The following is a 55,259-nucleotide window of genomic DNA, read 5'->3' as shown; positions in this document are numbered from 1 at the left end:
ACATTGCTGGAGGACGTGTTGCCCGAGTTGGGCATCACAGTGACCGAACTGGCGCGCCACCTCGGCTTCACTCGACCACACCTTTCCCGGGTATTGCACGGCCATGCACCGGTCAGTCCAGACCTTGCCGTGCGCCTGGAACGCGCGGGTATCGGCAAGGCAAGAGTCTGGCTAGGCGTCCAGAGCGACTATGACTTATGGCAAGCCGAGCAGCGCGAGCAACCCCTGATCGAACCCCTTGCCCATCACGCTTGATGCTGTCAGGCCAGCAATTCCGCCGCCACCACGCTTTTCACGCCTTTGCCGGCAAGTTGCTCCACCAGCATCAAGGCGAACATGAGGGCGGCGGCCGAGCCCTGGGCGGTAATGCAATTGCCGTCCACCACCACCGGTTGGTCGACAAAGCTGCACCCGGACAGTTGCTGGCTGACGGCGGGCAGGCAGGTCATGCGACGCTGGCGCAGCACGCCGAACGCCTGGAGCACCAACGCCGGGGCTTCGGCAATGGCGGCGAAGAAGCGCCCGGCCGCCGCTTGGTCCTTGACCAGTTGCTGCAACGGTTGGTGGGCCGCCAAGTGTTGCGCGCCGATGATGCCGCCCGGCAAGACAATCAAGTCGAAATCCTGCACCAGCACGTCCACCAGCATGCCATCGGCGGTCAGGCGCGTGCCGCGTGCACAGGTGAGCATGCGACGGCCCTCGATACTCGCCACGACGACTTCAAGCTGCGCCCGGCGCAACACGTCGATCAGAGTCACGGTCTGCAGATCGTCAACGCCTTCCGCCACGGCAATCAGGATTCGGGGGATCTTGGTTCCAGGAATCATGGGCACTCTCCGCTGGGTGATCTTTCAAGACTAGTCAGCTTTGCCGGGCCCTGTCAGCTGAAGCTCGCCCAGCCATGTCATTTGATGTACAGCTGGGTCGACATCCGGTTGCCCGGCGCGTTGATCGACACGTTGCTGAAGCTGAACGTGCCTTCCTGCTTGCCTTTGAGATCGAAGATGTACAAATAGCCGACCGTTCGCCGGGCTCCGCTCGAGCAGTCATTGAGGTTCCCATTATCAAATGCACACACAGGTGAACGGGTGCCGTCGACCTCAAAGCCGTCCAGCGTGACATTCGGCTGGTGGCCTATGCCGACTTCCAGCACGTAGACCTTGATATGCGGGCCACTATGGTCGCAACGGGTTTGCGCCTGTTGCGCAGAGACGTCCTCGAAACCACAGGCCGGCGACTCGACCTTGAGCACCTTGACCTCGCTCAGCGGTGGCGCCGACGCGGCGTGCGCGCTCGGCACGGACAGCCCCAGGCCGAACGCGCAGGCCAATGCAATGTTCTTCATGCAATTCATACTGACCTCCCGGAATCGCGCGCAGTATGGCCCAACTTTTGCGTCTGCACACTTTTGCGACGCACACCGAGGATCGCAGCCAGTTCGCCGCGCTGCTATGATGCGCGGCTTTTTCCGACCCACATAAAAACCCGGGCGCCGTCGGCGCCCTGTGCTTTGCTGTTGAGGTCGATACATTCACGGCGCCGAGCGCGCCACGGGGAGCAGACATGCTGGAAAGGCTGTTTCAACTCAAGGCACACAACACCAACGTGCGGACCGAGATCCTGGCGGGCGTCACGACGTTCCTGGCCATGGCCTACATTCTGTTCGTCAACCCGAGCATCCTCGGCGAAACCGGCATGGACAAGGGCGCGGTGTTTGTCGCCACCTGCCTGGCGGCGGCCATTGGCTCCACGGTCATGGGCCTGATCGCCAACTACCCGATCGCCCTCGCGCCGGGCATGGGCCTGAACGCCTTCTTCACCTACACCGTGGTCCTGCACATGGGCCATACCTGGCAAGTGGCGCTGGGCGCGGTGTTCGTCTCCGCCGTGCTGTTCTTCCTGTTGTCGATCTTCCGCATCCGCGAATGGATCATCAACAGCATCCCGCTGCCGCTGCGCTCGGCCATCGCTGCCGGTATCGGCCTGTTCCTGGCGCTGATTGCCCTGAACAATGCCGGCATCGTGGTGAAAAACCCGGCGACCATGGTCGGCCTTGGCGATTTGAAGCAACCGGCGCCGATCCTGGCAACCCTCGGTTTCGTCCTGATCGTCGCCCTCGAAGCCTTGAAAGTGCGCGGCGCGGTGCTGATCGGCATCCTCGCGGTCACCGTCGTCTCGATCCTGATGGGCTTCACGCCATTCGGCGGGATCATTTCCGCACCGCCATCCCTGGCCCCGACGTTCCTGCAACTGGACATCAAGGGCGCCCTGGACATTGGCCTGGTGAGCGTGATCTTCGCCTTCCTGTTCGTCGACCTGTTCGACAACTCCGGCACCCTGATCGGCGTCGCCAAGCGCGCCGGGCTGATGGGCAAGGACGGCCACATGCCGAAGATGGGTCGTGCGCTGATCGCCGACAGCACCGCCGCCATGGCCGGTTCGCTGCTGGGCACCTCCACCACCACCAGCTACATCGAATCGGCGGCGGGCGTCAGCGCCGGCGGCCGCACCGGCCTGACCGCCATCGTGGTGGCGATCCTGTTTCTGCTTGCGCTGTTCTTCTCGCCACTGGCCGCCAGCGTCCCGGCCTTTGCCACCGCTCCGGCCCTGTTGTTCGTCGCTGTGCTGATGACCTCGGGCCTGGCGGAAATCGACTGGGACGACATCACCGTGGCCGCTCCGGTGGTGATCACTGCCTTAGCGATGCCCTTCACCTATTCCATCGCCAACGGCATCGCCTTCGGCTTCATCGCCTGGACAGCCATTAAACTGGTGTCCGGCCGTGGCCGTGAGCTGAACCCGGCGCTGGTCATCCTGTCGATCCTGTTCGTTATCAAGTTGGGTTGGTTCAACGCATGACTTTTGATTCCCAGGCCTATGCCGCCCAGTTGCAGGGCAAAGTCGCCCGTCTGCGCGACTTGTTGGCCCCGTTCGATGCTCCCGAGCCGCAGGTGTTTGACTCACCGCTGGAGAACTTCCGCCTGCGGGCCGAGTTCCGTCTGTGGCGCGAGGCCGGCGAACGCCATTACGCGATGTTTTCCCAGGACGACAAGCGCACGCCGATCCTCATCGAGCAATTCCCCATTGCCAGCCTGCGCATCAACCAGTTGATGCCGCAACTCAAGGCCGCCTGGCAGGCCAGCGCCCCCCTGAGCCATAAGCTGTTCCAGGTGGAGTTCCTGACCACCCTGGCCGGCGACGCGATGATCACCCTGTGTTACCACCGTCCGCTGGACGAGCACTGGCACGCTGCCGCGTCGAAACTGGCGGCCGACCTGGGGGTCAGCATCATTGGCCGCTCCAAGGGCAAGCGCGAAGTCATCGGCCATGACTATGTGGTGGAGAAATTTGAGGTAGGGGGTCGTACGTTCAGCTATCGCCAACCTGAAGGCGCCTTCACCCAGCCCAACGGCACGGTGAACCAGAAGATGCTCAACTGGGCTTACGAAGCGCTGGGCGATCGCAGCGACGATCTGCTGGAGTTGTACTGCGGCAACGGCAACTTCACCCTGCCGCTGGCCACCCGCGTGCGAAAAGTCCTCGCCACCGAAATCAGCAAGACCTCGGTCAACGCCGCGCTGAGCAACCTCAGCGAAAACGCGGTGGATAACGTCACGCTGGTGCGCCTATCGGCCGAAGAGCTGACCGAAGCCTTGAATGAAGTCCGGCCGTTCCGTCGTTTGCAGGGCATCGACCTCAAAAGCTATGAATTCGGCAGCGTCTTCGTCGACCCGCCTCGCGCCGGCATGGACCCGGACACCTGCGAACTGACCCGGCGCTTCGACAACATCCTGTACATCTCCTGCAACCCGGAAACCCTCGCCGCGAACATCGCGCAGCTGAACGACACCCACCGCATCACGCGCTGCGCGTTGTTCGATCAATTCCCTTGGACCCATCACATGGAGTCCGGCGTGTTGTTGACCCGGCGCTGACTTTCGTGGCGAGGGAGCAAGCTTCCTCGCCACCATTGTCTCTCCCTCACCTCCCACAGTGGTCATGTTCGATCATCGAACACTTATTGCCCGGTGTCGGCTGCTTTATTTGACCAAATTAACCATCTAGTACAATTTATCTCCACCGGCTGAAACCCCGCCGACACCAACAATAAAAATTGTGGAGAAATTGCGATGCCTCCGATCGTTCTGGTGCTCAACGGCCCGAACCTGAACCTGCTCGGCACCCGCGAGCCGGCAACCTACGGCTACGAAACCCTGGCTGATATTTCCTCGCTCTGTGGCCGCGCCGCCGAAGAGTTCGGCCTGGCCGTGGAGTTTCGCCAGACCAATCAGGAAGGCGAACTGCTCGACTGGATTCACGGCGCCCGAGGCCGGTGCGCCGGTATCGTCATCAACCCGGCGGCCTGGACCCACACCTCGGTGGCGATCCGCGACGCCCTGGTGGCGAGTGAAGTACCGGTCATCGAAGTCCACCTGTCCAACGTCCACGCCCGGGAAACCTTTCGTCACCACTCCTTTGTCTCATCCGTCGCCATTGGCGTGATGTGCGGGTTTGGCAGCCATGGTTATCGCCTGGCCCTTGAACATTTCAGTCAGCGGTTGAAGGGTTGATGCGCATGTCGAACGTCACTGTACTGGCCGGCCTGATCGGGGCGGGTATCCAGGCGTCCCGCACGCCGGCGCTGCATGAGCGCGAAGGCGATGCCCAAGGCATGCGTTACCTTTATCGACTGATCGATCTGGATGCGCTGAAGCTCGACAGCAGCGCCCTGCCCGACTTGCTGATGGCCGCCGAACGCATGGACTTCACCGGCCTGAACATCACCTTCCCGTGCAAGCAGGTGATCATCCCGCTGCTGGACGAGTTGTCTCCCGAGGCCCGCGGGATCGGTGCGGTGAATACCGTGGTGCTCAAGGATGGCAAGCGCATCGGCCACAACACCGATTGCCTGGGGTTCGCCGAAGGTTTTCGTCGTGGCCTGGGCGATGTCGCGCGCAAGCGGGTGGTCCAGATGGGCGCAGGAGGCGCCGGCGCGGCGGTGGCCCATGCGTTGCTTCTGGAGGGCGTAGAGACATTGAGCATTTTCGACGTCGAGATCAGCCGTGCCGAGGCATTGGCAAACAACTTGAATCAACACTTCGGCACAGGCCGTGCTCGTGCCGGGCATGACCTACCCACCGCCATGGCCGAAGCCGACGGCTTGGTGAACACCACGCCCATGGGCATGGCGAAACTGCCGGGCACACCGGTGCCGGCCGAGTTGTTGCGGGGTGATCTGTGGGTGGCGGAAATCGTTTACTTCCCGCTGGAAACCGAACTGCTGCGCAACGCCCGCGCCCTCGGCTGCCGCACGCTGGACGGCGGCAACATGGCGGTATTCCAGGCGGTGAAGGCGTTCGAGCTGTTCAGCGGCGTGGCGCCGGATGCGCAGCGGATGCTGGCGCATTTCCAGGGCATGAATCACTAAAGCCTGGCCAGAATTCCTTGTGGGAGCGACCAAGCTCCCCACACAGTCTGCATCAGCTCACGATCACGCCTGCAAATATCTCAGCACCGATTCACACACCATCTGCCGATGCCGCTGCTTGACCGCTTCGTCCGACAGGTCGATCTGGAAGATCTCGCCAAACGTCTGGCGGTTGGACACCCGGTAGAAGCAGAACGAACTGATCAGCAGATGCACATCCAGTGGTTCGAGGCCGGCACGGAACACGCCCTCTTCGGCGCCGCGACGCAGGATCACGCCCAGTGAATCGAGGATGGTATTGGTCATCGCCTTGATCGCACCGGACTGTTTCACGTATTCGGCGTTGTGGATGTTCTCGATGCAGACGATGCGCACGAAATCCACATTGCGGTCGTGGTGGTCGAAGGTGAATTCCACCAGGCGCCGGATCGCATCCACCGGGGCCAGTTCCGCCAGGTGCAGGCGGCTCTCGGTGGTACGGATATCGCCGTAGAGTTTTTCCAGCACCTCGACGTACAGCTGCTCCTTGCTGCCGAAATAGTAGTAGATCATGCGCTTGGAGGTGTGGATGCGCTCGGCGATGGCGTCGACCCGGGCGCCGGCCAGGCCTTGCTGGACGAACTCGACGATGGCTTCCTGAAGAATGTTCTCCCGGGTCTTTTCCGGGTTGTTCTTGCGACTCTTGCGCGGCGTGGCGACAGGTTCGTCGAGCGCTGCGGAAAGCTCTGGATTCATAGTCATTGCGGGGCTCACGGCCATCACTGCACAGGCTGGCGATTATGGGCCGCACCGTGCACTGAAGGAAGCCACGACACAGCCCATTACCGCAGCGTTTACGATTTCCCTACAACTTGGCATGCCGCAAGCCACCGCTACGGGACTTGGCCATCGCCGCCAGCCGCACCGCGACGTTGGCGGCGCCATAACCGACGTAACCGTTCTTGCGTTGGATGATCTCAAAGAAAAACCGCCCTTCGAACGGCTCGGTATAGACATGAAACAGCTCGCCACCCTGGGCGTCACGGTCATATAGCACGTTGAAATACGCCAGTTCGCTAAGGAACTCATCGTCGAAATCGAAACGCGCCGCCAGGTCGTCGTAATAGTTGAGCGGGATGTCGAGCAAAGGCACCCCGGCCTCCTTGGCCCGACTGACCTGGGCAAAGATGTCATCACAATCGAAGGCGATGTGATGCACGCCGGAGCCGCGATAACTCGACAGCGCATGTGAGATCGCGGTGTTGCGATTCTCGGAAATATTCAGCGGCAGGCGAATCGAACTGCAACGGCTACGCAGGGCACGGCTTTTTACCAGGCCATAAGGGTCGGGCAACACCACTTCGTCGTCAGCCTCGAAATCCAGCAGGCTCTTGTAGAACAGCACCCAACTGTCGAGGCTGTCGGCCGGCAGCGCCATCGCCATGTGGTCGATGCGCTTGAGCCCGGCGCCGATGGCCGCAGCGGGTTGCAGGTTGAAATCGGTGCCGTAGACGTCGGCGTCCTGGTCCACCAGGTAGATCAGGCTGCTGTCCGGGGCGCGCACCGCCGCCAGCTCCAGCTCATTGGGCCCGACGAGCCCGCGATACGGCTGGCCTTTGTAGGCCACGGCCCGTTTCAAGGCACTGGCGCTGTCCTTGACCCGCACCGCCATGGCGCACAACGACGGGCCATGGGCTTCGAAAAAGCTGTGGGCGAAGGAGTACGGCTCGCAATTGAGGATCAGGTTGATATCGCCCTGGCGCAACAGGCTGACGTTCTTGGAACGATGCTGGCCGGCCTTGACGAAACCCAGGCGCTCCAGCCAATGGGCGAGCTTGGCGCCCAGGTTATCGTCCACGGCGAATTCGAGGAACTCGATGCCGTCGTATTCGCTGGCCGGCGCTGTTTCAAAAAGAATGTCAGGCTTTTGCGCCGGCGCTTGCTCGGCCAGGCGCTGGCGGGTCTTTTCTTCCAGGTACAGCAACGAACGCAAACCGTCGGCCGCATTCGCCCTGGGCGGCGCGGCGCGGAAACCGTCGTTGAAGATTTCCAGCGACAGCGGCCCGCAGTAGCCACTCTGGATGATCGGCGCGAGGAAACCCGGCAAATCGAATTCTCCCTGGCCCGGAAAGCAGCGGAAATGCCGGCTCCATTCCAACACGTCCATCGCCAGGATCGGCGCATCGGCCATCTGCACAAAGAAGATTTTGTCGCCGGGAATCTCGGCGATGGCCCTCGGATCGCCCTTGAGGGACAACGTGTGAAAGCTGTCGAGCAGCACGCCGAGGCTGGGATGATCGGCCTGGCGCACGATGTTCCAGACCTGTTGATACGTATTGACGTGCCGGCCCCAGGCCAACGCCTCGTAACCAATGCGCAAGCCGCGCGCGCCGGCCCGCTCCGCCAGCAGGCGCAGATCGTCGATCAGGATCTGCTCATCGCCAACGCTGTCAGCCGATGCATTGCTGCACACCAGCACCAGGTCGGTGCCCAGCTCCTGCATCAAATCGAATTTGCGCTCGGCCCGTTCCAGGTTGCGCGCCAGGCGGTCGCGACGGCAGCCTTCAAAATCGCGAAAAGGTTGGAACAGCGTGATGGCGATACCTAGGTCGGCGCACATCTGCCTTATTTCCCGAGGGCTGCCATCGTAGTAGAGCAGGTCATTCTCGAAAATTTCCACGCCGTCGAAACCGGCGGCGGCAATGGCTTCGAGTTTTTCCGGCAGGGTACCGCTCAACGAAACGGTGGCAATGGAACGCTGCATGACTTCGGCTCCCGGGACAGGCGTCGGCTACAAAAAAATGCGCCGCTTTTTGAAAGAGTCAGGCGATTATTGGGCTGCCGGTTCCTTTGGGCAATTTAATATGTACCATCCGGTTAGTTTTTTGGGCGATTATCGAACACTATGGCCGATCAGCGAATTGACGATTTTTTGTCCACTGCCCACCATCGACCCCCGCATTGATAGCCAACGCGTCAATGCAGACCCAGACCACACCATAAGAATTTAAAGAACGGGTGACCTTATGATTCCTTCCCAAAGTTCTCGCCTGGCCCACGGCCCGGTTGCCGCCAGCGGTAGCATCGGCGACAAGATCCGTGGCGCGATGGGCGTGGGCAAGACCCGTTGGGGCATGCTCGCCCTGGTGTTTTTCGCCACCACCCTGAACTACATCGACCGCGCCGCCCTTGGCGTCATGCAACCGATCCTGGCCAAGGAAATGAGCTGGACGGCGATGGACTACGCCAATATCAACTTCTGGTTCCAGGTCGGTTATGCGGTCGGCTTCGTGCTGCAAGGCCGGTTGATCGACCGGATCGGCGTCAAGCGGGTGTTCTTCTGCGCCGTGCTGCTCTGGAGCCTGGCGACCGGCGCCCACGGCCTCGCGACCTCGGCGGTGGGCTTCATGGTTTGCCGCTTCATCCTCGGCCTGACCGAAGCCGCCAACTACCCCGCCTGTGTGAAAACCACGCGGCTGTGGTTTCCGGCTGGCGAACGGGCCGTGGCCACCGGCATCTTCAATGCCGGGACCAACGTCGGCGCGATGTTCACCCCCATGCTCTTGCCGCTGGTCCTGCACGTCTGGGGCTGGCAGGCCGCGTTCCTGTGCATGGCCGCCCTCGGCGGGATCTGGCTGGTGTTCTGGGGCCTGAAGTACTTCAACCCGGAAGACCACCCGAGCGTGAAACAGTCGGAACTGGACTACATCCAGGCCCAGGACGAACCGGATCAGGCCCGCGTGCCCTTCTCTCGAATCCTGCGCATGCGCGGCACCTGGGCGTTCGCCCTGGCCTACTCGATCACTGCGCCGGTGTTCTGGTTCTACCTCTACTGGCTGCCGCCGTTCCTGAACCAGCAATACAACCTGGGCATCAACGTGACCCAGATGGGCATCCCACTGATCATCATCTACCTGACCGCGGATTTCGGCAGCGTCGGCGGCGGGATCCTTTCGTCATTCCTGATTGGCCGCGGGGTCAATCCGATCAAGGCGCGACTGATGTCCATGCTGCTGTTCGCCTGCTGCATCGTTGGCGTGATCATGGCCGCCGGCTCCAGCAGCCTGTGGGTGGCGGTGTTTGCGATTTCCTTGGCCATTGGCGCGCACCAGGCCTGGACCGCGAACATCTGGAGCCTGGTGATGGACTACACGCCCAAGCACATGATGAGCACAGTGTTTGGCTTCGGCGGCATGTGCGCGGCCATCGGCGGGATGTTCATGACTCAGTTGGTGGGGCACATCCTCACGATCACCAACAACAATTACACCGTGCTGTTCACCCTGATCCCGGCGATGTACTTCATCGCGCTGGCCTGGATGTACTTCATGGCGCCGCGCAAGGTGCCGACGCTGGAAAACTGATACCGGGCGTCGGGCAATCAGGCCGTGTATAGCCGGTGATTATGCCCGCCGCTGTTGCCACGCCGCCGCCAACCCACTCAAGCAGATCAAGGCGATGCCCACCACGGTGGTCAACGTCGGCGTATGGCTGAACAACAACCAGCCCAGCAACCCGGCGAAGACAATCTGGCAATACCCGAACGGCGCCAGCAGCGCCGGGGCGGCGAAACGGAAGGCCTGGGTCAGCATCAAGTGCGCCGTCATGCCGCAAGCGCCCAGCGCGAGCATCATCAACCCGTGGGTCGCGCTCGGCACCTGCCAGAAGAACGGCACCAACGCGCTCATGACCAGCGTATTGCACAGCCCGGCGAAAAAGTTGCTGGTCGTGGGGCTGTCGATCTCGGCGAGCTTGCGGGTGAGCAGCTGGTAGAAACAGAAAAACAGCGCCGAACAAAACGGCAACAGCACCGCCGGCGTGAACAGATCGCCACCAGGATGAACGATGATCAATACCCCGATAAAACCGAAGATCACCGCAATCCACTGACCGCGCGTCACGTGCTCGCCCAGCAGCGGTACCGACAAGGCAGTGACCAGCACGGGCGCAAGGAAGTTGACCGCGGTCGCCTCCGCCAAGGGGATGTACATCAGCGCCGTGGTGAAGAACAGACTGGTGCCCAACAGGCACAACGCCCGGGCAACTTGCCACAACGGCCGCTTGGTGCGCAGCACCCGTAGCCCCGAGCGCGGCAGGAAAATCCCCGCCATCAACAAGGTGTGCACCACATAACGGGCCCAGACCACCATGACGATCGGATAAAAACCCGAGAGATATTTGGACAACGCGTCGTGACTGGAGAACAAAAACGTTGCGACCAGAATAAGCACGATGCCCTTGAAAGCCTGATTGACGCCGGAGAGCGGAGTGCTGAGGGTCATGAAGGAAACCTGCGTTGCTTGATGTCGAGGCCGTGATGCACAGTGCAGTTATTGGGCCAGCGAGGGTTCCGATAAGTTCTGGATCCCAAGTGTAATGAAAATTGCGCGGCCAGACAGGATTGGCTCGCCGATGAACCAAAATCCCTCGCAGTTGCCTGACTGCTCAAGCGCGGCGCGCACCTTGGGCGTCAGAAAGCTAGACTCATCGCCACGGCAGTCATCTCTTCGCAGGGCCATTCAGAGGATTTCCCACATGTTATGGAAAAAAGGTCGCCGCAGTGACAACGTGGTGGACGCCCGTGGTGACGGTGGGGGCGGTGGCGGGATGCGGTTCGGCGGCGGCAAGGGCTTGAGCCTGACCGCCATCCTGCTGATCGTCGGCATTGGCTGGATCACCGGCCAGGACCCCATGCAGATCCTGGGACAACTCGCCGGGCAAATGGACCAGGGTTCCGCTCCCACCTCTTCGCAAACCCGCCAGGCGCCACCGGCCAACGATGAGCAGGCGGAATTCGTACGCTCGATCCTCGGCGACACCGAGGATACCTGGGGCCAAGTCTTCCAGCAGGCCGGACGCCAATACCAACAACCCAAACTGGTGCTGTTCAGCGGTCGGGTCAACTCGGCGTGCGGCCTGGCGTCCTCGGCGACCGGCCCGTTCTACTGCCCGGCGGACCGGCAGGTCTACCTGGATATGAGTTTCTTCCAGGAAATGTCCCAGCGCTTCTCCGCCGCCGGGGACTTCGCCCAAGCCTACGTCATCGCCCACGAGATCGGCCACCACGTGCAGACGCTGCTCGGCGTCTCGGCAAAAATCCAGGAGGCGCGCCAGCAAGGCCGGCAGATGGAAGGCGACGGCGGTCTGCTGGTGCGCCAGGAATTGCAGGCCGATTGCCTGGCCGGTGTCTGGGCCAACCATGCGCAAAAACGCCTGAACTGGCTGGAGCCGGGGGATATCGAGGAAGCCTTGACCGCCGCCAATGCCATCGGCGATGACCGCCTGCAGCAGCAAGGCCAGGGCCGCGTGGTGCCGGATTCCTTCACCCATGGCACGTCGGCGCAACGGGTGCGCTGGTTCAAGACCGGTTTCGCCCAGGGCCAGGTCAGCCAGTGCGACACCTTTGCGGCGAAAAACCTGTAGATGAAGTGGGTGGCGCTGATCTGGCTGGTGCTCTGCAGCGCCGTTGTCCAGGCCGAAGAACACGCCGTCAAGACGGTCGCCCAGGGTCGCCTGCTGTTCAAGGGCGGGATCATGGCCGTTGCCGTGAGCCCCCCGCCGGCTTCGATCCAGCGGGTGTTGATCATCATCCACGGCAGGCTGCGCAATGCCGACACGTATCTTCGCAGCGGCGAAAGGGCCGCCGCGCAGGCCGGTCAAACCGCAACGACATTGGTCATCGCCCCGCAGTTTCTCAACGAACAGGACGTGGCGCGCCATCAACTGCCCGCCGATCTCCTGCGCTGGCAAGGCAACGATTGGATGGCGGGCGGCCTGTCCACAGGGCCGAATCCGGTCAGTTCATTCCAAGTGCTGGACGACATCGTGGCGCGGGTCAGCGACCGGCAGCAATTTCCGGAAGTGAAGGAGATCGTGATTGCCGGTCATTCCGGTGGCGCCCAAGTCGTACAGCGCTATGCCCTGCTCGCCCGTGGCACGTATCGCATCGCACCACGGTTCGTCATAGCCAATCCATCATCGTATGCCTACCTGGACGCCCAACGGCCCATGGCATTCGCACCCGCCAGCTGCCCCTCCTTCAACCGTTGGAAATACGGCCTGGAGCAGCTGCCCGCCTACGCTGCCGGGCAAACAGCCGCGCAACTCGAAGATCACTACATCAAGCGCGACATCACTTATTTGCTGGGACAACAGGACATCGACCCGGAACACCCAGCGCTGGATAAAAGCTGTGAAGCACAGACCCAGGGCGCGTATCGACTGCTGCGCGGGCATTTCTTTTTCGATTACCTGACACGCCGCCATCCGCAGGGGCTGAACCAGCGGCTGATCGAAGTGCCCGGGGTCGGGCATGATGGGGATGGGATGTTCAATTCGCCGGAAGGGTTGAGGGTGTTGTTCGGGCAGTGAGTTTTATGGTGACCAACAGGGCTTCATCCGCCTCTCAAGCCAAAAGCATCCGCCGCAGCTCCCCACAATCGCGCGCATGCCAATCTGTCAGCTCCGGCCAGGGATTGTCCGGCAGGTTCACCAACACCGTCCGCGCCCCCGCCGCACGACCGCAGTCCAGGTCAAAGCGGTAATCCCCCACCATCACCATCGAGCCGGGCGCCACATCCCATGCCTCGGCCAACTTCAACAGGCCGCCGGGATGCGGCTTGGGCGGTGCCTCGTCGCGGCCGAGCACGTCCTCCACCGCGAAACAATCCGCCAACCCGATGGCTTCGAGGGTGATGTGGGCCAGCTCGCGGGCGTTGCGGGTCAGGATGCCCAGGCGGTAACCACGCCCGGCCAGCTCACGCACCAACTCGACCGCCCCCGGCGCGGGCTTGGAGCCCAGCGCCAGGTCCCGTTCGTGCTCCAGCAGCCAGGCGTGCTTGGCGGCTGCTTCTGCCGAGGGCAACGCCGCCAGGTGCGTAAGGATGTCGTCCTCGGCCGGAATTGCCAGGGCCACGCGGATCGCAGCGAAGTCATGCACAGCGACGGTCAGCGTGCCGTCCATGTCAAATACCCAATGCCGTACATCGACCAGGCTCATGCCCAGTCCTTGCGATGGCGGATCAGGCCTTCCTGGGTCACCGAGGCCACCAGTTGCCCGGCGCGATTGAACACGCTGCCCCGGGAAAACCCACGGGAGTTACCGGCCCACGGACTGTCCATGGCATAGAGCAACCAGTCATCGGCGCGCAGGTCGGCGTGAAACCACAACGCATGGTCAAGGCTGGCGACCTGCATATCCTTCTGCCATACCGATTTGCCGTGGGGCAACATCGAGGTGGTCAGCAGTCCGAAATCCGATGCGTAGGCCAGCAGGTATTTGTGCAGGGCCGGGATGTCCGCCAAGGCACCATCGGCACGGAACCAGACGTATTTGACCGGATCGGCCGGTTGCGGATTGTAAGGGTCTTTTTCAGTGACCGGGCGCACCTCGATCGGCTTGGGGCACAGCAGTTTTTCGCGCATGTGCTCGGGCAACAGATGCGCGCGCTGCTGGGTCAGTTCCAGCTCGGACGGCAGGTTTTCCGGCCCGACAACCTGGGGCATGGTGCTCTGGTGCTCGAAACCCTGCTCGTCATACTGGAACGAGGCGCTGCAGGTGAAGATCGGGTTGCCCTTCTGGATCGCCGTGACCCGACGGGTGCTGAAGCTGCCGCCGTCCCGTACGCGATCGACCTGGTAGACCACCGGCAATGCCGCATCGCCCGGACGCAGGAAATAACCGTGCATCGAATGCACATGGCGCGCCTCTTCCACGGTCTGGCTGGCCGCCGACAATGACTGGCCCAACACCTGGCCGCCGAACAACTGGCGAAACCCGAGGTCCTGGCTGCGTCCGCGAAACAGGTTCTCTTCGATCGGTTCCAGGGTCAGCAGGTCGACCAGATCTTCCAACACGTGGCTCATTCAGACTTTCCTCACACAGCGCAAAAACCGCGCAATCCAGGTTGCGGCGGCGGATCGATAGTGGCCCGGGCCATTTTGGCGGGCATTGTAACGTCCGTGTCGGCTAACCGTGCAGAGTCTGCAACCACTGCTCACGATTGATGCGATAGAGCACATGGTGACGCAATGGATGACCGACCGCGAGCTTTGGATGCTCGAAGTCATCCGCCGGATCATGCTGCATGCCGATGGCCTGCATGACCTTCTGTGACGGCAGGTTATCCACAGCGGTAAACGCCACGACTTCGTCGAGCCCCAGGCGGTCGAAGGCACAGCGCAACGCCGTCCAAGCCGCTTCGCTGGCATAACCGAGCCCCCAATGTTCGCGAGCCAGGCGCCAGCCGATCTCCACCGCCGGGGTGAAATGCGCATCAAAACCGACCACGCCCAGCCCGGTAAAGCCGATGAACGCTCCAGTGTCCTTGCGCTCCAATGCCCACAAGCCAAAACCGTGCTCGGCAAAATGCCCACGCACGCGGCCGATCAACGCAGCGCTTTCGAGGCGACTCAAGGGTGCCGGAAAATAACGCATCACTTGCGGATCGGCAGACATGGCCGCAAATGCCGGCAAATCATCGTCGCGCCACTGCCGCAGAATCAGCCGCGCGCTTTCCAGTTCCAGTATCGGCTCCATCTTCACTCCCTTTCCATGCCCAGAGTCTACATCGCTGGTAGGATCCTTCACTCATTCGCAGCTGAAAACACCATGCCCCTGCCGCTTATCTATCACGAAGACTACAGCCCCGAGTTCCCAGCGGAACACCGCTTCCCCATGGACAAGTTCCGCCTGCTGCGCGATCACCTGGTGGAGACCGGCCTGACTACGGATGCGGATCTGCTGCGTCCCGCCCTGTGCCCGCCGGGGATTCTCGCCCTGGCCCATGACCGCGCTTATATCGAACGCTACATGGGTGGCGAGTTGTCTCGCGAAGACCAACGGCGACTCGGCCTGCCCTGGAGCGAAGCCTTGGCGCGGCGAACGGTACGCGCCGTGGGCGGTTCACTCCTTGCCGCTGAACAAGCCCTTGAACACGGACTGGCCTGCCACCTGGCCGGCGGCACCCATCATGCCCACTACGACCACCCGGCCGGGTTCTGCATCTTCAATGACCTGGCGGTGATCAGCCGTTACTTCCTGGCCAGCGGCCGGGTCTCGCGGGTGCTGATTTTCGACTGTGACGTGCATCAGGGCGACGGTACGGCTCGAATACTCCATGACACCCCGGATGCGGTGACAGTTTCCCTGCACTGCGAAAAGAATTTTCCTGCACGCAAGGCGCAAAGCGATTGGGACATTGCGCTGCCGATGGGCATGGACGATGCCGCTTACCTAGCAGTCGTCGAGGATGCGCTCAATTACCTGCTGCCGCTCTATCAGCCGGACCTGGTGCTGTATGACGCCGGCGTCGATGTCCACAAGGATGACGCCCTCGGCTACCTGAAACTGACCGACGAGGGCCTCGCCGCCCGGGACGAGAGCGTCATGCGCCATTGCCTTGGACGGGACATTCCGGTGGTCGGTGTCATCGGCGGCGGCTATAGCAAGGATCGCAAGGCCCTGGCCCGGCGCCACGGGATCCTGCATCACAGCGCACAAAAGGTCTGGACGTCATCAGGCTGTCATTGAAATCTGGGCGCGTTACCCACAATGCCTGTGGAGCGGCCTGTGGATAACCTGAGCGAAACGGCTCGCAGCCGCTGCTGACTATGGCTTGCAGAGACTTGGTTGTTTTTTGACCAGCTCATTCAAGAACACCACCTGCCTTGGAATTTGTGCTGATAGAATGCCGCGCCATTCCTAGTTTCCGCAGTTCATACCATGACCTCGACCATCTCATCTTGCCCCCCAAGCATCGCCATCATCGGCGGCGGACCAGCCGGCTTGATGGCGGCCGAGGTGTTGAGCCAGGCCGGTGTCCAGGTCGACCTGTACGACGGCATGCCCTCGGTGGGCAGGAAGTTTCTCCTGGCGGGTGTCGGCGGCATGAACATCACCCACTCGGAAGCCTTCCCAGCCTTCCTGTCCCGCTACGGGGAGCGCGCGCCGCATATCGCCCCGCTGCTGCGAGCATTCGGCGCGGATGAGTTGTGCCAATGGATTCACGGCCTGGGCATCGATACCTTCGTCGGCAGCTCCGGGCGCGTGTTCCCGACTGACATGAAAGCCGCCCCGCTGCTGCGCGCCTGGCTCAAGCGCCTGCGGGACGCCGGCGTGGTGATCCACACGCGCCACCGCTGGCTGGGTTGGAATCCCGACGGCAGCCTGCGCATCGCCAGCCCGGACGGCGAAAAGACGTTGCTCCCCAACGCGACGTTATTGGCCCTGGGTGGCGGCAGTTGGTCGCGCCTGGGTTCCGACGGTGCATGGATGCTGGCGCTGGAACAGCGCGGCGTGACCCTGGCGCCCTTACAGCCGAGCAATTGCGGGTTCGACGTCGAGGCCTGGAGCGATCTGATGATCGGCAAGTTCGCCGGCGCCCCGCTGAAGAACATCGCCATGGGCCTGAACGACGATGTGCCACGTCTCGGCGAATGCGTCATCACCGCCACCGGCATCGAAGGCAGCCTGGTCTACGCCCTGTCGGCAGCGATTCGCGAAGCCATCAACCAGCACGGCAGCGCGACCGTCCATCTGGACCTGCTGCCGGGCCGGCCTGTGGACAAGCTCGTCCAGGCCTTGAACAAACCACGCGGATCACGCTCGATGGCCAAGCACCTGCACAGCCAACTTGGGCTCGATGGGGTCAAGGCGGCGCTGTTGCGCGAGCTGACGTCGGCCGATTGCTTCGCCGACATGGCGCGGCTGGCGCAGGCGATCAAGGCGTTGCCGGTCACGCTGGTGAAAACCCGTCCACTGGACGAAGCCATCAGCAGCGCCGGCGGCGTGACGTTCGAAGCCTTGGACGAACGGCTGATGCTCAAGCAGCTCCCCGGGGTTTTCTGCGCCGGGGAGATGCTCGACTGGGAAGCGCCGACTGGCGGCTATCTGCTCACGGCATGCTTTGCCAGTGGCCGGGCAGCGGGGTTGGGGATGTTGGAGTGGTTACAGCGCCCGGATTGAAACCGGGGCGCAGCAGACCATCAAGGCTTGCGCTTACGCGGCCCGGTATTGAACACCGGCACTTTTCGCACAGGCTTGACCGATGGTTCCACCGGCGCCGAGTCACCACTGTCCACCCACTTGCCCAGGTTGCGCTTGCCGCCGCTGCCCTGGGTTTTCGGTTTCTTCGGCTTTTTCGGCTTCTTGACGACCTGACCGCTGGCATCGGTCTCCGGTACGCGGTGTTCCGGTTCGAAATCCTGTTCCATCTGCCGGGGCAATGTCTGACGGGTCAAGGTCTCGATGGCCGACAGCAGGTTCACTTCATCGGCGCAGACCAGGGAAATCGCCTGCCCGGTAGCGCCCGCCCGACCGGTCCGGCCGATGCGGTGGATGTAGTCCTCGGCGACGATCGGCAGGTCGAAGTTCACCACCAACGGCAAATCTTCGATATCCAGGCCACGGGCGGCCACGTCGGTGGCTACCAGGATTTGCACTTCGCTGGCCTTGAAACGATCCAGCGCACGCTGGCGGGTCGCCTGGGGCTTGTCGCCGTGGATGCCATCGGCATTCACACCCAGGCCCTGAAGTTTTTCCACCAGTGCATCGACGCCGTTACGGGTCTTGGCGAATACCAGCACTTGCTTCCACTTGTGCTTGCGCATCAGGTGAACGAACAGCTCCGGCTTGCGCTTCTTGTCCACCGTCACCACCCATTGCTTGACGGTGTTGGCGGCAACGTTGCGCGGGCTCACTTCGATGCTCAGCGGGTCGTTGAGCATCTGCCCGGCCAACAAGCGGATGGCATCGGAGAAGGTCGCCGAGAACAGCAGCGTCTGGCGCTTCTTCGGCAGGGCCTTGTAGATATTCGCCAGCTCTTCGGAGAAACCCAGGTCGAGCATGCGGTCGGCTTCGTCCAGCACCAGGGTCTGCAACTGATTGAACTTCAGCGCGTTCTGGCGGAACAAGTCGAGCAATCGACCCGGCGTGGCAACCAGCAGGTCGACACCTTTGCGCAACTTCATCATCTGCGGGTTGATGCTGACGCCGCCGTACACCGCGTAGGTGCTCAATGGCAGGTTCTGCGCGTACTGGCGCACGCTTTCATGGACCTGCTCAGCCAGCTCGCGGGTCGGCACCAGGATCAGCGCCCGCACCGAGTTGGCCGCGACCTTCGGCCCTTCGGTGGTCAGCAACTGCAACAGCGGCACGGCGAAACCGGCGGTCTTGCCGGTGCCGGTCTGGGCCGCGGCCATCAGGTCGCGCCCGGCGAGCACGGCAGGCATGGCTTGGGCCTGAACCGGGGTCGGAGTCTGGTAGCCGAGCGTCTCGAGGGCGCGCAACAGGGGTTCGATCAGGCCAAGGGTGGCGAAAGTCATGGAGGTACCGTAGGAAAAATCAGCGCAGGGTGTGCAATGCGCGGCAGTTTACCCTAAATCAGGATTCGGCCGGTGCAGGCTTGGGCTTGCGCCACTGCGGCAACCCGATCAACACCACGGCGCTGATGATCACCAGCATCGCCACGGCTTCTTCGATGCCGATGGTCTCCCCAGCGAAGACGATCCCAAGCAACACCGCCACCGCCGGGTTGACGTAGGCATAGCTGGTGGCCGCCGCCGGACGCACATGCTTGAGCAGGTACATGTAGGCATTGAAGGCGATGATCGAACCGAAACCGATCAGGTAGACCAGCGCAAACCAGCCTTCCAGCGGCGGCATGCTTTCAAGGCGCTCGCCACAGGCGAAGCTGCCGATCAACAGCACCACGCCAGCCACCAGCATCTCCACCGCGCTGGCCATCGCCCCCGCCGGCAACGACACATGCTTGCTCAACACCGAGCCGAAGGCCCAGGAAGCCGCCGCAAACACGAGCAAGGCCGCCCCCAGCGGGCTCGATTGCAAGTTGGAACCGAGGTTGAGCATGGCGATGCCGATCAGCCCCAATACAATCCCGGCCCACTCCAGGCGGGTATTACGCGCGCCCCAGAAATAACCGCAGAGCAGGGTAAACAAAGGCACGGTCGCCACGGCCAGCGCCGCGACGCCGGACGCCACCCCCGTGTGCTCGGCCACACTCACCGCGCCATTGCCAAACGTGAGCAGCAACACACCAATGAGTGCTCCGGCCTTCCACTGCGCCCAGGTCGGTGCCGGCGCCCCACGCCAGCGCAGGAAGCCGTACATCAGCGAACCGGCAATCACGAAACGAATCCCCGCCAGCAACAACGGCGGCCAATACTCCACACCAATGCGAATCACCAGGTAGGTCGAACCCCAGATGACGTACAAGGCGAAGAAGGCAGCGATCAACGGCAAGGGAAAACGGCGTGTGCCAGGCATGTTCAACTCGAAGTCAGGACGATGAAACCCGTCATTCTAAAAAGGCGCTCGACAGAAATTAAGTTACAAAACCTGTTTATCCGAGCCATACACTTTTAATGTTGAGTGCTTAGAACCCGCGATGCCGCTTGAGATGCTCATTGATTTTCGCCGCCGGCACTTTCTGCAAACTGCACAGCAAATCATGGGACAGCTCCCGCAGCCCATGCTTTTGCCGCAATTCCGAGGCCAGGTGCGCGGTGAGGTTGGCGGCCATTTCGGCGTCGGCCATGGCCCGGTGGGCCTGGCCGGTGTGGGGCAAGCCGGCGAACACGTTGAGGGTGCCGAGCTTGTGGTTCGGCGCCGCCGGCATCAAACGCCGGGCCAGCAACAGTGAACAGGCAAAATTCTGCAAGCGGGTGCGCTTGATGCGTCCCAGCTCGAAGTCCCAGAACTTCTGGTCGAACGCGGCGTTGTGGGCCAGCAGCGGCGTGATGCCGACGAATTCGTTGACCTCGTTCATCACCTTTTCCGCCGGGGGTGCGCTGCGCAGCATGGCGTTGCTGATGCCGGTGAGCTGTTCGATGAAGGCCGGTACGCGGACGCCGGCATTCATCAGGCTCTGGTAGCGGTCGACGATCCGGCCTTGTTCGAGCATCACCACCGCGATTTCCGTGGCCCGGCACCCGCTGCTCGGGGTAATGCCGGTGGTTTCAAAGTCGATGACTGCGATGCGTTCCAAACCCGTGGGGCTCCTTGAAGTTCAATTCTTGAGCAGCAGCGCGCCCTCAATGGGCACGTAGCGGCTGGCGGCGCGGATCAGTGAATTGGCGGTCAGCCCCGGTACACCGTAGGCCACCGCTTGCACGCCGTGCTTGCTGATGATGCGTTCTAGCAACATGTCGAAATCGCCATCGCCGGAGGCCAGCACCACCTCATCGACGTGATCGGCGGCGTCCATGATGTCGAGCGTAATGCCCACGTCCCAGTCGCCCTTGGCCGAGCCGTCGCTGCGCTGGATGTAAGGCTTGAGCTTCACGGTGAAACCCAGGTTGCGCAGGATCTGCTGGAATTGCTGCTGCTTGCTGTCACCGCGATCGATCGCATAGGCGTAGGCCTCGACGATCTGCCCCTGCTTGCTCACATCAGCCCACAGCGCGGCGTAGTTGAAATGGCAACCATAGGCTTGGCGTACGGTGTAGTAGAGGTTCTGGACATCGGCGAACACTGCAATTTTTTTCACCGCGTTTCCTCGTTGATACGCACGCGCGTAGGCCACCCGGCCCGAAAAGTCGCCCAGTATGCCAGCCTCGAGGAATGTTCTGCGAGTAATCGCCTCGAGGCGCCAGGGCGCCCCGGACGAATGGCGGGTCAGACGAAGGAGTCGTCGTCGCCGAAGAAAGACGAATCGTCGCTGTAGTCCGCGTCGCTAAAACCGCCCTGGTCATTGCCATAGGTGTCGCTGTCAGCCACGCGCGGCTCATCGCCCCAGCCATTGTCGCCACTGTTGGCAGTGTCGTTGACGGGCTGGGCCGGTTCTTCCTTGAGAACCTCGACGATTTCCTGGGGTTGATTGCTGTGGAAGAGGCTGCTGATGCCTTGGGCCAACATCACGCCACCGGCCACGCCTGCGGCGGTCTTCAGCGCTCCGCCGAGGAAGCTGCCCGCCGCCGGGGCTTGCTGTTGCGGCGCACCATAGTTGCCCGGCGCGGCACCGAAGCCTTGCTGTGTCGGCGCATTGAACGATGGGCGTGCCGGTTCGCGCCAGCCGCCACCGCTGGGGGCCGGCGCGCTCGCGGGCCGGGAATCGCGGTTGCTGCCGCCGAAGATGCTTGAGAGGAAACCACCGCCACCGCTTGGCGCGGATGCCTGGCTGCGGGACTGCTGCAACTGCGCTTGCAGTTGTTCGATCTGCTGGGAGAGTTGGGTGTTCTGCTCGTCCAGGCGCTTGATCGCCGCCTCTTGCACCAGGATCGCCTGGGCCATGAAATAGCCCGCCGCAGGTTGCCTGGCCAAATGCTCCTTGATCCGCGCCTCGGCCTGGGCGTCGCGTGGCGCTGAATCCTTTTCGGCCTGCTGCAACCGTGAAAACAGTCCATCGATCAGGGTTTGTTCTTCGCTGTTCATGGCGACCTCATCAGATTGCCGGATAAAAAACCAAGCCGGTCCGCACAAGACCGGTGCCCGTCAGTAATGGGGTCCGCCAAGACGCTTTCAACGGTCTTTACCTGATGTTTACGTTTGTTTATGCGGGCAGCTGATGGGTAAAGTGTCGGACCGCTTTTCTGAACTGCGATACCGACCCATGAATCCGTTAGAAGTACTGCGTGACTCCTTGTATTTTTTCAAGCGCCATCTGGGCCGCATCGCCCAGTTGTGCCTGCCGCTGGTGATACTCGAAGCGGTGCTGCAGCAAGGGGTGGACAGCGCCGTCGGGGCCGACGGTTTTTCCGGCTACAGCGTGATCGTCGGGTTATTGGTGTACCCGCTGTACACGGCGGCGTTGATTCTGTTTCTTGACGCCCGCAGTCGTGGCGAAGCCCCTCGCCCCCGCGACCTGCTCGCCGCCTCGCTCCTGCAATGGCCACGCTTCGCCTTGCTGACCGCCCTCAATACGCTGCTGATCCTGATTGGCATCTCGTTGTATTTCCTGCCGGGGCTATGGTTGATGGTCGTCCTGGCCTTCGGTGAATATCTGTTGGTGCTCAAAGGCATGACTCCACTGGCAGCGATGAAGGAAAGCCTGCGCATGAGTCGCGGTCATTTCTGGCGAATCCTGCTGTGCATCCTGGCCGTGATGATCCCGCTGTGGCTGCTCAAGGGCGCCAGCGTCTCGGTGTATCCGCCGCCGCAGAACCCCTTGGTCAGTTTGCTGGTCGACAGCATCCACAGCTTCCTGCAACTGTTTACCACGGTGGTACTGTTCCGCATGTTCATGTTGATTGCTGAAAAACCTCAGTCATGACCCGTCTGCTGCGATACGCCCTGCTGGGCCTGTTGTTGATTATCGGCATCGGAGCCTTTTCGGTTTATGGCCTGACGTGGCGTCCCCAGGCCCGGGAAACGCTGCCCGTCAGCTGCGCCGCGAACGCCGCACCGTTGATGCCCGGCCAAGCCTTGAAGGTCATGACCTGGAACGTGCAATTCCTGGCCGGCAAGCGCTACGTGTTCTGGCACGACCTTGCCCAAGGCAACGATGAAAGCCCGACCCCGGAAGACATGGCCTTCAGCCTGGACGAAGTGGCCCGGGTCATTCGCGACGAGCAACCGGATGTGGTGTTGCTCCAGGAACTCGACAACGGCGCCAAGGCCAGCGACTACCAGGACCAGCTCAAGCTGTTGCAGGAGCGCCTGGCCGACCTCTACCCGTGCGGCACCAGCGCGTTCGATTGGAAAGCCGACTTCATCCCTAACCCGCGGATCTTCGGCAGCGTCGGCCGGCAGTTGGCGACGCTGAGCCGCTACCGCATCGACCACGCCGAGCGAGTGCAATTGCCGGTGGCTGATGGGAATTTCATCAGCCGCCAGTTCCAGCCGAAAAACGCCCTGCTCGTGAGTTACCTGGCCCTGGACGGCGGGGGGCAGCTGGCGGTGCTCAATACGCACCTGGAGCGGGCCACGCAACCGGACGACACCGCGCAGAAACAGATCGGTGCCGTTTCCAAGTCCCTCGACAAGCTTGAATCCGCCGGCACGCCCTGGCTGATCGGCGGCGATTTCAACCTGTTGCCCCTGGGCCAATACCGGCGTTTGCCAACCGAACAGCGCTCGCCCTACTCCGCCGACAGCGAGCTGCACCTGTTGTGGGACAAATACCCGATGATCCCCACCAACAACGAGGCCAGTGGCATCGACCGCGCACACTGGCTGACCCACTACCCCAACGACCCCGGCCTCAACGGCCCCGACCGCACCGTCGACTACCTGTTCTACAGCCCGCGCCTCAAGCGGGTCCAGGCCCAGGTGCGGCAGGATGACACGTTGCGCATCTCCGATCATTTGCCGGTGATTGCGCGGTTTCTGTTGCCGGCGATGCCGTGACAGCTTTTAGAAACTGTGGGATAGCCTGCTCGCTCCCAAGGGGGCTGTGTTTCAGATTACAGACCTTGGGCCCTTTCACTTGCGCGGCTTGGCCCGCGCCGTCGCTTCCGCCACCAGCGGGTCGTCCGGCCAGTAGTGCTTGGGATATCGTCCCTTGAGGTCTTTCTTCACCTCGGCGTAGGTGTTGCGCCAGAAGCTCGCCAAGTCCTGGGTCACCTGCACCGGTCGACGTGCTGGCGATAGCAGGTGCAGCTTGACCACCTGCCGTCCGCCGGCGATGCGCGGGGTGTCGGACAGGCCGAAGAGTTCCTGCAAGCGCACCGCCAGGATCGGCGGGTGTTCGCTGTAATCCAGGCGAATCGACGACCCGGAAGGCACGCTCAAATGGTGCGGCGCCTGTTCGTCCAAGCGTTGCGGCAATGGCCAGGGCAGCAGGTTGTGGACGATGCTCGACAGGTCCAGGTTGGCGAAATGACTGAGTCGCGACACACGCCCCAGGTAAGGCATCAACCAGTGTTCGAGGCTTTCCAGCAACGCCGCATCGCTGACGTCCGGCCATTCGCTCTCGCCCTTGCTCTCCCTATCGAGCCGACGCAACAGCGCCACCCGCGCCTGCCATTGCCGCAACTCCGGCGTCCACGGCAGCAGTTCGAGGCCTTTGCGCCGGACCAGATTGACCAGTGCCTGGCTGCGGGCCGCCTCATCCAGGCCGGTCAACGGCTCGCGGCTGAGCACCAGTTCGCCGACCTTGCGCTGACGCTCGGCCCGCAGCACGCCTTCGCGCTCGTCCCAGTCCAGTTGATCGACCGTCTGCACCTGTTCGGCCAGCACTGAATCGAACAGGGCCGGGTCGAAATCCGTCGCCAGGTAGATCCGCTCTTCCCGCTGGCCCTGGCGACTGCCCAAATCGGCAATGACCAGCCAGGGTTGTTTCATCAGGCTGTCGGCCTCGGCGAACAGCGCCGCACGACCGTTGGCCAGGCGATATTCCGCACCGCCGGGGCGCCGTTGCTGGGCGACACGATCCGGATAGGCCAACGCCAACAATGCACCGAGCCAGCGTGGATGATCGGGATCGGCGACGGCCTCCTCGGCCTTGCCCCGTAAATAGCCGCGATATTGCCGGGCCAATTGCCGCGCCCGCTGCACGCCACCCTGGGCGCCGCGTGCTGCTCGCTCCTCACCGGACAACAAGACCAGACGGCTGTGCAGATCCGCCCCGGCGCCGCGCAGGATGTCGCGCTCGCCCAGCAGCGCGGCGACGTTGCAGGCCATGTCCGCCAGCCCCAGCGCCTGGCCGCGCAACAGCAGATGGGCAATGCGCGGATGGGCCGGCAGTTCGGCCATGGTCTGGCCGTGGCGGGTCAGTTGGCCGCCGTCGAGTGCGCCGAGACGTTGCAGCAGGTCCTGGGCCTGGGCATAAGCAGCGGCAGGCGGGACGTCGAGCCAGACCAGTTGCTGCGGTGTCACGCCCCAGCGTCCCAATTGCAGGGCCAACCCGGCCAGGTCCGCTGAGAGAATCTCGGCGCTGCCGTAGGCGGCCAATTGTTCGTGCTGGTCTTCGGACCACAGCCGATAGCACACCCCCGGTTCCAGGCGCCCGGCGCGACCGGCCCGCTGGGTCGCGCTGGCCCGGGAAATACGTTGGGTGTCGAGCCGGGTCATGCCACTGCCCGGATCGAAACGCGGCACCCGGGCCAGTCCGGCGTCGATCACCACTCTCACGCCATCGATGGTCAGGCTGGTTTCGGCAATGTTGGTGGCCAGCACGACTTTGCGCAGGCCGGGCGGCGCCGGATCGATGGCAGCGCGCTGGGCCGCCAGGTCCAGCTCACCGTGCAGCGGGCACAGCAACACGTTGCCACCGTCGCCGAGGGCATCGGCCAACTGTTGGTGAACGCGACGGATTTCCGCTTGCCCAGGCAAGAACACCAGCACGCTGCCGGTTTCATCGTGCAGAGCTTCGAGCACGGTCTGCACCAGCCGTGGCTCGATGAACTCGCCGGGCTGGAACGGCCGCCCCCAACGCACCGTCACCGGGAACATGCGTCCTTCGCTGCGCAGGATCGGCGCGTCGTCCAACAGACCGGCCAGGCGCTCGCCTTCCAGGGTCGCGGACATCAGCAGGATTTTCAGCGGTTGGTCTTCGCGAAACAGCTCGCGGCCATTGAGGCTCAAGGCCAGGGCGAGGTCGGCGTCGAGGCTGCGCTCGTGGAACTCATCGAAGATCAGCAGCCCCACGCCTTCCAGCGCCGGATCATCTTGCAGGCGGCGAGTGAGGATGCCTTCGGTGACCACTTCGATGCGGGTATCGGGGCCGACCTTGCTGTCGAGGCGAATCCGGTAGCCGACGGTTTCTCCGACTTTTTCCCCCAGCTCGCTGGCCAGCCGCTCGGCCGCCGCCCGTGCCGCCAGGCGCCGGGGTTCGAGCATGAGGATGGTCTGCCCGGCCAGCCAGGGCTCGTTCAGCAGGGCCAACGGAACACGGGTGGTTTTACCGGCGCCGGGGGGCGCTTCGAGCACCGCTTCGTGGCGCGAGGCCAGGGCTTGGCGCAGGGTGGGTAAAACTTCATCAATCGGCAAAGAAATCATGCTGGCTCCAAAACAGAGGGCCGAGTATAACGGCGAACTGTTTAGCGTGGTCTGGACTCCAACCAGCAACGCCCATACCTGCTCAGGAGATTGCTATGCGTATTCCCTTTCGCGTGATCGGCGGCGTCCTGGTCGCCACCCTGCTGACCCAGATCAGCGCGTGTGGCTCGATCTTCTACCCGGACCGTCGCGGCCAGATCGAAGGCAAGATCGACCCGGCCATCGCCGCCCTCGATGCCGTCGGCCTGCTGTTCTATATCATCCCCGGCCTGATCGCCTTCGCCGTCGACTTCGCCACCGGCGCGATCTATTTCGAACCGGGCCGCAGCGTCCAGATCGAGCCAGAGAAACTCAAGCCGGCCATCAACCCCGACGGCACGGTCAATAACCAAAAGCTGCAAGCGATCCTGGAAAGCGAGTTGGGCCGCAGCTTCCCGCTGGACGATCCTCGCCTTATCCAGCACAAGGGCAACGTCCAGCAATTGGCCGCGTTCGGTCTCATACCCGCCGCATAACGGGCGTAACCCAAGGAAGACCGCGCCATGACCACCAGCACCGAACACGCTCGCCTGTTGCGCCTGGCCACCCGGGCGTCGGTGGCCGTGGCACTTGTCTTGATCCTCGCCAAGGCGTTGGCCTGGTGGCTCAGCGGCTCGGTAAGCATGCTCGCCGGCCTGACCGACTCGGCGCTGGACGGCGTCACCTCGCTGCTCAATCTGCTGGCGGTGCACTACGCGCTGCGCCCTGCCGATGACGATCATCGCTACGGCCATGGCAAGGCCGAATCCCTGGCCGGCATGGCCCAGGCACTGTTTATCGGTGGCAGTGCGGTACTGATCGGGTTGCAGGCCTTCGAGCGCTTGAAGAACCCACTCCCCGTGGACGCGCCCTGGCTGAGCGTCGGCGTGATCGTGTTTTCCCTGGTCCTGACGCTGGCCCTGTTGGCGCTGCAGCATCGGGTCATCCGCGCCACCGGCTCCAACGCCGTGCGCGCCGATTCGCTGCATTACCGCTCGGATTTGTTGCTCAACGGCAGCATCCTGGTGGCGCTGGTCCTGGCTGGACTCGGCTGGTATCAATTCGACGCTTGGTTCGGCCTCGGCATCGCGGCGTATATCCTGTGGAGCGCCATCCAGATTGCCCGGGAAAGCTTCGCCGTGCTGATGGATGAAGAGCTGCCGCCCGACGTCAGCCGGCACATGCTGGAGCTGGCCTGTGCGGTGCCCGGCGTGCTCGGCGCCCATGACCTGCGCACGCGGATCTCCGGCAACCATTGGTTTGTGCAGTTGCACCTGGAATTACCCGGGGAGTTGACCCTGTCGGTAGCCCACGGCATCAGCGACCAGGCCGCCGATGCGATTCATCGCGCTTACCCGAAGACCGAGGTGCTGGTGCATGCCGATCCGTCGGAAGTGGTGAAGCGCGCCAGCGCTTGATGCCGACCACAGAACCCGCCACAGGGAACCGTTTTTTCCATTTCGAGTGATCAGTACGTCACCTGATACCCACGGCTACTCAAGCAATTGCCCTGCGCCTGGCGGTAGGTCTGTACCACTTCCGGCGCCGGCGGGTAGGTGTAGTTGCGCGGGTCGAACCCACTCTGCTGCACCGCCCAGCGATAGCAATCGTAGCCGTCCTGGTTGACCTGCTCCCGGGACTGGCCGTTCGCCGGATAAGCCACCACATCAAAACTGTTGCCCTGCGGTTGCGGCTGCGGGTTGGCGATCGGCGCATCGACCACAACGTAATCCCGGGTATTGGCTTCGTAGATGTAATAAGCGCCGGCGGCAAGGAAGAACAGGGAGCTGCCGATCCAGACCTCACGGGCGTAGTCGGGCAGGTAGCGGGTACGAATGCCCCGTGGCGGCTGGACCACGACATAACGTGGCCCTTGGGGGCGATACCAGTAGCCACCGGAGTAGAAATAATCGTGGCCGCGATAGGGCACGCGATAATTGCGGTCAGGGAAACGGTCGATCACATACCCCGGGCGATATTGCGGTCCCGGCCCCCAGCCGTTGCCATGGCCGTCGGGCCGGCCAGGCCAATGCTGGTCGGGACGCCCCTCGTGGCCGGGACGTGGGCCTGCATTCGGGTAACCATCGTTGCGACGCGGGATGTCGCGATAGTAGCCCGGTTGTGGTTCACGGGTCTGGGTCACGCTGTCGGGCCGGCCCTGGATCGGCAGGTTATTGCCGGGTTGTTGTTGCGGCGGGCGATCGTAAGCATTGGGATCTTGTGGTGGGCGATCATACTGCTGCCCACCCGGATTTTGCGGCCTGACCTCGAACTGTCGGCTGTTGTCGCCCCGGATGATCTCGTTGCTTGGCTGCCGGGGCTGGCCTGGATACCCCTGGCCATTGCCACCCCGTCCGTTCTGCCCTGGGCCGCCTTCGGGGCCGCCACGGTTTTGCTGATCGTCGGCCATTCCCTGCGCACTGACACTTGCCCACAACAGACCAACACCTGCCAAACGCCAGATGCGCGACTTCATGAAATTCCTCACAACGGTTCGGGGCCTGAAAGTAAGACTGGGGAAAGCCCAGGCCGGTTCTGCGATAGGTTATCAGCCGTGGGCTTTATTTCGCAGGCATAAAAAAGGGAGGCCCGTCGGCCTCCCCTTGAGAACTTCGTCCGTGCGCGACGCTTTTGACGTCGGCTCACCTCACGCCGTCTTCTGGACAGTGTGCAGCTCGGGGGTCTGCCAGTACCGGTGGGTACTGCGACCGCAGCCGGCCGGATTGGGCGGGCTGCACTGGACTGTTTGTCCGAGCAGTGATCTTGGTGGTAAGCATAGGCCCGAGGCGTCGGCAGCCGATTGCGAATATTGCTGGATTAAACTCCACTTGCGCAATTTTTAGCCTTGGATGGATAATCTCACGCAATTAACCAGATAAAGGCCCGCTCGATGAGCAAACTCGACCGTTACGACCTGAGTATTCTGGCGGAATTGCAGCGCGACGCGCGTATCTCCAACCAGGAACTGGCCGAACGCATCGGCCTGTCGCCCTCGCCGTGCTCGCGGCGGGTCAAGCAGTTGGAAGACGACGGCTATATCACCCGTCAGGTTGCCCTGCTCGACCGCAAGATGCTCGGCCTGAGCCTGACGGCCTACGTGCTGATCGGCATGGACCGCCACACCCCCGATCGCTTCGAGACCTTCGAAGCCGCGATCCGCAACCTGCCGCAAGTGCAAGAGTGCAGCCTGGTCACCGGCATCGACGCGGACTACCAGCTCAAAGTGGTGGTGCCGGACATGGACCATTACCAGAAGCTGCTGTTGGGGCACCTGACGCGGATCGAAGGGGTCACCAGCGTGCGATCGAGTTTTGTGCTGAACCAGGTGCTCAACAGCACTGAATTACCGTTGACGCATCTGCGTAGCTGACCGCTTTTGTGGCGAGGGAGCTTGCTCCCGCTCGACTGCGCAGCAGTCGCAAACCGCTCCACTGGCAATCAGGAACCGGTCAGATTTTTTTGGGGTCGCTGTGCAACCCGGCGGGAGCAAGCGCCCTCGCCACAAGATCTCCAGCCCGCGATGAACAGCTGCGACACACCGCCGCAGCCCAATCCTGCACCCGGCCACCATGCCGTATACTCGCCCCGCCTTTTTACAACCGCGTCCACGCCGGAGTGCCCCGATGGATCCTGCTGTTTTCGAAGAGTGGATGATGACCGGCCTGGTCAGCATCCTGATCATTTTCATGGGCTTTATCGTCTGGGACCTGGCGAAGAAGTCCAAGGCCGGACGCTTTGGTTCGTTCATCCTGTTTTTCGTGCTGGGCCTGGGCGTGGCGGCGTTCATCATCAAGAGCGTGGTGATCGGCCTGATCGAGTCCGGCACGTTATAGACGCGCTGGCACTTCCTTCCACTGGCCTTGGTCGAGGCCTTCGATTGTCCAGTCGCCAATCCTGACCCGCACCAGGCGCAAGGTCGGCAACCCCACGGCAGCAGTCATGCGTCGCACCTGGCGGTTGCGCCCTTCGCGAATGACCAATTCCAGCCAAGACGTCGGTACGCTTTTACGAAAGCGCACCGGTGGATTGCGCGGCCACAATTGCGGTTCGTCCAATTGGCGGGCCTCGGCCGGCAGCGTCATGCCATCGTTCAATTCCACACCGGCACGCAGGCGCTGCAACTGTTCGTCGCTCGGCTCCCCCTCGACTTGGACCCAGTACGTCTTGGCCAGTTTGTGCTTGGGGTCGGCGATGCGCGCCTGCAACTGTCCATCGTTGGTGAGCAACAACAGCCCTTCGCTGTCACGGTCCAGGCGACCGGCCGGGTAGATGCCGGGCACGTCGATAAAATCCTTGAGCGTGGCGCGCCCTTCACCGTCGCTGAATTGCGTCAGCACATCGAAGGGTTTGTTGAACAGGATCAGCTTCGGCTCGGCCGGAGGCGCCTTGGCCACGCGGCGCGGGGCGGAGGCTGGAGGCTTCGCGCCAGGGCGGCGGGAAACGGGACGGGGCGGACGGGGCATGGCAGCGACAACATCTAACGGTCTGGGCCGACCATGCTAGTGGCCCGACCGTTAAATGACCACTACCCGATCAGCGGAACGGCGGCTCGTCGAAGCTGCGCAGTTTGCGCGAATGCAACGAGTTGAGTTCGTTGCGCAACAGATCCAGCGCGGCGATCCCGATCTTCAGGTGCTGGTTGACCGCCCGCTCGTAGAACGCGTTGGCCGAGCCCGGCAGCTTGATCTCGCTGTGCAGTGGCTTGTCCGAAACGCAAAGCAACGTGCCGTAAGGCACCCGCAGGCGATACCCCTGGGCGGCGATGGTGCCGCTTTCCATATCCACCGCAACAGCGCGGGAGAGGTTGATCAATGGCCGTTCCTGGGCCCAGCGCAATTCCCAGTTGCGATCGTCATAGGTCAGCACGGTGCCGGTGCGCAGGCGTTTTTTCAGCTCATCGCCTTTTTCGCCGGTGATGTTCGCCGCCGCCTGCTGGAGTGCCATTTGCACTTCGGCCAAGGCCGGGATCGGGATGTTCGGCGGCACCACCCGATCGAGAATGCCATCGCGGCGCATGTAGGCATGGGCCAGCACATAGTCGCCAATGGTCTGGGACTGCCGCAGCCCGCCACAGTGACCGATCATCAGCCAGCAATGCGGACGGAGCACGGCCAGGTGGTCGGTAATGTTCTTGGCGTTGGACGGGCCGACGCCGATGTTCACCAGGGTCACGCCATGGCCATCGCTGGCCTGCAAGTGATAGGCCGGCATCTGATAGCGATGCCAGACCACGCCCGCGGCGATGGCAGAGGCTTCGCCGTGATCCATGTTCTTGTCGATGATCACGTTACCCGGCAACACCATCCGCACGAAGCGCGGGTCACTGCGCAATTGCTCAAGGCCGTGGACAATGAACTGGTCGACATAACGGTGGTAGTTGGTGAGCAGGATCCACGGCTGCACATGGCGCCAGTCGCTGCCGGTGTAGTGCACCAGGCGACGCAGCGAGAAATCCACCCGTGCGGCGTCGAACAGCGCCAGGGGCAGCGGATCGGTGTTTTCCCAATCGTAGAGACCGTCGGCGATGCCATCAGTGGCAGCTGACAAATCGGTGCTAGGGAAGACTCGCGCCAGCACGGCGGCAGTCACACCGGAGCCGGCGAGTTCGTCGCCCTGCTCCACCACATACGGGTACGGAATGTTCTGCTCGCTGACACCCACCTCGACGGTGACGGTGAAGTCGTGCATCAACGGCACGAGCTGCTCCAGCAGGTATTTGCGAAACGCGGCCGGGTGGGTAACGGTGACGCTGTAAGTGCCGGGCAGCTGGACCTTGGCGTAGGCGCGAGTGGTTTGCGGGACTTCGCCGTGACAATGATAGGTCAAGCGCAGGGCCGGGTAGCGAAACAAGGCCCGTTGCTCGGCATCCGGCTCGACGCGGTCCTTGAGATAACGCTTGAGCGCCTGGTTCAGCGCAGTGGTCGCACGCTCGTGCAGGGCCGCCAGCCGATCCACGGCTTGTTCGGCGGTTTGAACGACAATAAACGCTTCGGTCACGATCAGCTTCCTGTGTTCTGACTTGCAGGCCTTCATCTTGCCTGCATCGCCGCCGGACGGGAACAGTGGCGTATTGGACTCGATCGCTTCCACAATAGGTAGGGTTGTTTCAGAACCCCTGCGGGGTCGAGCGGGCGACGATCGCCTCGACATTCAAGCCCCGAGGCAGGGCGCCGTATACCCGACCAGTCGAGCCCAGGCGACTGGCGATAAAGGCATCGCTGACCTCGCCGTTCCCCGCCTCGAGCAACAGCTTGGCTTGCAGGCCCACGGCGATATCTTCGGTCAATTGCCGGGCGCGGTACTGGATGTCGCCGGTGTCCTTGAAGGCTGCGTGCAATTGGTGGATGTGCCCGGCCAGGCGCTTGTCGCCGTGGCCGTCGCCCAACTCGCTGAACAAGACCTCCAGCACACCGGGCTCCTTGGACAAGGCGCGCAACACATCAAGGCATTGCACGTTGCCAGACCCTTCCCAAGTCGAGTTGACCGGCGCTTCACGGTACAGGCGCGGCAGGATGTTGTCTTCGACGTAGCCGGCCCCGCCCATGCATTCCGCCGCTTCGTTGATCATCGCGGGGGCGCGCTTGCAGATCCAGTACTTGCCCACCGCCGTCACCAGCCGAGCGAACTTGGCTTCGTGTGCGTCGTCGAGATGATCCAGCGCCCGCCCCATGCGCAGGCTCAGGGCCAGCGCGGCTTCGCTTTCCAGAGCCAGGTCGGCGAGCACGTTTTGCATCAGCGGCTGTTCACTCAAAACCCTGCCGCCAACCAGGCGGTGCGCGCAGTGGTGGCTGGCCTGGGTCAAGGCCTGGCGCATCAGGGCGCTGGAGCCAACCATGCAATCGAAACGGGTCATGGCGACCATCTCGATGATCGTCGGCACGCCTCGGCCCTCTTCACCGACCATCCAGGCCAGTGCGCCACGGAACTCGACTTCGCTGGACGCGTTGGAGCAGTTGCCCAGCTTATTTTTCAGCCGTTGGATATAAAACTGATTGCGTGTGTCATCCGGGCGATGACGCGGCAGCAGGAAACAGGTCAGGCCCTTGTCGGTCTGGGCCAGGGTGAGGAAGGCGTCACACATCGGTGCCGAGCAGAACCATTTATGCCCCACCAGTTCATAGGCCTGGCCCGGTCCGCTGGCGCCCACCGGATAGGCCTTGGTGGTGTTGGCGCGCACATCGGTGCCACCTTGTTTTTCAGTCATCGCCATGCCCAGGGTCACCCCGGCCTTGTGGGCGATGCCGACGTTGCGCGGGTCGTATTCGGTGGCGAGCACTTTCGGCACCCAATGCTCGGCCAGATCGGGTTGCAGGCGCAGCGCCGGCACGCTCGCGAAAGTCATGGTCAACGGGCAACCGGTTCCGGCTTCGGCCTGGCTGTGCAGGTAAGTCATCGACGCGCGGGCGACATGGGCGCCGGGTTGCGGATGGGCCCACGGCAGGCTGGGCAAGCCGTGCTCGACGGCGGTACGCATCAGTTGGTGATACGCAGGATGAAACTCCACCAGGTCGATACGGTGGCCGTAGCGATCGTGACTGGAAAATACCGGCTTGTTCTGGTTGGCCAGGAATCCCGCTTCCATCAACGGCCCGCCGGCCAGCGCACCGTAGGCATCGATCCGCGCCTGCGCCCAATCAGCACCGAAGCGTCGAGACCACTGTTGCAACGGCAGATCGATGCGGTACAGGTTGGCGCCGTCCAGGGACGGCGGCTGATTCGTGACGTCGTGGGTTTCGGCGAACTGATGCAGGTTCATGGCGGGGCTCCTCGGTCGGCCAGCAGGGATTCAGTTAAGCACCGCCCCCAGGCCGATCAAAGTGGCATATCCGCCTAAATATCGGCGCTTTCACCCTGTTTTGGACAAAGCACGCGTCGCTGCAGAATCGCCTGGAGCACTTCGAATTTCACCGGTTTGCTCAAATAATCGACCAAGGCCCCGGAGGGGCAACGCTCCTGCTCGATGTTCGGGCTGACCACCAGCAGGGGCAAATCCTCGCAACCGGACAGCGCGCGGATCTGGCAGCAGAGTGAAACCCCGTCCGGCGGCGCCGACTGGCAATCGAGGAGCACCGCGTCAAAACTGTCGCCCTGTAGCAGGTCCAGGGCCGCTCGACTGTTGTCGGCGGTGCGCACCCGATAGCCCAGTTTCAGCAGCATGCCGCGCATGACCAACTGATCGACGGTGTTGTCGTCCGCCAGCAGCACCGTGCAATCCTGGGGCTGGCGCGGATCCCGGCGTCCGCTGAAGGAAAATGGCGTCGAGATGGCCATTGGCAACGCGATGTCGAATTCCACGTCGAGCTGGAAACGGCTGCCGCGCCTCGGCTCGGAAATATGGGTCAGGCGCCCGCCGAGCAGTTCGACCAACTGGCGACAGATCGCCAAGCCCACGCCAAGGCCGCCGTATTCGCGCGTCATCGAGCCATCGAGCTGGAAGAAGCGCTGGTACAACGTCGCCTCGCCCAGATCGGTGAAACCGATGCCGGTATCGATCACGGCGAATGACAGCACCAGACGATCCAGCTCCGACGGCCGCCCGCTGACCCGCAGCGCAACGCCACCCGAGCGGGTGAACTTGATGGCGTTGTCCAATAGGCATTCCAGGCACTGGGCCAGTTTACCGCTATCACCGACCAATCGATCCGCCAGGCCGGGGCCAATGTCGACCTTGAAATCCAGGCCCTTGGCAACCGCGTTGGCACCGAACTGCACCTGCAAGGCGTCAATCACACCGCGCAGGCTGAACGGCGCCGGGTAGACCTTGAGCTTGCCGGCCTGCAACTCGGTGAGCGTGAGCATACCGTTGACCATGCGCATCATGTCCCGCGCCGAACCGGCCGCCGTCTGTTGATACTGGGTGAGTTCCGCGTCCATCTCGACGGTTTCCATCAACTCCAGAGAGCCAATCACACCGTTCATTGGCGTGCGCAACTCGTGGGTCAGGGTGGCGAGGAATTCATCCTTGAGTTTGTTGCCCTGGGCCAATTGCTGGTTGAGCACTTCGAGTTTCTGGCCGGCGTCGAACAGCGTCTGGGCTTGCTGCTCGCGCATCGCGTTGATGCGATCCGCCAGGGCGAGGGACAACAGCGCCACTTCGATGGCTGAGCCGATCTGGCTGGCGTACATGGTCAGGAAAATGTTCGGCAGGTAACCCAACACCATCATCGTGTTGACGATGCCTCCCAGCAGGAACGCCGACCAGGCAATGATGAAATAACGCGCGACCCGCAGGCCACGCCACCAGGCGAACAGCCCGGCGCCAAAGATCACCACGGTAAACACCAGGGCCAACGCTGTCGCCAGGCGTAGCGCCAGGGCATAGCTGGTCATCAGCGACAGCCCCACCACCACGGCGCTGTAGGCAATCAGCACAAGCAATACTCGATCGACCCAACGACTGTATTGCGCGGTTTGCAGGAAGCTGCGGGCGAACTGGCTGCCGAACAGCCCCGCGCAGCCGATGAAGAATGGCGTCGCAGCGTTGGCCCACCACGGATTGTCCGGCCAGAAATACTCCACCGCGGCGCCGTTGACCGACAACTGATACAGGCCGAACGAGGCGATATAGAAGATGTAATACAGGTAGCTGGTGTCGCGCACGCTCAAGTAAATGAACAGGTTATAGACCAGCATCCCCAGCAACACGCCATAAATGGTTCCCAACACATACAGGCGCACCGGCTGCTGCTCCAAGTACGCGGTGCTCGACCACAGCGTCAACGGCGCCTGGATCGAGCCCTGGCTCTGCAGCCGCAGATACACGACCTGGCGTTGTCCCGGTTGGAAATCCAGGCTGAACAGGTAATTGTTCTGGCGAACCTCGCGGCTGGCAAACGGCAGTGCATCGCCCGTCTGGCGAACCAGGCGATACGCCCCGCTGCCGTCGGCCAAGTACAAGTCCAAGTGATCCAGCGGCGGATACGCCAGTTCCAGCAACCAGGTTCGCTGGGCGTCGGGATTGGCCGGACGATAATGCAGATCCACTTTCAACCAGAATGCCGACCGTGAGTAACCGGCATTGAGCGTGGCTTTGTCATGGGGTTTGAAACGACCGGCCGCGGCCTGGGCCAGGACTTCATCGATGGAGGCCGTGCCGCTGGCATCCTCAAAGACCTGCAATGCATGGCCCAAAGGCAGGTTTTGGGTAGAGTCATCAAATTCGAGCGCACTTGCCAAGGGGGACAAGCACAGCAGCAACATCAGCAAATAGCGCATTTAAGCCCCAGCGTGGCCTGTCCGGTTGAGTCAGGAAGCCCCCCATTCCCTGAGTAGACGTAAAACCGGCATTACCTGTTATTGGTTGGATCCATCCGTAGCATAGCCGTTGATGGCCAATTTGCACCACGGAAATTTTTCCGACAAAAGGCTCTAGGACGGGCGTCTCAGCGCCAAGCATTGAGATAGAGCTGTTGCTTTGGTCAAGTTGCCAACCGGCGGACCACAAAAATAATCGCCAGCAAATCCCTCTGCGCCCGATCACCGATAAAAGAGGTTTGGTGATAAGCTCGCGCACCATGAATATCTACAGCTCTCGCCCCGTTGTCCTCTGTCTCTCCGGCCACGACCCAAGTGGTGGCGCCGGCTTGCAGGCAGATATCGAAGCCCTGCTCGCCCAGGGATGTCACGCCGCCCCGGCCGTTACCGCGCTAACCGTGCAAGACACGGTCAACGTCAGCGATTTCCGCGTGCTCGATCGCGAGTGGGTGCTGGCGCAAGCCAATGCCGTGCTCAACGATTCGCCCGTCGCGGCGGTGAAGCTGGGGATGCTCGGCTCATTGGAAATGGTCGACACGGTGGTCGAGTTGCTCCAGGCACACCCACAGCTGCCGATGGTCTGCGACCCAGTGTTGCGTGCCGGCGGCGGCGGACGGCTGGGCAAGGATGAAGTTGGCTACGCCATGCGCGAACGCCTGCTGCCCTTGGCTATCATCGCCACGCCTAACCTGCCCGAAGCGCGCATCCTCGCCGAGTTGCCCGAAGGCAGCGCCGATGAATGCGCAGAAAAATTGCTGCCCTTCGTCAAGCACCTGCTGATCACCGGCGGCCACGGCGACGAGCATGAAGTCCATAATCGCCTGTACAGCCGCGACGGACACCGCGAGACGTTCACCTGCCAGCGCTTACCCGGCAGCTATCACGGCTCCGGCTGCACCCTCGCCAGCGCCATCGCCGGCCGGCTGGCCCAGGGCGAACAGCTCGCCAGCGCGGTCAAGACAGCGCTGGACTATACCTGGCGTACCCTGCGCGATGCCGAACAACTGGGCAAAGGCCAGTTCGTACCGCGTCGCCTGCCGCTGGATTTCTGCTCGTAGCACAGGAGCTGTGGAATGAAATTACGTGGCCTTTATGCCGTGACCGACAGCCAACTGCTGGCCGGCAAGTTCCTCGCGTATGTCGAAGCCGCACTGGAAGGTGGCGTGACCCTGCTGCAGTACCGCGATAAAAGCAGCGACGAAGCCCGGCGCCTGCGCGAAGCCGAAGCACTGCGCAACTTGTGCGAGCGCTACAAGACTCAGCTGATCATCAACGACGACGCCGAATTGGCCGCGCGCCTTGGCGTCGGCGTCCACCTCGGCCAGACCGATGGCCCGCTGGCGCCGGTGCGGGCGTTGCTGGGCCACAAGGCAATCGTCGGCTCCACTTGCCACGCCAGCCTGGAGCTGGCCGAACAGGCCGTCAACGAAGGCGCCAGCTACGTCGCGTTCGGGCGCTTTTTCAACTCCAGCACCAAGCCCGGGGCGCCCAGCGCAAACCTTGAACTGCTCGAACAGGCCCACATCAAACTGCATGTACCGATTTGCGCCATCGGCGGCATCACCCTGGAAAATGCCGCCCCGCTGGTGGCCCACGGGGTCGACCTGCTTGCGGTGGTCCACGGCCTGTTCGGCGCCGACAGCACCGCTGACGTGACGCGCCGCGCCCGCGCCTTCAACGACCTGCTGCACATCAAATAGTCATTTTCCGTTTTCGAGAGCCCTGCCATGTCCCGTTCCGAAACCCTGTTTGCCAACGCCCAGAAACACATCCCCGGCGGCGTGAACTCGCCCGTTCGTGCGTTCAAGAGCGTCGGCGGCACCCCGTTGTTCTTCAAGCATGCCGAAGGCGCCTACGTCACCGACGAAGACGACAAGCGCTACGTTGACTACGTGGGCTCGTGGGGCCCGATGATCCTGGGCCACAGCCATCCGGACGTGCTGGATGCCGTGCGCAAGCAGTTGGAACACGGCCTGTCCTACGGCGCCCCGACCGCGATGGAAACCGAGATGGCGGACCTTGTCTGCTCCATCGTGCCGTCGATGGAAATGGTGCGCATGGTCAGCTCCGGCACCGAAGCGACCATGAGTGCGATCCGCCTGGCCCGCGGCTACACCGGCCGCGACAGCATCATCAAGTTCGAAGGCTGCTACCACGGCCATTCCGACAGCCTGCTGGTCAAGGCCGGTTCCGGCGCGTTGACCCAAGGCGTGCCAAGCTCCGCGGGCGTGCCGGCGGCGTTCGCCAAACACACGCTGACATTGCCGTTCAACGATCTTGAAGAAGTCGAGAAGATGCTCGGCGAAGTCGGCCAGGAAGTGGCGTGCATCATCGTCGAGCCGGTGGCCGGCAACATGAACTGCGTGCCGCCGGCGCCGGGTTTCCTCGAAGGCCTGCGCAGCCTGTGCGACCAGCATGGCGTGGTGTTGATTTTCGACGAAGTGATGACCGGCTTCCGCGTCGCCCTCGGCGGCGCCCAGGCCCATTACGGCGTGACGCCGGATTTGAGCACCTTCGGCAAGATCATCGGCGGCGGCATGCCGGTCGGCTGCTTCGGCGGCAAGCGCGCGATCATGGAATGCATCGCGCCACTGGGCCCGGTCTACCAGGCCGGCACGCTGTCGGGCAACCCGTTGGCGATGGCCGCCGGCCTGACCACCCTGCGCCTGATCAGCCGCCCGGGCTTCCACGCCGAACTGACCGACTTCACCACGCGCCTGCTCGATGGCTTGCAAGTGCGTGCCGATGCGGCAGGCATTCCGTTCGTCACCACCCAGGCCGGCGGCATGTTCGGCCTGTATTTCAGCGGCGCCGATGACATCGTGACCTTCGACGACGTGATGGCCAGCGACGCCGACCGCTTCAAGCGCTTCTTCCACTTGATGCTCGAAGGCGGCGTCTACCTGGCACCAAGCGCGTTCGAAGCCGGCTTCACTTCCATTGCCCATGGCGAGGCGGAACTGAAGATCACCCTAGACGCAGCTGAACGCGCCTTCGCAGCGCTGAAATAAGCCTGTGGATAACTGACGTTGGCTGACACCAGCGTCAGTTATTGGCCATGGCCTACCTTGCCTTTTCTTACAGATCTGCCCAACAAACCGTCGCTGCGGTTCCTTTGCAGTAGAAAAACGAGTAAAGACTTTGTAAGGATGGCCCCGCTTATTTCATAATGCGCGCTTATTGGATCCCCCGGAGGATCCACGCGCCCCTCAGAGGTAAGTCGATTCCCATGAACCGCACCGGCCGCACCCTTGCCTTGGGCTGCCTGTTGCTCCTTCAGCCCCTGCTCGTTCATGCACAGGCAGGCGGTAACTCGTTGTTGATCCCGGCGATGGGCCGTTGCACCCTCAACACCCAGCCACAAGATCTCGCACCGGCACTCGACGCCTGTCAAAAAGCGGCCGACGCGGGCGACGCGCAAGCGCAATACGAGTTGGGCGAGTTCTACTACGACGGCAAGGCGGCGCCCCGCGACCTCAAGCAAGCCCTCAACTACTTCGAAAAAGCCTCGCTGCAAGGCCATGCCCAGGCGCAGTTCAAGCTCGGCGGCATGTTCTTCCATGGTGAAGGTGTACCGGCCAACAATGTCCAGGCCTACATCGTGTTGAAGATGGCGGCGGTCAATGGTGCCGAAGAAGCCCTGGACACCGCCGACGAGGTCGCCGAGCAGATGCCCCGGGATGAGTTGGAAGTGGCCACCCAGGTGCTGGGGCAGATCTTTCGCAAGTACCTGATGGAATTGCAGAACGCCGACGGGCGTACGCCCTTCTCGCCGCTGCCCTGAATTCACTGCGGCCCCTGTGGCGAGGAAGCTTGCTCCCTCGCCACAAAGGGCTGCGCTCAACTTATCGACAGGTTTACTTCTCGGGCATCGGCATCGGAAACGGCATCACATTGCCGACCGCGCCGCGCGCTTCGCTGATTTTCGGCGTGCCCAGGCGCTCGACTTCATCGATGCGCACAATCGAATGCATCGGCACGAAGCTGCGCACCACGCCTTCGAACTGCGCCTTGAGCTTTTCTTCGCTCGGGTCGACGACCACTTGCGTGCGCTCGCCAAAGACGAATTCTTCCACTTCCAGGAAACCCCACAGATCACTCTGATAGATCTGCTTGGCGTACATTTCGAACACCTGGCCCTGGTTGAGGAAAATCACCTTGTAGATTGGAGCTTCACGTTTGGTCATGGCTGGCGAAACACATCGGCGGGTAAAAATGAGGGCGCGAACTATAGCATAGCCACTGCTCGCACAGCGGTAGGAACTGGGGGACTTGTTGCCTATAATGCGCGGTTCTTTGAATCACGTGATGACCCCGTCCATGGCCAAGAAGCTTTACATCGAAACCCACGGTTGCCAGATGAACGAGTACGACAGCTCGCGCATGGTCGATCTGCTGGGCGAACACCAGGCCCTGGAAGTTACCGCCCGCGCCGAAGACGCGGACGTAATCCTGCTCAACACCTGCTCGATCCGCGAGCGCGCCCAGGACCGGGTGTATTCCCAGCTCGGCCGCTGGCGTGAACTGAAGCTCGCCAACCCGGAGATGGTCATCGCGGTCGGCGGCTGCGTCGCCAGCCAGGAAGGCGCCGCCATCCGTGATCGTGCGCCCTACGTGGACGTTGTCTTCGGCCCGCAGACACTGCACCGCCTGCCCGAGATGATCGACGCCGCGCGCGTGACCAAGTTGCCGCAAGTCGACGTTTCGTTCCCTGAAATCGAAAAGTTCGACCACCTGCCCGAGCCGCGCATCGACGGCCCCAGCGCCTATGTGTCGGTGATGGAAGGCTGCAGCAAGTACTGCACCTTCTGCGTGGTGCCCTATACCCGCGGCGAAGAAGTCAGCCGGCCGTTCGATGATGTGATCGCCGAGATCATCCACCTGGCGGAAAACGGCGTGCGTGAAGTGACCCTGCTGGGGCAGAACGTCAACGGCTATCGCGGCCTGACCCATGATGGGCGCCTGGCGGACCTCGCCGAGCTGATCCGCGTGGTGGCGGCGGTGGATGGCATCGACCGCATCCGCTATACCACGTCTCATCCGCTGGAGTTCTCCGACAGCCTGATCCAGGCCCACGCCGAAGTCCCCGAGCTGGTCAAGCACCTGCACCTGCCAGTGCAATCGGGTTCCGACCGGATCCTTGCGGCCATGAAGCGCAACCACACGGCATTGGAGTACAAATCCAAGCTGCGCAAGTTGCGCGCGGCAGTGCCTGGGATCTGCATCAGCTCGGACTTCATCGTCGGTTTCCCCGGCGAAACCGAGAAAGACTTCCAGCAGACCATGAAGCTGATCGAAGACGTGGGCTTCGATTTTTCCTATTCCTTCGTCTACAGCCAACGCCCCGGCACGCCGGCAGCCGATCTCGCGGACGAGACCCCGGAAGAAGTCAAAAAGGAACGACTCAACGCCTTGCAGCATCGTCTGAACCAGCAAGGTTTCGAGATCAGCCGACAAATGGTCGGCTCCGTCCAGCGGATCCTGGTGACTGACTATTCGAAAAAAGACCCGGGCGAACTGCAGGGCCGCACGGAAAACAACCGCATCGTCAACTTCCGCTGCGACACCCCGGCCCTGATCGGCCAGTTCGCCGACGTGCACATCGACGCCGCGCAGCCGCACTCCCTGCGGGGTTCGCTGGTCCAGTAACAACACAATCCCCTGCGGGCGGGCTTGCTCGCGAAGGCGGTATCACAGCCAATATCCATGTTGGATGTGAGACCCCCCATCGCGAGCAAGCGCGCCCCCACAGCGAATCGTGCCAAGCCCTGTGATCAGATTCGCCTGCTTAAGACCTTTCGCACCCAGCCTACTGGCGTTATCCTTGATTTCATCTTAATTGCCCCTGGGCGGCTAAAAACGACCTTGAACGCACCCATCGAACCACATCGTTTCATTCTCGAGCCCTTTGAGGCTCGCCGCTTCGCCAATCTGTGCGGGCAATTCGACGAGCACCTGCGCTTGATCGAACAGCGCCTGGCCATCGAGATCCGCAACCGCGGAAACCAGTTCGAACTGATCGGCGACCCCAAGCACACCACCTCCGCGGAAAACCTGCTGCGCCGTCTCTATCGGGAAACCAAGGCGAGCGAGCTGTCTCCGGACATGGTCCACCTGTTCCTGCAGGAATCGGCGGTCGAAGAGCTCGACAACCACGCCCCAGCGGAACCTGCCGTGGCCCTGCGCACGAAAAAAGGCATGATTCGCCCTCGCGGCTTGAATCAGCAGCGCTACGTGAAGGAAATCCTCGGCAACGACATCAACTTCGGCATCGGCCCGGCCGGTACCGGCAAGACCTACCTGGCCGTGGCTTGCGCCGTCGATGCGCTGGAGCGTGAACAGGTTCGCCGCATCCTGCTGGTGCGCCCCGCCGTCGAAGCCGGTGAAAAACTCGGCTTCCTGCCCGGCGACCTGACCCAGAAGATCGACCCATACCTGCGCCCGCTCTACGACGCGCTGTATGAAATGCTCGGCTTCGAATACGTCGCCAAGCTGATCGAGCGCCAGGTCATCGAAGTCGCGCCGCTGGCCTACATGCGCGGCCGGACCCTGAACAACAGCTTCATCATCCTCGACGAAAGCCAGAACACCACCGTCGAGCAGATGAAGATGTTCCTGACCCGGATCGGCTTCGGCTCCACCGCTGTCATCACCGGGGACATCACCCAGGTCGACCTGCCCCGAGGCACCAAGTCCGGGCTCAACCATGTAATCCAGGTCCTCAAGGACGTGCCAGGCATCAGTTTCACGCACTTCATGCCCAAGGACGTCGTGCGCCATCCATTGGTGCAGCGCATTGTCGAAGCCTACGAGCGTTTCGAGCAGCGCGCCGATGAAAATTCGGCCGAAAGCAAAGGCAATCGCCACAATGCTTGAACTCGACTTGCAAGTGGCCTGCGAACACCCCGCCCCCAGCGAAGCGCAGTTCCGCCAATGGTGCGAACTGGCCCTGCGCCAGCGCAGCGCCGACTCGGAGCTGACGATCCGCCTGGTGGACGAAGCCGAAGGCCGGGAGCTGAACCACACCTGGCGGCAGAAGGACTACGCCACCAACGTGTTGTCCTTTCCCGCCGACGTACCCGATGAACTGCTCGACATACCGCTGCTGGGCGACCTGGTGATCTGCGTCCCGGTGGTGGAGCGCGAAGCGGCGGAACAAGACAAGGCCCCCGAGGCCCACTGGGCCCATCTGGTGATTCACGGCTGCTTGCATCTGCTGGGTTACGACCATATAGAAGATGACGAAGCCGAAGAGATGGAAGCACTGGAACGAACGTTGCTTGCCGAGCTGGATCATCCCGACCCGTATGCCGGCGACGAACACTGATACATCAACTGTAACGACAAAGGATTCAGAGTAATCGCTATGAGCGAAGATCGATCGACCAACGGGCAGAAGTCATGGCTGGGCAAGCTCACCCAGGCTTTTGCCCATGAGCCGAAAAACCGCCAGGAGCTGCTGGAGCTGCTGCGCGATGCACACCAGAACAAATTGCTGGACAGCGAAGCGCTGGCCATCGTCGAAGGCGCCATCCAGGTGGCTGACCTGCAAGTGCGCGACATCATGGTCCCGCGCTCGCAGATGGTCAGCATCAAGGCGACCCAGACTCCCCGCGAATTCCTGCCCGCCGTGGTCGACTCCGCTCACTCGCGCTATCCGGTCGTTGGCGAGAGCCATGACGATGTCATGGGCGTGCTGCTGGCCAAGGACCTGCTGCCGCTGATCCTCCAGGAGAACGGCGACAGCTTCAACATCAAGGATTTGCTGCGTCCGGCCACGTTCGTGCCCGAGTCGAAGCGCCTGAACGTGCTGTTGCGTGAATTCCGCGCCAACCACAACCACATGGCCATCGTCATCGACGAATACGGCGGCGTGGCCGGGCTGGTCACCATTGAAGACGTGCTCGAACAGATCGTCGGCGACATCGAGGACGAGCACGATGTCGAGGAAGACAGCTACATCAAGCCACTGCCCAGCGGTGATTTCCTGATCAAGGCCCTGACGCCGATCGAAAACTTCAACGAGTTCTTCGACAGCGAATTCTCCGATGATGAGTTCGACACCGTCGGCGGCCTGGTGATGAGTGCTTTCGGCCACCTGCCCAAGCGCAATGAAACGACGGAGATCGGCTCCTGGCGCTTCCGCATCCTGAATGCCGACAGCCGCCGGATCCATCTGCTGCGCCTGTCACCCATTGGCCGATAACCCTTTCAAGACCCGCTAAGGACAAAAATGCGCTGGATAACCCGCCCCGGCTGGCCCGGTAACCTGCTGGCCGTGGTGGCTGGCGCGATCACCACCCTGGCCCTGGCGCCCTTTGACATCTGGCCGCTGGCATTGCTGGCGGTCGGGTTGTTCTATGCCGGGCTGCGTGAGCTTTCACCGCGCCAGGCCTTGGGTCGTGGCTGGTGCTTCGGTTTTGGCCTGTTTGGCGCCGGCACCAGTTGGATCTACGTCAGCATCCATAACTTCGGCGGCGCCTCGGTGCTGCTCGCCGGCTTCTTGATGCTGCTGTTCATCGCCGCCATCGCCTGGTTCTTCGCCCTGCCCGCCTGGCTCTGGGCGCGCTGGTTGCGCCGTAACGAGGCGCCATTGGCCGATGCCCTGGCCTTCGCCGCGCTGTGGTTGGGCCAGGAAGCGTTTCGTGGCTGGTTCCTGACCGGTTTCCCTTGGCTTTACTCCGGCTACAGCCAGCTCGACGGCCCGCTCGCCGGCCTCGCGCCGCTGGGAGGTATGTGGCTGATTTCCTTCACACTGGCCCTGACCGCCGCATTGCTCTACAACGCGCCCCGGTTGCTGCGTTCCGGACGCAAGGCCTTCATCGTCGCGGGCGTGGCGTTGCTGATCGGCCCATGGGCGGCCGGCATCGCGCTCAAAGGACACGCCTGGACCAGCCCTTCGGGCGATCCGCTGAGTGTCGCGGCGATCCAGGGCAACATCGAACAAAGCATGAAGTGGGATCCCGAGCAGCTCAACGCGCAACTGGCGCTGTATCGCGACATGAGTTTCACCTCCAAGCGCGTCGATCTGCTGGTCTGGCCGGAAACCGCCGTGCCGGTCTTAAAGGAATCGGCCCAGGGCTACCTGGACATGATGGGCAGTTTCGCCGCCGAGCGGCGTTCAGCGCTGATCACTGGCGTCCCGATTCGCCAGGAAGTGCGCCACGAAAAACGCTACTTCAATGGCATCACCGTGACCGGCGAAGGTGACGGCACTTACCTGAAGCAAAAGCTGGTGCCTTTCGGCGAATACGTGCCATTGCAGGATCTGCTGCGTGGGCTGATCGCCTTTTTCGACCTGCCGATGTCGGATTTCGCCCGTGGCCCGGCTGACCAGCCATTGCTCCAGGCCAAGGGTTACCAGATCGCGCCGTTCATTTGCTATGAAGTGGTGTACCCGGAATTCGCCGCCAGTCTCTCAGCGAGAAGCGACCTGCTGCTGACCATCAGCAACGACACCTGGTTCGGCACCTCGATCGGCCCGCTGCAGCACCTGCAAATGGCCCAGATGCGCGCCTTGGAGGCCGGCCGCTGGATGATTCGCGCCACCAACAATGGCGTGACCGGCCTGATCAACCCCTTCGGCCAGATCACCGCACAGATCCCACAGTTCCAACGCGGCATCCTCTATGGCGAAGTGGTGCCGATGCACGAACTGACGCCGTACCTGCAATGGCGCTCGTGGCCGCTGATCCTCCTGTGCGTGTTGCTGCTGGGCTGGGCGTTGGTGGCGAGCCGGATGGCCAAGACGGTTTAACTCGTTCCCCATGTGAATGAAAACCCTGTGGCGAGGGAGCTTGCTCCCTCGCCACAACAGCTATCACTTCGCTCCACGCGGTGTGTCAGCGATAGAACAACCAATACCCCACCAGCCCCGCCGCCTCGTTCATCAACTGCCCGGATTGCCAGATCGCCTTGAACTCCGGCATCCAGCCACCCAGTGGCCGGGCGTTGTCCTGACCCAGGAACCCGACAGGCGCCGGCACCACTTCAAAACCCGAACGCTCGAAACTCCAAACCGCCCGCGACATGTGCCAAGCCTGGGTGACCACCACGACTCGCTTGATACCTGCGGGCAGCAGGATCTCGGCGCCCATCTGGGCGTTTTCCCACGTGGTGCGGCTACGCTCTTCCTGCCAACGCACGGCCACGCCGAAGTCATCGAGCATCGAGTCGGCCATCAGCTTCGCCTCGCTGGGCGGGGTTCCGTAGTGCAAGCCGCCGCTGGTGAGCACCGGCAGCCCGGACGCCTTGGCCAGCCGCGCCGCGTAACGCTGTCGCTCCAGGCCGATGCCGGTGGGCTGGTCGGCGCCCCAGGCCAGGTCGCCGCGCTCACGACCGGAACCCAGCACCACAATGGCATCGGCACGCTGGGCCAGGGTCGTCCATTCTCCAGGCAGCAGGGGCGGTTCACGCTCCAATGCCTTGGCGCTCCATTGCACCATCACCGGCAGGCTCATCAACCAGAAACCACCCAGCCCCACGGCAAAACACCAGCGGGCCAGGCGCGGCCGTGAGTTGCGCCACCACCAGGCGAGCGCCAGCAGCAACAAAAGAATGCCGGGCGGCAATAAAAGTTGTTTGATGAAATAGCGAAATGGCATCGGGCATCTCCATAGATGCCCGAAGCCTAGGTGGGTTGCCGAAAGGCGACAACAGATTCTAAAAATCTCGAATCAAAAAAAAGCGACACGCGTGAATCCGGCTCTACTTGAACTGCAGTGACCGGACCTTTACAGCATCCTTATCAGGCGTCCGGTCCTTGAGCCATACAACCTTGGCCGAACGGGGCGCATCGAGACGCTTGTTTGCCTGGGGCCCGATTGCGGGGGCCTGGTGCCCGACCTGCTCCAGGTAGGCCTTGACCAGTTCGAACTCTGCGGGGCTCAGGCCGCGTAGCTCCAGCTCTGCCGGACGTTCATCACGCAAGCGACCGGCGGTTCTTGCAGCGTCCAGGGCCACCCCGAGACGATCGATCAGTTTTTCATATAACTCAGGTGTAGCGACTTTTCGTTGTGATTCAACCATCCCTCACCTCATTGAAGATAAGACTCACTCCCCATTGAGAAGCTTAGCTTCGCTGGGCAAACCGGCAGGACGCCGCGACCAACGGCCCTGGACGCCCGTCGTCGCCACGGGTGTGGCGCAAGCTTCGCGAGGGTCCGGCAGCAATCAGGGTTTCCCTCGGCAGAGCGCGGTCATGTATGCTACGGCGCTTCCTGTAACTCCACTTCCAGCTTGGCTGGGCATCGAAAACGCCGCATTCGGCGTCATCAGCGTCCAGCATGGCAACGAAGAGGATTGGGCCACCCCATTCAGTACAAAAGTAGCCATGCACGAACACTACCAGCCCCGTGAAATCGAAGCCGCCGCCCAGTCGTTCTGGGACGAGCAAAAGTCCTTTGAAGTCAGTGAACAGCCAGGCAAGGAGACATACTACTGCCTGTCGATGTTCCCTTACCCCAGCGGCAAGCTACACATGGGGCACGTGCGCAACTACACCATCGGCGACGTGATCTCCCGCTACCAGCGCATGCAAGGCAAGAACGTCCTGCAACCCATGGGTTGGGACGCCTTCGGCATGCCGGCGGAAAACGCCGCGATGAAGAACAACGTGGCGCCCGCCAAGTGGACCTACGAAAACATTGCCTACATGAAGACCCAGCTGCGCAGCCTGGGCCTGGCGGTGGACTGGTCCCGCGAAGTGACCACCTGCAAGCCCGACTACTACCGCTGGGAACAGTGGCTGTTCACCCGCTTGTTCGAAAAAGGCGTGATCTACCGCAAGAACGGCACCGTGAACTGGGACCCGGTGGACCAGACCGTGCTGGCCAACGAGCAGGTGATCGACGGTCGCGGCTGGCGCTCCGGCGCGCTGATCGAAAAGCGCGAGATCCCGATGTACTACTTCAAGATCACCGCCTACGCGGATGAACTCCTGGAGAGTCTCGACGAACTGACCGGCTGGCCCGAGCAGGTCAAGACCATGCAGCGCAACTGGATCGGCAAGTCCCGGGGCATGGAAGTGCAGTTCCCGTACGACGTCGCCTCCATCGGCGAAGCCGGCACCCTGAAAGTCTTCACCACCCGCCCCGACACACTGATGGGCGCCACCTACGTGGCCGTCGCTGCCGAGCACCCGCTGGCGACCCTGGCGGCACAGAACAACCCCGAGCTGCAGGCGTTCATCGCCGAATGCAAGGGCGGCAGCGTCGCCGAAGCCGACGTCGCCACCCAAGAGAAGAAAGGCCTGCCGACTTCGCTGTTCGTCGAGCACCCGCTCACCGGCGAGAAACTGCCGGTGTGGGTCGCCAACTACGTGCTGATGCACTATGGCGACGGCGCCGTGATGGCCGTGCCGGCCCACGACGAGCGTGATTTCGAATTCGCCCACAAGTACAACCTGCCGGTCAAACCGGTCGTGCGCACCAGCGCCGGAGACCAGACCCCGGCACCTTGGCAGGACGCCTATGGCGAACACGGCGAGCTGATCAATTCCGGTGAGTTCAACGGCCTGGATTTCCCCGGCGCGTTCGATGCCATCGAAGTGGCCCTGATCAAGAAGAACCTCGGCGCCTCGCGTACCCAGTTCCGCCTGCGCGACTGGGGCATCAGCCGCCAGCGCTACTGGGGCTGCCCGATCCCGATCGTGCATTGCGACACCTGCGGTGACGTACCGGTGCCGGAAGACCAACTGCCGGTGGTCCTGCCGGAAGACGTCGTACCCGACGGCGCCGGTTCGCCCCTGGCACGCATGCCCGAGTTCTATGAGTGCAGTTGCCCGAAATGCGGCGCACCGGCCAAGCGTGAAACCGACACCATGGACACCTTCGTCGAGTCCTCCTGGTATTACGCACGCTATGCCTCGCCACACTTTGAAGGTGGCCTGGTGGAAAAATCGGCGGCTGACCACTGGTTGCCGGTGGATCAGTACATCGGCGGCATCGAACACGCCATTCTGCACCTGCTCTACGCGCGCTTCTTCCACAAGCTGATGCGCGACGAAGGCCTGGTGAGCTCCAACGAGCCGTTCAAGAATCTGCTGACCCAAGGCATGGTGATCGCCGAGACTTACTATCGTCGCGAAGCCAACGGTGCCTACACCTGGTTCAACCCGAGCGACGTCGAACTCGAACGCGACAGCAAGGCCAAGGTCATCAGCGCCAAGCTGATCGCCGACGGCCTGCCGGTGGAAATCGGCGGCACCGAGAAAATGGCCAAGTCGAAGAACAACGGCGTGGACCCACAGTCGATGATCGACCAGTTCGGCGCGGACACCTGCCGCCTGTTCATGATGTTCGCCTCGCCACCTGACATGAGCGCGGAATGGTCCGACTCGGGCGTCGAAGGCTCGCACCGCTTCCTCAAGCGCGTCTGGCGCCTGGCGCAAGCCCACGTCACCCAGGGCCTGCCGGGCAAACTGGACGTCACCAGCCTGAACGACGAGCAGAAAGCCGTGCGTCGTTCGATCCACCTGGCCATCAAGCAGGCCAGCCATGACGTCGGCCAGAACCACAAATTCAACACTGCCATCGCCCAGGTGATGACGCTGATGAACGTGCTGGAGAAAGCTGCCCAAGGCACCGAGCAGGATCGCGCACTGATTCACGAAGGCCTGGAAGCCGTGACGCTGCTGCTGGCTCCGATCACGCCGCACATCAGCCACGAGCTGTGGAATCGACTGGGTCACGCCGACCCGGTGATCGACGCCCGCTGGCCGCTGGTGGACGAGAGCGCGCTGGTGCAGGACAGCCTGACCCTGGTCATCCAGGTCAACGGCAAGCTGCGCGGGCAGATCGAAATGCCGGCCGCCGCCACTCGCGAGGAAGTCGAAGCCGCTGCACGGGCCAACGAAAACGTGCTGCGCTTTGTCGACGGCCTGACGATTCGCAAAGTGATCGTCGTGCCCGGCAAGCTGGTCAACATCGTCGCAAGCTAATTGGATCAGGCGCCAGGCTGGAGCCTGGCGCCGAATACAACCTGCGGGGTCGCGTGGTCGACCCCCATAGGGTTCAAGGGGAGCAACAAGATGATCAAACGTAATCTGCTGGTAGTCGGCCTGGCCGTCCTGTTGAGCGCCTGCGGCTTCCAACTGCGCGGCACCGGCACCACCGAGCTGGCGATCAAGGAACTGGACCTTAGCGCACGCGACGCCTACGGCGATACCGTGAAAATGCTGCGCCAGACGCTGGAGAACAGCGGCGTGAAGGTCTACACCGGCGCGCCGTACAAGCTGGTGTTGGCGAGCGAACAGCAGAGCCAGCGCAGCCTCAGCTATGCCGGCGCTGGTCGCTCGGCCGAGTATGAGCTGACCAACGTCCTGAACTACGAGATTCGCGGTCACAACGACCTGTCGCTGCTGAACGACAAGCTTCAGGTGCAGAAGGTCTACCTGCATGACGGCAACAACATCACCGGCTCCGACCAGGAGTCTGTCGAAGTGCGTGGCGAAATGCGCCGTGAACTCGTTCAGCGCATGATGCTGCGCCTGCAACAGCTGAGCCCGGCCCAACTGGACCAACTGCAACAGACCGCCGACGCCCGTGCCAAGGCAGAGGCCGAGGCGTTGGAAGCGGCACGCAAGGCTGAAGCGGAAACCCCGCAGCAGTCGCCGATGCAAATCCCTGCCCAATAAGCCTTGCGGGGGCGCTCCGGCGCCCCGCTTGCCTTCTCTCCTGAACAGCGCCCTATGAAACTGGCCCCCGCACAACTCGGCAAACATCTGCAAGGCGCCCTCGCGCCGGTCTACATCATCAGCGGCGATGACCCGTTGCTGTGCCAGGAAGCCGCCGACGCGATTCGCTCCGCTGCGCGCCAGCAGGGTTTCGACGAGCGCCAGGTGTTCGCCGCCGACGCCAGTTTCGACTGGGGCACGTTGTTGCAGGCCGGGGCAAGCATGTCGCTGTTCGCCGAAAAACGCCTGCTGGAACTGCGCTTGCCCTCGGGCAAACCCGGTGACAAAGGCGCCGCCGCACTGATCGAATATTGCTCGCGGCCCGCCGAAGACACGGTGCTGCTCATCAGCCTGCCGAAACTCGACGGCAGCGCGCAGAAAACCAAATGGGGCAAGGCGCTGGTCGAAGGCCCACAAACCCAGTTCGTGCAGATCTGGCCGGTGGACGTCAGCCAGTTGCCGAGCTGGATTCGCCAGCGCCTGTCCCAGGCCGGCCTCTCGGCCAGCCAGGATGCGGTCGAGCTGATTGCCGCCCGGGTCGAAGGCAACCTGTTGGCCGCCGCCCAGGAAGTCGAAAAGCTCAAGCTGATGGCCGAGGGCGGGCAGATCACCGTGGAAACTGTCCAGGCCGCCGTGGCCGACAGCGCCCGCTTCGATGTCTTCGGGCTGACCGACGCAATCCTCAACGGCGAAGCCGCCCATGCCCTGCGCATGCTCGAAGGCCTGCGGGGCGAAGGCGTCGAGCCACCAGTGATCCTCTGGGCCCTGGCCCGGGAGTTGCGTTTGTTGGCGAACCTGTCGCTGCAATACAGCCAAGGCGTACCGCTGGACAAGGCCTTCAGCCAGGCCCGCCCTCCGGTGTGGGACAAGCGCAAACCGCTGATGAGCAAGGCCCTCCAGCGGTATTCCGCATCGCGCTGGGCGCAATTGCTACTGGAAGCCCAGCGTATCGACGCGCAGATCAAGGGCCAGGCCGCCGGCTCGCCGTGGATGAGCCTCAGTCGGTTGTCGCTGTTGATGGCCGGTCAACGGCTGCCATTACCCGCCGAATGACCCGGCACCCGTGACGAGAGAGCTTGCTCCCTCGCCACAAAAAGTTCTCCATTCAGATGACATATCCTGCACGACCCAGGGACTGGACAAATCCCCAGTCCTGTCCCATTATTTGCCTCGCGAAAACCATCCCCAAGAGAGATTGAATCATGAGCAAAAAGCCATCCAGGCATGGCCCCAACAAGGCCAAGTCCATCGTCGCCCAACCCCTGTTCCGCAGCCGCCAGGAACGGCCCGCCAAGGGCAAAGGCAGCTACCGCCGCGAAGCCTTCCAGTCTGACAACTGGGAGGCTTCTTGCTTTCTGGCGGCCTGAAACACCCGGACAAGCCCTACAGCCCTTTCGCATGTTAAGGTCAGCATCTGATTTGATTTTCTGGACCCGTGAATGCCCTTTTGTCTTCCTCGTGGTTGGCCCTTGCGCCAATTGATTGCCGCCACAAGCATTGTCCTGCTTGTCGCCTGCGCCGAAAAACCCACCGCCGCCGACGCCCAGCCGCTCCAGACCGCTCCCGTCGTGACAGCGCCAGCGATCGTGCCGCCTGTCATACCCACCGGGGATGACCTTGCCATCGCGCCCACCCAGACCTTTGCCGAATGGCAGGCCGGGTTTCGCAAACAGGCACTGGCCGCCGGGATTCGCGCCGACCTGTTCGACCGTGCATTTATCGGCGTCAGCCCGGACATGAGCGTGATCAAGGCTGATCGCAGCCAACCTGAATTCACCCGGCCGGTGTGGGAATACCTCGACGGCGCACTGTCCCCCCTGCGGGTACGCAAGGGCCAGGCGCTGGTCCAGCAACACGCCGAGATCCTGCAAAGCATCGAACAACGCTATGGCGTCGACCGCCAGGCGCTGGTCGCGGTGTGGGGGATGGAGAGCAACTTCGGCCAGTTCCAGGGCACCAAGTCGGTGATCAACTCCCTGGCGACCCTGGCCTACGAAGGACGGCGTCCGGGCTTTGCCCATGCACAACTGATCGCCGCGCTGCAGATCCTGCAACAAGGCGATATCACCCCGGAAAAAATGCTCGGCTCCTGGGCCGGTGCCATGGGCCAGACCCAGTTCATTCCCACCACGTACAACACCCATGCAGTGGACTTCGACGGTGATGGGCGCCGCGACATCTGGGGCAGCTCTACCGACGCCCTGGCCTCGACCGCGCATTACTTGCAGAGCTCCGGCTGGCAGCGTGGCCAGCCGTGGGGGTTCGAAGTGCGGCTGAAGGAAGGTTTCAACTATCCGCTGGCCGACGGCACGATTCGCAAGCCCGTCTCCGAATGGCTGCAACTGGGGGTGAGCCTGCCCAACGGCGCCCAGCCACCGGCCGGCTCCGAGCAACTATCGGCGGCCCTGCTATTACCTGCGGGGTATCGCGGACCGGCGTTCCTGGTGCTTGACAACTTCCGCGCAATCCTCAAGTACAACAACTCTTCATCGTATGCGCTGGCGGTCAGCCTGTTGTCGGAGCGTTTCAGTGGCGCCGGGCTGATCGACGGCTCATGGCCCAAAGACGACCTGCCCCTGAGCCGCAGCGAACGCATCGAATTGCAAACCCTGCTGGGCAAGCACAACTACGACGCAGGCAACCCCGACGGCATCATCGGCGCCAACACCCGCAAGGCGATCCGCAGCGCCCAGCAGTCGTTTGGCTGGCCGGCGGACGGGTATCCGACGCACAAGTTGCTGGAGGCGTTGCGTAACCGTTGAATTGCCGCAAGGCGGCTACCGCTTTCGCGAGCAGGCTCGCTTCCACAGGGTTCCCAGTCAGCCTGTGGCAGAGCTTGCTCGCGATGACGGATGTGCAGACGCTAAAGACTAGCGACCGACCACCACATCCTGATCCAACACCAACCGCTTCTCCCCCGCATCCAGCGTCACCAACGCCCCCATGGGCAAGGTCAGGTTCGGGTCACAGTGTCCACTGCGCCAGCCGGACAGCACCGGAATGCGCAATGGCGCGAAGGTCTGCTTGAGCAACCGATTCAACGCCTCAAGATCCACCCCGGCCACATCACCTACCAAGACCCCGCGCAATTTCGCCAAGGTGCCGGCCAGGCGCAATTGGGTCAGCAGTCGATCGATGCGATACAGCGGTTCGTTAACGTCTTCGATGAACAGGATCACCCCTTCGGCGTCGATCTGATAAGGCGTGCCCATCGTCGCGGCGATCATCGAGAGGTTGCCGCCCTGCAGGCGTCCGTGGGCGATGCCTGGCTCGACGGTGATCAACGGGTAGGCGGCGGGGTGGCTCAGCAGGCTGCCGACTTTCACCTGCCCACGTAGCAGGCTGAAGAACGAGGTGACGGTTGGGGGTTCCTTGTCGCCGAGGAGGTCAGCGTTGAGCAGCGGTCCGTGGAAGGTTACGAAGCCTGCGTAGCGGCTGATGGCCAGGTGCAGGGCGGTGATGTCGCTGTAGCCTACGAATGGCTTGGGGTTGCGGCGTATGAGGTCGAAGTCGATGCGATCCAGCAGCCGGGGGGTGCCGTAGCCGCCGCGCAGGCAGATGATGGCTTTGATTTCTGGGTCGGCGAAGGCTGTGTGCAGGTCGTTGAGGCGTGTGTCGTCGCTGCCGGCGAGGTAGCCGTCTTTTTCGTAGACGCCTGGGAAGACTCGCAGTTCGTGGCCCCTTGCGCGCATCCATTGGGTGGCTTTTTCGGTGTCCAGGGGGGCGGGGCCGGCGGGGGCTATCACTCCGATCAGGCCTTCTATAGGGAGAGCTGGGACTGGGTGGTGTGGGGTTAGGGCCATGGGGTTCCCGGTTTTTTCGGCGTGCTTTGTGTGTATATCCGTTTTTTGTGTAACGGCCACTTAGGGTTCCGCTCTTACAGCGGGTCACTTTTGGAAGAGCCGGGAGCCGGACCAGCCAAAAGTAACCAAAAACGCTTTGCCCCACCACTCGGCACCTCGCCTAGGCTCGGTGTGCCCTCACTCCGGCATTGCTCCGTGGGCCGCCGC

The 55,259-nt window shown here is 62.5% G+C and carries 54 protein-coding genes (1 of these 54 running past the window's edge); 31 read left to right on the top strand and 23 right to left on the bottom strand.

What is annotated here, in order from left to right:
* A protein-coding gene (locus tag JZ00_RS26080) for a HigA family addiction module antitoxin (RefSeq protein ID WP_039594112.1) crosses the window boundary here: on the top strand, nucleotides 1–255 show its 3' portion. It extends 33 nt beyond the left edge of the window; the window shows 255 of its 288 coding nt (coding positions 34–288); the start codon falls outside the window, past its left edge; its stop codon occupies nucleotides 253–255.
* Nucleotides 256–260: 5 nt separating this feature from the next.
* Here the strand turns inward: JZ00_RS26080 and JZ00_RS26075 are convergent, their stop codons facing one another.
* A complete protein-coding gene (locus JZ00_RS26075) occupies nucleotides 261–827 on the bottom strand; it encodes a DJ-1 family glyoxalase III (RefSeq protein WP_039594111.1) in 567 nt (188 codons plus the stop codon).
* 77 nt (nucleotides 828–904) lie between these two features.
* The gene (locus tag JZ00_RS26070) at nucleotides 905–1,354 is read right to left on the bottom strand and encodes a DUF4879 domain-containing protein (RefSeq protein ID WP_082112128.1); all 450 of its coding nucleotides are present in this window, start codon (nucleotides 1,352–1,354) and stop codon (nucleotides 905–907) included.
* Nucleotides 1,355–1,563: 209 nt separating this feature from the next.
* Here JZ00_RS26070 and JZ00_RS26065 point away from each other — a divergent pair, with 209 nt between their 5' ends.
* The 4 genes from JZ00_RS26065 to JZ00_RS26050 all read left to right on the top strand — a co-directional run bounded on the left by JZ00_RS26065 (nucleotide 1,564) and on the right by JZ00_RS26050 (nucleotide 5,428).
* Nucleotides 1,564–2,859 (top strand): NCS2 family permease, encoded by a 1,296-nt coding sequence (locus tag JZ00_RS26065; RefSeq protein ID WP_039594110.1) that lies wholly within the window; start codon nucleotides 1,564–1,566, stop codon nucleotides 2,857–2,859.
* Nucleotides 2,856–3,935 carry a tRNA (uridine(54)-C5)-methyltransferase TrmA gene (gene trmA / locus JZ00_RS26060; protein WP_039594109.1) on the top strand — a complete coding sequence of 360 codons (1,080 nt, stop codon included), beginning with the start codon at nucleotides 2,856–2,858 and terminating at the stop codon, nucleotides 3,933–3,935. Before JZ00_RS26065 ends, trmA begins: the two co-directional genes overlap by 4 nt.
* 195 nt (nucleotides 3,936–4,130) lie before the next feature.
* On the top strand, nucleotides 4,131–4,571 hold the full coding sequence (aroQ, locus tag JZ00_RS26055) for a type II 3-dehydroquinate dehydratase (RefSeq protein WP_039594108.1): 441 nt from the start codon (nucleotides 4,131–4,133) through the stop codon (nucleotides 4,569–4,571).
* A gap of 5 nt (nucleotides 4,572–4,576) precedes the next feature.
* Complete coding sequence (locus tag JZ00_RS26050; protein WP_411829921.1) at nucleotides 4,577–5,428, top strand: shikimate dehydrogenase; 852 nt, start codon at nucleotides 4,577–4,579, stop codon at nucleotides 5,426–5,428.
* Between the two features lie 63 nt (nucleotides 5,429–5,491).
* Here the strand turns inward: JZ00_RS26050 and JZ00_RS26045 are convergent, their stop codons facing one another.
* Nucleotides 5,492–6,169: a TetR/AcrR family transcriptional regulator gene (locus JZ00_RS26045; protein ID WP_039594106.1), complete on the bottom strand. Its 678-nt coding sequence runs from the start codon at nucleotides 6,167–6,169 to the stop codon at nucleotides 5,492–5,494.
* Between the two features lie 103 nt (nucleotides 6,170–6,272).
* Nucleotides 6,273–8,171, bottom strand: coding sequence for a 3-dehydroshikimate dehydratase QuiC (quiC, locus tag JZ00_RS26040; protein WP_039594105.1), 1,899 nt, complete (start codon nucleotides 8,169–8,171; stop codon nucleotides 6,273–6,275).
* On the opposite strand from quiC, the gene JZ00_RS31010 reads away from it, so the two are divergent.
* Together JZ00_RS31010 and JZ00_RS26035 are read left to right on the top strand one after the other, a co-directional pair.
* Nucleotides 8,170–8,418: a hypothetical protein gene (locus JZ00_RS31010; RefSeq protein WP_039594104.1), complete on the top strand. Its 249-nt coding sequence runs from the start codon at nucleotides 8,170–8,172 to the stop codon at nucleotides 8,416–8,418. The two genes, quiC and JZ00_RS31010, sit on opposite strands and share 2 nt — an antisense overlap.
* A 15-nt stretch (nucleotides 8,419–8,433) precedes the next feature.
* Entirely contained in the window at nucleotides 8,434–9,771 is a 1,338-nt protein-coding gene (locus JZ00_RS26035; protein WP_039594103.1) for an MFS transporter, read from the top strand.
* Nucleotides 9,772–9,810: 39 nt separating this feature from the next.
* Here the strand turns inward: JZ00_RS26035 and JZ00_RS26030 are convergent, their stop codons facing one another.
* Nucleotides 9,811–10,689: a DMT family transporter gene (locus JZ00_RS26030; protein WP_039594102.1), complete on the bottom strand. Its 879-nt coding sequence runs from the start codon at nucleotides 10,687–10,689 to the stop codon at nucleotides 9,811–9,813.
* A gap of 253 nt (nucleotides 10,690–10,942) precedes the next feature.
* On the opposite strand from JZ00_RS26030, the gene ypfJ reads away from it, so the two are divergent.
* Complete coding sequence (gene ypfJ, locus JZ00_RS26020; protein ID WP_039594100.1) at nucleotides 10,943–11,830, top strand: KPN_02809 family neutral zinc metallopeptidase; 888 nt, start codon at nucleotides 10,943–10,945, stop codon at nucleotides 11,828–11,830.
* Nucleotides 11,831–12,778, top strand: a complete 948-nt coding sequence (locus tag JZ00_RS26015) for a lipoprotein (RefSeq protein WP_039594099.1) — start codon at nucleotides 11,831–11,833, stop codon at nucleotides 12,776–12,778.
* 34 nt (nucleotides 12,779–12,812) lie between these two features.
* Here JZ00_RS26015 and JZ00_RS26010 read toward each other — a convergent pair whose 3' ends face one another.
* The 3 genes from JZ00_RS26010 to JZ00_RS26000 form a co-directional block, all read right to left on the bottom strand.
* Entirely contained in the window at nucleotides 12,813–13,406 is a 594-nt protein-coding gene (locus JZ00_RS26010; protein WP_039594098.1) for an HAD family hydrolase, read from the bottom strand.
* A complete protein-coding gene (gene tesB / locus JZ00_RS26005) occupies nucleotides 13,403–14,272 on the bottom strand; it encodes an acyl-CoA thioesterase II (RefSeq protein ID WP_039594097.1) in 870 nt (289 codons plus the stop codon). The genes JZ00_RS26010 and tesB overlap by 4 nt, the downstream gene beginning before the upstream one ends.
* Nucleotides 14,273–14,375: 103 nt before the next feature.
* Nucleotides 14,376–14,945 (bottom strand): GNAT family N-acetyltransferase, encoded by a 570-nt coding sequence (locus JZ00_RS26000; protein ID WP_039594096.1) that lies wholly within the window; start codon nucleotides 14,943–14,945, stop codon nucleotides 14,376–14,378.
* A gap of 72 nt (nucleotides 14,946–15,017) precedes the next feature.
* Between JZ00_RS26000 and JZ00_RS25995 the strand changes: the two genes are divergently transcribed.
* Nucleotides 15,018–15,938, top strand: a complete 921-nt coding sequence (locus JZ00_RS25995) for a histone deacetylase family protein (protein WP_039594095.1) — start codon at nucleotides 15,018–15,020, stop codon at nucleotides 15,936–15,938.
* 192 nt (nucleotides 15,939–16,130) lie between these two features.
* Nucleotides 16,131–17,372: a TIGR03862 family flavoprotein gene (locus JZ00_RS25990; protein ID WP_039594094.1), complete on the top strand. Its 1,242-nt coding sequence runs from the start codon at nucleotides 16,131–16,133 to the stop codon at nucleotides 17,370–17,372.
* A 20-nt stretch (nucleotides 17,373–17,392) separates the two neighbouring features.
* Here the strand turns inward: JZ00_RS25990 and JZ00_RS25985 are convergent, their stop codons facing one another.
* From JZ00_RS25985 to JZ00_RS25965, 5 genes are all read right to left on the bottom strand, one after another.
* On the bottom strand, nucleotides 17,393–18,730 hold the full coding sequence (locus tag JZ00_RS25985) for a DEAD/DEAH box helicase (RefSeq protein WP_039594093.1): 1,338 nt from the start codon (nucleotides 18,728–18,730) through the stop codon (nucleotides 17,393–17,395).
* A gap of 58 nt (nucleotides 18,731–18,788) precedes the next feature.
* Nucleotides 18,789–19,691 (bottom strand): drug/metabolite exporter YedA, encoded by a 903-nt coding sequence (yedA, locus tag JZ00_RS25980; protein WP_039594092.1) that lies wholly within the window; start codon nucleotides 19,689–19,691, stop codon nucleotides 18,789–18,791.
* Between the two features lie 109 nt (nucleotides 19,692–19,800).
* A complete protein-coding gene (locus JZ00_RS25975) occupies nucleotides 19,801–20,412 on the bottom strand; it encodes a 3'-5' exonuclease (protein WP_039594091.1) in 612 nt (203 codons plus the stop codon).
* Nucleotides 20,413–20,433: 21 nt separating this feature from the next.
* Nucleotides 20,434–20,913, bottom strand: a complete 480-nt coding sequence (locus JZ00_RS25970; RefSeq protein WP_030140338.1) for a LabA-like NYN domain-containing protein — start codon at nucleotides 20,911–20,913, stop codon at nucleotides 20,434–20,436.
* A gap of 128 nt (nucleotides 20,914–21,041) precedes the next feature.
* Nucleotides 21,042–21,797, bottom strand: a complete 756-nt coding sequence (locus JZ00_RS25965) for a DUF2076 domain-containing protein (protein WP_039594090.1) — start codon at nucleotides 21,795–21,797, stop codon at nucleotides 21,042–21,044.
* Between the two features lie 178 nt (nucleotides 21,798–21,975).
* On the opposite strand from JZ00_RS25965, the gene JZ00_RS25960 reads away from it, so the two are divergent.
* The gene (locus JZ00_RS25960; protein WP_039594089.1) at nucleotides 21,976–22,635 is read left to right on the top strand and encodes a YciC family protein; all 660 of its coding nucleotides are present in this window, start codon (nucleotides 21,976–21,978) and stop codon (nucleotides 22,633–22,635) included.
* Complete coding sequence (locus JZ00_RS25955) at nucleotides 22,632–23,711, top strand: endonuclease/exonuclease/phosphatase family protein (RefSeq protein WP_039594088.1); 1,080 nt, start codon at nucleotides 22,632–22,634, stop codon at nucleotides 23,709–23,711. Before JZ00_RS25960 ends, JZ00_RS25955 begins: the two co-directional genes overlap by 4 nt.
* Nucleotides 23,712–23,786: 75 nt before the next feature.
* On the opposite strand, the gene hrpB is transcribed toward JZ00_RS25955, so the two are convergent.
* On the bottom strand, nucleotides 23,787–26,303 hold the full coding sequence (gene hrpB, locus JZ00_RS25950; RefSeq protein ID WP_039594087.1) for an ATP-dependent helicase HrpB: 2,517 nt from the start codon (nucleotides 26,301–26,303) through the stop codon (nucleotides 23,787–23,789).
* 95 nt (nucleotides 26,304–26,398) lie between these two features.
* On the opposite strand from hrpB, the gene JZ00_RS25945 reads away from it, so the two are divergent.
* Together JZ00_RS25945 and JZ00_RS25940 are read left to right on the top strand one after the other, a co-directional pair.
* Nucleotides 26,399–26,818: a hypothetical protein gene (locus JZ00_RS25945; protein ID WP_039594086.1), complete on the top strand. Its 420-nt coding sequence runs from the start codon at nucleotides 26,399–26,401 to the stop codon at nucleotides 26,816–26,818.
* 27 nt (nucleotides 26,819–26,845) lie between these two features.
* The gene (locus JZ00_RS25940) at nucleotides 26,846–27,739 is read left to right on the top strand and encodes a cation diffusion facilitator family transporter (RefSeq protein WP_039594085.1); all 894 of its coding nucleotides are present in this window, start codon (nucleotides 26,846–26,848) and stop codon (nucleotides 27,737–27,739) included.
* A 50-nt stretch (nucleotides 27,740–27,789) separates the two neighbouring features.
* On the opposite strand, the gene JZ00_RS25935 is transcribed toward JZ00_RS25940, so the two are convergent.
* Complete coding sequence (locus JZ00_RS25935; protein ID WP_039594084.1) at nucleotides 27,790–28,797, bottom strand: DUF6515 family protein; 1,008 nt, start codon at nucleotides 28,795–28,797, stop codon at nucleotides 27,790–27,792.
* 414 nt (nucleotides 28,798–29,211) lie between these two features.
* Here JZ00_RS25935 and JZ00_RS25930 point away from each other — a divergent pair, with 414 nt between their 5' ends.
* Nucleotides 29,212–29,691: an Lrp/AsnC family transcriptional regulator gene (locus tag JZ00_RS25930; RefSeq protein ID WP_039594083.1), complete on the top strand. Its 480-nt coding sequence runs from the start codon at nucleotides 29,212–29,214 to the stop codon at nucleotides 29,689–29,691.
* 253 nt (nucleotides 29,692–29,944) lie between these two features.
* Nucleotides 29,945–30,154, top strand: coding sequence for a DUF2788 domain-containing protein (locus JZ00_RS25925; RefSeq protein WP_039594082.1), 210 nt, complete (start codon nucleotides 29,945–29,947; stop codon nucleotides 30,152–30,154).
* On the opposite strand, the gene JZ00_RS25920 is transcribed toward JZ00_RS25925, so the two are convergent.
* The 4 genes from JZ00_RS25920 to JZ00_RS25905 all read right to left on the bottom strand — a co-directional run bounded on the left by JZ00_RS25920 (nucleotide 30,149) and on the right by JZ00_RS25905 (nucleotide 36,536).
* Nucleotides 30,149–30,715 carry a pseudouridine synthase gene (locus tag JZ00_RS25920; RefSeq protein WP_162488981.1) on the bottom strand — a complete coding sequence of 189 codons (567 nt, stop codon included), beginning with the start codon at nucleotides 30,713–30,715 and terminating at the stop codon, nucleotides 30,149–30,151. The genes JZ00_RS25925 and JZ00_RS25920 overlap by 6 nt on opposite strands.
* A 139-nt stretch (nucleotides 30,716–30,854) precedes the next feature.
* On the bottom strand, nucleotides 30,855–32,354 hold the full coding sequence (amn, locus tag JZ00_RS25915; RefSeq protein ID WP_162488980.1) for an AMP nucleosidase: 1,500 nt from the start codon (nucleotides 32,352–32,354) through the stop codon (nucleotides 30,855–30,857).
* Between the two features lie 73 nt (nucleotides 32,355–32,427).
* Nucleotides 32,428–34,077, bottom strand: coding sequence for an acyl-CoA dehydrogenase family protein (locus JZ00_RS25910; protein WP_039594080.1), 1,650 nt, complete (start codon nucleotides 34,075–34,077; stop codon nucleotides 32,428–32,430).
* Between the two features lie 74 nt (nucleotides 34,078–34,151).
* On the bottom strand, nucleotides 34,152–36,536 hold the full coding sequence (locus JZ00_RS25905) for a hybrid sensor histidine kinase/response regulator (protein ID WP_039594079.1): 2,385 nt from the start codon (nucleotides 36,534–36,536) through the stop codon (nucleotides 34,152–34,154).
* A gap of 299 nt (nucleotides 36,537–36,835) precedes the next feature.
* Here JZ00_RS25905 and JZ00_RS25900 point away from each other — a divergent pair, with 299 nt between their 5' ends.
* The 4 genes from JZ00_RS25900 (at nucleotide 36,836) to JZ00_RS25885 (ending at nucleotide 40,359) form a co-directional block, all read left to right on the top strand.
* Complete coding sequence (locus JZ00_RS25900; protein ID WP_039594078.1) at nucleotides 36,836–37,633, top strand: hydroxymethylpyrimidine/phosphomethylpyrimidine kinase; 798 nt, start codon at nucleotides 36,836–36,838, stop codon at nucleotides 37,631–37,633.
* A 15-nt stretch (nucleotides 37,634–37,648) separates the two neighbouring features.
* Nucleotides 37,649–38,275, top strand: coding sequence for a thiamine phosphate synthase (gene thiE / locus JZ00_RS25895; protein WP_039594077.1), 627 nt, complete (start codon nucleotides 37,649–37,651; stop codon nucleotides 38,273–38,275).
* Between the two features lie 27 nt (nucleotides 38,276–38,302).
* On the top strand, nucleotides 38,303–39,586 hold the full coding sequence (gene hemL, locus JZ00_RS25890) for a glutamate-1-semialdehyde 2,1-aminomutase (RefSeq protein ID WP_039594076.1): 1,284 nt from the start codon (nucleotides 38,303–38,305) through the stop codon (nucleotides 39,584–39,586).
* A gap of 218 nt (nucleotides 39,587–39,804) precedes the next feature.
* Complete coding sequence (locus JZ00_RS25885) at nucleotides 39,805–40,359, top strand: tetratricopeptide repeat protein (RefSeq protein ID WP_039594075.1); 555 nt, start codon at nucleotides 39,805–39,807, stop codon at nucleotides 40,357–40,359.
* 73 nt (nucleotides 40,360–40,432) lie between these two features.
* On the opposite strand, the gene JZ00_RS25880 is transcribed toward JZ00_RS25885, so the two are convergent.
* Nucleotides 40,433–40,762 (bottom strand): DUF1820 family protein, encoded by a 330-nt coding sequence (locus JZ00_RS25880; RefSeq protein WP_003185742.1) that lies wholly within the window; start codon nucleotides 40,760–40,762, stop codon nucleotides 40,433–40,435.
* A gap of 133 nt (nucleotides 40,763–40,895) precedes the next feature.
* Between JZ00_RS25880 and miaB the strand changes: the two genes are divergently transcribed.
* From miaB to lnt, 5 genes are all read left to right on the top strand, one after another.
* Nucleotides 40,896–42,224, top strand: a complete 1,329-nt coding sequence (gene miaB, locus JZ00_RS25875; protein ID WP_030140358.1) for a tRNA (N6-isopentenyl adenosine(37)-C2)-methylthiotransferase MiaB — start codon at nucleotides 40,896–40,898, stop codon at nucleotides 42,222–42,224.
* Between the two features lie 216 nt (nucleotides 42,225–42,440).
* Nucleotides 42,441–43,451, top strand: a complete 1,011-nt coding sequence (locus JZ00_RS25870) for a PhoH family protein (RefSeq protein WP_039594073.1) — start codon at nucleotides 42,441–42,443, stop codon at nucleotides 43,449–43,451.
* A complete protein-coding gene (gene ybeY, locus JZ00_RS25865) occupies nucleotides 43,444–43,902 on the top strand; it encodes an rRNA maturation RNase YbeY (protein ID WP_039594072.1) in 459 nt (152 codons plus the stop codon). Before JZ00_RS25870 ends, ybeY begins: the two co-directional genes overlap by 8 nt.
* Before the next feature lie 39 nt (nucleotides 43,903–43,941).
* Nucleotides 43,942–44,781: an HlyC/CorC family transporter gene (locus tag JZ00_RS25860; protein ID WP_039594071.1), complete on the top strand. Its 840-nt coding sequence runs from the start codon at nucleotides 43,942–43,944 to the stop codon at nucleotides 44,779–44,781.
* Between the two features lie 27 nt (nucleotides 44,782–44,808).
* The gene (gene lnt / locus JZ00_RS25855; protein WP_039594070.1) at nucleotides 44,809–46,332 is read left to right on the top strand and encodes an apolipoprotein N-acyltransferase; all 1,524 of its coding nucleotides are present in this window, start codon (nucleotides 44,809–44,811) and stop codon (nucleotides 46,330–46,332) included.
* 85 nt (nucleotides 46,333–46,417) lie between these two features.
* On the opposite strand, the gene JZ00_RS25850 is transcribed toward lnt, so the two are convergent.
* Both JZ00_RS25850 and JZ00_RS25845 read right to left on the bottom strand, forming a co-directional pair.
* Entirely contained in the window at nucleotides 46,418–47,179 is a 762-nt protein-coding gene (locus tag JZ00_RS25850) for a YdcF family protein (RefSeq protein ID WP_039594069.1), read from the bottom strand.
* 103 nt (nucleotides 47,180–47,282) lie between these two features.
* Complete coding sequence (locus JZ00_RS25845) at nucleotides 47,283–47,603, bottom strand: hypothetical protein (RefSeq protein ID WP_039594068.1); 321 nt, start codon at nucleotides 47,601–47,603, stop codon at nucleotides 47,283–47,285.
* A 304-nt stretch (nucleotides 47,604–47,907) separates the two neighbouring features.
* On the opposite strand from JZ00_RS25845, the gene leuS reads away from it, so the two are divergent.
* From leuS to JZ00_RS25820, 5 genes are all read left to right on the top strand, one after another.
* On the top strand, nucleotides 47,908–50,514 hold the full coding sequence (gene leuS, locus JZ00_RS25840; protein ID WP_039594126.1) for a leucine--tRNA ligase: 2,607 nt from the start codon (nucleotides 47,908–47,910) through the stop codon (nucleotides 50,512–50,514).
* Nucleotides 50,515–50,604: 90 nt separating this feature from the next.
* On the top strand, nucleotides 50,605–51,210 hold the full coding sequence (locus JZ00_RS25835; protein WP_039594067.1) for an LPS-assembly lipoprotein LptE: 606 nt from the start codon (nucleotides 50,605–50,607) through the stop codon (nucleotides 51,208–51,210).
* Between the two features lie 54 nt (nucleotides 51,211–51,264).
* The gene (holA, locus tag JZ00_RS25830) at nucleotides 51,265–52,302 is read left to right on the top strand and encodes a DNA polymerase III subunit delta (protein ID WP_039594066.1); all 1,038 of its coding nucleotides are present in this window, start codon (nucleotides 51,265–51,267) and stop codon (nucleotides 52,300–52,302) included.
* Between the two features lie 149 nt (nucleotides 52,303–52,451).
* Nucleotides 52,452–52,616 carry an alternative ribosome rescue factor ArfA gene (arfA, locus tag JZ00_RS25825; protein WP_030140368.1) on the top strand — a complete coding sequence of 55 codons (165 nt, stop codon included), beginning with the start codon at nucleotides 52,452–52,454 and terminating at the stop codon, nucleotides 52,614–52,616.
* Nucleotides 52,617–52,688: 72 nt separating this feature from the next.
* Nucleotides 52,689–54,011, top strand: coding sequence for a lytic murein transglycosylase (locus tag JZ00_RS25820; RefSeq protein WP_039594065.1), 1,323 nt, complete (start codon nucleotides 52,689–52,691; stop codon nucleotides 54,009–54,011).
* Nucleotides 54,012–54,119: 108 nt separating this feature from the next.
* Here the strand turns inward: JZ00_RS25820 and JZ00_RS25815 are convergent, their stop codons facing one another.
* A complete protein-coding gene (locus JZ00_RS25815; protein WP_039594064.1) occupies nucleotides 54,120–55,052 on the bottom strand; it encodes a S66 peptidase family protein in 933 nt (310 codons plus the stop codon).
* Nucleotides 55,053–55,259: the final 207 nt, after the last annotated feature.

This window comes from Pseudomonas frederiksbergensis (assembly GCF_000802155.2).
Classification (GTDB): domain Bacteria; phylum Pseudomonadota; class Gammaproteobacteria; order Pseudomonadales; family Pseudomonadaceae; genus Aquipseudomonas; species Aquipseudomonas frederiksbergensis_A.
Note: the sequence above shows the minus strand (reverse complement) of the source record. Positions and strands in the feature narration are given on the sequence as shown.

Excerpts from the sequence above, each read along its gene's own strand:
- JZ00_RS26075 (WP_039594111.1), bottom strand. The coding sequence starts at position 827 with ATGATTCCTGGAACCAAGATCCCCCGAATCCTGATTGCCGTGGCGGAA.
- JZ00_RS26070 (WP_082112128.1), bottom strand. The coding sequence starts at position 1,354 with ATGAATTGCATGAAGAACATTGCATTGGCCTGCGCGTTCGGCCTGGGG.
- JZ00_RS26065 (WP_039594110.1), top strand. The coding sequence starts at position 1,564 with ATGCTGGAAAGGCTGTTTCAACTCAAGGCACACAACACCAACGTGCGG.
- trmA (WP_039594109.1), top strand. The coding sequence starts at position 2,856 with ATGACTTTTGATTCCCAGGCCTATGCCGCCCAGTTGCAGGGCAAAGTC.
- aroQ (WP_039594108.1), top strand. The coding sequence starts at position 4,131 with ATGCCTCCGATCGTTCTGGTGCTCAACGGCCCGAACCTGAACCTGCTC.
- JZ00_RS26050 (WP_411829921.1), top strand. The coding sequence starts at position 4,577 with ATGTCGAACGTCACTGTACTGGCCGGCCTGATCGGGGCGGGTATCCAG.
- JZ00_RS26045 (WP_039594106.1), bottom strand. The coding sequence starts at position 6,169 with ATGACTATGAATCCAGAGCTTTCCGCAGCGCTCGACGAACCTGTCGCC.
- JZ00_RS31010 (WP_039594104.1), top strand. The coding sequence starts at position 8,170 with ATGACTTCGGCTCCCGGGACAGGCGTCGGCTACAAAAAAATGCGCCGC.
- quiC (WP_039594105.1), bottom strand. The coding sequence starts at position 8,171 with ATGCAGCGTTCCATTGCCACCGTTTCGTTGAGCGGTACCCTGCCGGAA.
- JZ00_RS26035 (WP_039594103.1), top strand. The coding sequence starts at position 8,434 with ATGATTCCTTCCCAAAGTTCTCGCCTGGCCCACGGCCCGGTTGCCGCC.
- JZ00_RS26030 (WP_039594102.1), bottom strand. The coding sequence starts at position 10,689 with ATGACCCTCAGCACTCCGCTCTCCGGCGTCAATCAGGCTTTCAAGGGC.
- ypfJ (WP_039594100.1), top strand. The coding sequence starts at position 10,943 with ATGTTATGGAAAAAAGGTCGCCGCAGTGACAACGTGGTGGACGCCCGT.
- JZ00_RS26015 (WP_039594099.1), top strand. The coding sequence starts at position 11,831 with ATGAAGTGGGTGGCGCTGATCTGGCTGGTGCTCTGCAGCGCCGTTGTC.
- JZ00_RS26010 (WP_039594098.1), bottom strand. The coding sequence starts at position 13,406 with ATGAGCCTGGTCGATGTACGGCATTGGGTATTTGACATGGACGGCACG.
- tesB (WP_039594097.1), bottom strand. The coding sequence starts at position 14,272 with ATGAGCCACGTGTTGGAAGATCTGGTCGACCTGCTGACCCTGGAACCG.
- JZ00_RS26000 (WP_039594096.1), bottom strand. The coding sequence starts at position 14,945 with ATGGAGCCGATACTGGAACTGGAAAGCGCGCGGCTGATTCTGCGGCAG.
- JZ00_RS25995 (WP_039594095.1), top strand. The coding sequence starts at position 15,018 with ATGCCCCTGCCGCTTATCTATCACGAAGACTACAGCCCCGAGTTCCCA.
- JZ00_RS25990 (WP_039594094.1), top strand. The coding sequence starts at position 16,131 with ATGACCTCGACCATCTCATCTTGCCCCCCAAGCATCGCCATCATCGGC.
- JZ00_RS25985 (WP_039594093.1), bottom strand. The coding sequence starts at position 18,730 with ATGACTTTCGCCACCCTTGGCCTGATCGAACCCCTGTTGCGCGCCCTC.
- yedA (WP_039594092.1), bottom strand. The coding sequence starts at position 19,691 with ATGCCTGGCACACGCCGTTTTCCCTTGCCGTTGATCGCTGCCTTCTTC.
- JZ00_RS25965 (WP_039594090.1), bottom strand. The coding sequence starts at position 21,797 with ATGAACAGCGAAGAACAAACCCTGATCGATGGACTGTTTTCACGGTTG.
- JZ00_RS25960 (WP_039594089.1), top strand. The coding sequence starts at position 21,976 with ATGAATCCGTTAGAAGTACTGCGTGACTCCTTGTATTTTTTCAAGCGC.
- JZ00_RS25955 (WP_039594088.1), top strand. The coding sequence starts at position 22,632 with ATGACCCGTCTGCTGCGATACGCCCTGCTGGGCCTGTTGTTGATTATC.
- hrpB (WP_039594087.1), bottom strand. The coding sequence starts at position 26,303 with ATGATTTCTTTGCCGATTGATGAAGTTTTACCCACCCTGCGCCAAGCC.
- JZ00_RS25945 (WP_039594086.1), top strand. The coding sequence starts at position 26,399 with ATGCGTATTCCCTTTCGCGTGATCGGCGGCGTCCTGGTCGCCACCCTG.
- JZ00_RS25940 (WP_039594085.1), top strand. The coding sequence starts at position 26,846 with ATGACCACCAGCACCGAACACGCTCGCCTGTTGCGCCTGGCCACCCGG.
- JZ00_RS25935 (WP_039594084.1), bottom strand. The coding sequence starts at position 28,797 with ATGAAGTCGCGCATCTGGCGTTTGGCAGGTGTTGGTCTGTTGTGGGCA.
- JZ00_RS25930 (WP_039594083.1), top strand. The coding sequence starts at position 29,212 with ATGAGCAAACTCGACCGTTACGACCTGAGTATTCTGGCGGAATTGCAG.
- JZ00_RS25925 (WP_039594082.1), top strand. The coding sequence starts at position 29,945 with ATGGATCCTGCTGTTTTCGAAGAGTGGATGATGACCGGCCTGGTCAGC.
- amn (WP_162488980.1), bottom strand. The coding sequence starts at position 32,354 with ATGAAGGCCTGCAAGTCAGAACACAGGAAGCTGATCGTGACCGAAGCG.
- JZ00_RS25910 (WP_039594080.1), bottom strand. The coding sequence starts at position 34,077 with ATGAACCTGCATCAGTTCGCCGAAACCCACGACGTCACGAATCAGCCG.
- JZ00_RS25905 (WP_039594079.1), bottom strand. The coding sequence starts at position 36,536 with ATGCGCTATTTGCTGATGTTGCTGCTGTGCTTGTCCCCCTTGGCAAGT.
- JZ00_RS25900 (WP_039594078.1), top strand. The coding sequence starts at position 36,836 with ATGAATATCTACAGCTCTCGCCCCGTTGTCCTCTGTCTCTCCGGCCAC.
- thiE (WP_039594077.1), top strand. The coding sequence starts at position 37,649 with ATGAAATTACGTGGCCTTTATGCCGTGACCGACAGCCAACTGCTGGCC.
- hemL (WP_039594076.1), top strand. The coding sequence starts at position 38,303 with ATGTCCCGTTCCGAAACCCTGTTTGCCAACGCCCAGAAACACATCCCC.
- JZ00_RS25885 (WP_039594075.1), top strand. The coding sequence starts at position 39,805 with ATGAACCGCACCGGCCGCACCCTTGCCTTGGGCTGCCTGTTGCTCCTT.
- JZ00_RS25880 (WP_003185742.1), bottom strand. The coding sequence starts at position 40,762 with ATGACCAAACGTGAAGCTCCAATCTACAAGGTGATTTTCCTCAACCAG.
- miaB (WP_030140358.1), top strand. The coding sequence starts at position 40,896 with ATGGCCAAGAAGCTTTACATCGAAACCCACGGTTGCCAGATGAACGAG.
- ybeY (WP_039594072.1), top strand. The coding sequence starts at position 43,444 with ATGCTTGAACTCGACTTGCAAGTGGCCTGCGAACACCCCGCCCCCAGC.
- JZ00_RS25860 (WP_039594071.1), top strand. The coding sequence starts at position 43,942 with ATGAGCGAAGATCGATCGACCAACGGGCAGAAGTCATGGCTGGGCAAG.
- lnt (WP_039594070.1), top strand. The coding sequence starts at position 44,809 with ATGCGCTGGATAACCCGCCCCGGCTGGCCCGGTAACCTGCTGGCCGTG.
- JZ00_RS25850 (WP_039594069.1), bottom strand. The coding sequence starts at position 47,179 with ATGCCATTTCGCTATTTCATCAAACAACTTTTATTGCCGCCCGGCATT.
- JZ00_RS25845 (WP_039594068.1), bottom strand. The coding sequence starts at position 47,603 with ATGGTTGAATCACAACGAAAAGTCGCTACACCTGAGTTATATGAAAAA.
- leuS (WP_039594126.1), top strand. The coding sequence starts at position 47,908 with ATGCACGAACACTACCAGCCCCGTGAAATCGAAGCCGCCGCCCAGTCG.
- JZ00_RS25835 (WP_039594067.1), top strand. The coding sequence starts at position 50,605 with ATGATCAAACGTAATCTGCTGGTAGTCGGCCTGGCCGTCCTGTTGAGC.
- holA (WP_039594066.1), top strand. The coding sequence starts at position 51,265 with ATGAAACTGGCCCCCGCACAACTCGGCAAACATCTGCAAGGCGCCCTC.
- arfA (WP_030140368.1), top strand. The coding sequence starts at position 52,452 with ATGAGCAAAAAGCCATCCAGGCATGGCCCCAACAAGGCCAAGTCCATC.
- JZ00_RS25820 (WP_039594065.1), top strand. The coding sequence starts at position 52,689 with ATGCCCTTTTGTCTTCCTCGTGGTTGGCCCTTGCGCCAATTGATTGCC.
- JZ00_RS25815 (WP_039594064.1), bottom strand. The coding sequence starts at position 55,052 with ATGGCCCTAACCCCACACCACCCAGTCCCAGCTCTCCCTATAGAAGGC.